This is a genomic window from Malikia sp., assembly GCF_028687635.1.
Lineage (GTDB): Bacteria > Pseudomonadota > Gammaproteobacteria > Burkholderiales > Burkholderiaceae_C > Malikia.
In genome coordinates this window covers 1-44,406 of record NZ_JAQTZS010000026.1, presented here as the reverse complement: position 1 = coordinate 44,406, position 44,406 = coordinate 1, and the positions used below count along the sequence as shown (strand labels likewise).

Below are 44,406 nucleotides of genomic sequence, written 5' to 3'. Positions count from 1 at the left end.
TGCCGATGGCCCAGCCGAAGAAGGGCACGCGCAGCAGCTCCTTCTTGAACACATAGGCCAGCGGGTGCGGCATGATGGCCGGCATCGCGAAGGTCTCCCAGGTCGACTGGTGCTTGACCAGCAGCACGGCCGGGTCCGAACTGCCCTGGGGCAGGTGCTCGCGGCCCAAGACCTGGTAGCGGATGCCGATGATCCAGCGCGCGCTGTCGACCGACAGCTTGAGCCAGCGCTGGCACATCCAGTAGATGCTGGTCTTGCTGGCGAAGGGACGGGCCAGCACCACCGCCAGGCTCCACGGGATCACCGTGACGGCCATGAACAGCAGGTGCAGCAAGGAACGGAGAGCAGAAATCATCATCAGGTCTGTGGTTCGTGCGCCAGCGCCCAGTCGGCGAAAGCCTGCAGGTCGCGGTGCACGCGGGTGCCGGGCGGCAGGCCTTCGGGCAGGCCCCCCTCGCGGTAGGCCGCCGACTGGCCGCTCAGGATCAGATGCGGCTGGCAACCGGCGGCGTCGGCGGCCAACGCGTCGCGCACCGAATCGCCCGCGGCCAGTACCTGCCCCAGCGGCACGCCAAAGCGCTGGCCGATCTCGATGAAGAGGCCGGGCGCGGGCTTGCGGCAGCCGCATTCGTCCTCGGGCGCATGGGGGCAGAAGAAGATCGCGTCGACGCGCGCGCCGACCTCGGCCAGCGACTTGAGCATGCGCGCGTTGAAGGCGTTGAAGCTCGCGACATCGAACAGGCCGCGCCCGATGCCGACCTGGTTGGTCGCGATCACGACCCGCCAACCGGCCTGGTTCAGCCGCGCCACCGCCTCCAGCGCGCCCGGAATCGGCTGCCAGTCCTCGGAGCCACGGACATAGGCTTCCGGGTCCTGGCTCAGGATGCCATCGCGGTCGATCACGACCAGCTTGGTCACGGCTGGCATGCGCATCAGGCCGCCAGGCGCGACAGGTCGGCCACCCGGTTCATCGCCTGGTGCAGCTGGGCCAGCAGGCCCAGGCGGTTGGCCTTGAGCGCCGGATCGTCGGCATTGACCATGACCTGGTCGAAGAAGGTATCGACCGGGGCCTTGAGCGCGGCGAGCGCCTGCAGGCTGGCGGTGTAGTCGCCCTGCTCGAAGGCTTTTTCTGCAGCCGGTGCCACCTCGGCCAGCGCGGCGGCCAGCGCGGATTCGGCCGCCTCCCGCAGCAGCTCAGGCTTGACCTCGGCCTTGACCTCGCCCTCGGCCTTCTTGAGGATGTTGCCGACCCGCTTGTTGGCGGCAGCCAGCGCCGGCGCCTCGGCCAGCGCGGCGAAGGCGCGCACGGCGGCCAGGCGACGGGCGATCTCGCCCAGGCGGGCCGGCTTGAGCGCCAGCACCGCATCGACTTCCTGCGCGCTGTAGCCCTGCTCGCGCAGGTTCACGGCCAGGCGGTCCAGCATGAAGTCGAGCAGCGCCGCGCTCGGGTCGGTGATCAGTTCGCCAAACGGCTGGGCCGCGGCCTTCAGCAGCTCGGGCAGGTCGAGCGGCAGCTGCTTCTCGGCCAGGATGCGAATCACGCCCAGCGCATGGCGGCGCAGCGCGAACGGGTCCTTGTCGCCAGTCGGCAGCTGGCCGATGCCGAACAGGCCGATCAGCGTCTCCAGCTTGTCGGCCAGCGCCAGCACCAGGCCGGTGTGGTTGCGCGGCAGCGCGTCGCCCGCGAAGCGCGGCTTGTAATGGTCCTCGATCGCGATCGCGACGCCGTCGCGCAGGCCTTCGTGGCGCGCGTAGTAGCCGCCCATGATGCCCTGCAGCTCGGGGAACTCGCCGACCATGTCGGTCAGCAGGTCGGTCTTGGCCAGGCGCGCGGCCTGCTGCGCCTTGAGGTCGAGCAGGTCGAAATGGTCCTTGTCATCGACCGTGAACGGCAGCGTGGCCATCCGCAGCTGGTTGACGATGGCATGAGCGATGGCCCGCACCCGCTCGCTGCGCTCGCCCTGGGTGCCGAGCTTGTTGTGATAAACCACCTTGGCCAGGCCCTCGACGCGCGACTCCAGCGTCTTCTTGCGGTCCTGGTCGAAGAAGAACTTGGCGTCGGCCAGGCGCGGGCGCACCACCCGCTCGTTGCCCTGAATCACGGCGCTGGCGTCGGTCGGGCTGATGTTGCTCACCACCAGGAACTGGTTGGTCAGCTTGCCATGGGTATCGACCAGCGGGAAATACTTCTGGTTGGCCTTCATGGTCAGGATCAGGCATTCCTGCGGCACCTCAAGGAATTCGGCCTCGAAGCTGCAGGTCAGCACGTTCGGGCGCTCTACCAGGCCGGTGACCTCGTCGAGCAGCGCCTCGTCCATCAGCACCTCGTAGCCGGGGCCGAGCTTCTCGGCCGCCTGCGCCAGCTGCTGCACGATGGCGAAGCGGCGGTCGCCAAAGCTGGCGAACACCGAACCGTCGCGCAGCAGGGTCTCGGCGTAGCCGTCGGCCTCGGCGATCAGCACCGGCGAGACCGCCGCCTCGAAGCGGTGACCCTGGGTCTGGTTGCCCGCCGTCAGGCCGAGCGCCTTGACCGGCACCACGGTGGAGCCATGCAGCGCGACCAGGCCGTGCGCCGGGCGCACGAAGTTGACGCTGCTCCAGCCCGGCAGCTCGCAGTCGGTTTCGAGCTGGTAGCTCATCACCTTGGGGATCGGCAGCTTGGCAATCGCCTCGTCGAGCGCCTTCTGCAGGCCGATGTCGAGCGTCACGCCGCTCACCAGGCTGTCGTAATAAAGCGCCTCGGCCTTGCCTTCGCCCTGGCGCTTGAGCTGGGCCACGGCGACGGCCGGGTCCGACAGATCGGCGCCCAGTGCGGCCAGCTTCTTCAGCAGCGCGGGCGTGGCCTGGCCGTCGGCCGTCAGGCCGACCGAGGCCGGCATCAGCTTGAGCTGCACCGCCTTGTCCTCGGCTTTCAGCCAGACATGGCTGACATGGGCCGCCAGGCGGCGCGGCGAGGCAAAAGGCGTCACGGCGGAGTCGGCGCCAGCCAGGCCCTGGGCCTTGAGCTGCTCGAACAGGACACCGGCGAAGGCATCGCCCAGTTTCTTCAGCGCTTTGGGCGGCAGTTCCTCGACGAAGAGCTCCACCAGCAGGTTTTTGGTAGTCATATGCTTGTGCTGTAGGTATTCAGATGGGATTTTCGCGGATGCGGGGCCGGCTGGCTCAAGTCTCCGCCGCTTGCAGGAGTGTCAGGTATTCGGGCCGCTTGCTGGCCATGCCCTTGAAGCTGCCCAGCAGGCGCTGGAATTCGGCGTCACTCACGCCATAGCGTCGCGCGACGCGCCGGTCGGTGTCGGCGCGCAGCTTGTCCCGCGCCTTGGGCGTGGCGGGGATGTCCTGGCGCGTCACGCCCAGCGCGGCCAGCTGCGGCGCCAGATCGGCGGCGAAGTCGTCCCAGCCCGCCGCCAGCGTCAGCCGCAGCGCGTTGCGCGCCAGCGCGCGGTAGTCGGGGTCTTGCAGGATCGTCTCGTCGTCGGGCTGCGGCAGCGGCAGGCGATACAGGTAGGTCTGGTTGACCGTGATCTGGATCATGAAACGCGCCATCCAGTCCACCGTCAGGCTGTTGAACCAGGCCAGCGCGAACAGCAGGCGCAGCGGCGAGACGGCTTGCGCCCACACCTGGCCGTCGTCGGCGTACTGGTAGCGCTTGGGGACGTTGACCGGCACCTTGTTGCCGGCGCCGACATGCCTGGGCAGCAACGCGAAGATCAGGGTGCGCTCATCGGTGTCGCGCGCGATCTCGCGGAACCCCAGTCGCACATAGTCGCGGTCGTAGCGGATCGCCTCGGAATGCGCGTAGGCCAGGGCCTTGGGCAGGCCGAGATCCTGCGCCATGCGGTGCAGTTCCTTGCTCTGCAGGCGTTTGTCGAAGGCGGCCGGATCAAGCCAGTATTCAGGATCGGCGTAGCGGTGGCTGTATTGCCAGATCATCCGGCCCTGATACAACGGCAGACAGCCGGGACGCGCGCTCTCAAGGAACAGGTCCTTGTCGCTGGTCATGTGCAGTTCGCTGCGGAAGTCGAGCCAGTCGGCCGACAGGGGCGGGAAGGCCGCGTAGCACTTGGCCAGCAGCGGCAGGTCGGCCGCGTCGCGCAGCTCCATCAGCGCCCATTGCCGGGGCGACAGGGTCTTGAGCACGGCCAGCGGATACGGCACATGGCGCGCCGGATCGTCGAGCTCGGCGGCGTCGAGCAGATAGAAGGCAGTGTCGATCACCGCGTCCGCGACCGGCGGCGCGTTGACCACCTGCATCAGCGCGAACTTGTAGCTGCGATGCACCTCGGGAAAGATGCCCCGATTGTTCTCGAAGCCGTGGAAGAACGGCATCCGGCAATGCGTCAGCAGATGCTGGCGCAGCGCCTGCGAGCCCTCCTCGAACATCAGCGCGCTCGGCAACACATAGTTCAGGCTGCCACCCGGCGCCAGCAGGCCCAGGTTGCGCTCGACGAAGAAGCGGAACAGGTTGCCGTCGCCCGAGCCCCGGTTCAGCGGCAAGGAAGCCTTGTAGCAGGCGTTGAGCGCTTCCATCTCGCGCTGCGCCCGTTCTTGGGCGGCGGCGACATGCGGGCTTTCCAGCAGCCGGCGCTGCACCGCCGCCTTCTCGCTGTTCTTCAGGCCGCGGTAGTTGCTGTGGTACTGCGGGAAGAAATCGGTGTCGCTGAACTTGGTCTTGTCCCAGGGCGGATTGCCGACGATCACGTCGAAGCCCGGGCGCTCGCTGGCGAAGGCCTCGGGAAACGCCACTTCGTAATGGAAGAAATGGTAGCGATCGGCACAGTCCTGGATCTGTTGCGACACCTTGGACCCGCGCCGCCGGTCCTCGTCGAACAGCTGATCGAGCAGGTTCGGCGTCTTGTCGAGCGCCCGCACCGCCGCCGCATCCCCCTCGGCCAGCAGCACGCGCCGGGTCGAGATGAAACCCAGGGCGCGGCCCAGCAACCGCAGCCGGGGCTCGATGCTCTTCCAGAGCCGCTTGCTCTGCGCCACCTCGGCCGGGGTGGTGTCGCGCATCGCGTCGAGCTCCTGCATCACGCCGCGCAGTTCGTCGAAGCGCCCGCGCAGGTCATCGACGAACAGATCGTTCTGCCGCGACTCGCTCGCGTTGTAGTCGATGAAGTCCTGCACCGTCGCGCCGATCAGCGCGTTGCCATGCTGGACATGGTGCTCGATGAACGACAGTGGCGTGCCGAAGATGAAGCTGTCCATCCACAGGCTCAGCCGCGCGAGCTCGACCGCGAACGGGTTCAGATCGACGCCATAGATGCAGCGCTTGAGCAGCACCCGCTTGAGGATCTGCGCGTCGTCGGGCTCGTAAGGCAGGTTCAGCGCGGCGAGCTGGGCGGCGATCTTGCCGCGCTCGTCCCGCACCAGCCGCGCCAGCTCGGCGTCGGCCTCCAGGCTGCGCAGCGCCAGGTCGGTCAGGTAGTCGAGCGCCTGCACCAGGAAATGCCCACTGCCGCAGGCGTTGTCCAGGATCCTGAGCTCGGCCAGCGCGCGACCACTGGCCAGCGCCTGGTCGATGCCGGCCTTGACCAGGCGCTCGGACAGCGACGCGGGCGTGTAGTAGCTCGCGCTGGTCTTGCGCGAGTTGTTGGCGCTCTTGAGGTAGACATCGCCCTGCTTGACGCTGAACTCGCGCAACGCCTTGAAACCCTTTTGCTGGCGCACGCCAGCGGCGTCATAGGCGTCGAAATAGGCCTCGACGCTCTTGCCGCGCGTCGCGTGGCTTTCGTATTCGAGGTAGGTCGCGGTTTCGAGCGCGCGCTCGAAGCGGAATTCCAGCAGGCCTTCATAGATGCGACCCAGATGGGTCACGCTCATGTTCTTGAAATCGCGCCGGGTATCGAACAGGGTGTTGCCGCGATGCGTCCTGAACAGGAGCTTTTCCAGTATCGCCAGCAGGGTGGCGTTGTCGAAGATCTTGGGCGTCAGCAGCAGCGGCGCGCGCGCCGGGTCGAACAGGCCGCCATTGAACAGCGGAATATCGATGTCCTCGGCGCCACGGTCGAGCATCTCGAACAGCTGCTTGAGGGCAAACACGCCGTCGTGCAGCTGGCCGCGCTCGGGGCCGGCCTGACGCAGCCGCAGGTAAAGCGACTGCAGGCTGTATCGCGGATAGAACGGGTGCCTGGCCAGCAACTCGCGGTTCTTGTCCTCGAAATAGACCACGAACAGCAGGCGAAACAGCAGGATCACGCTGTTCTCGTAGACCGCGCCCAGCTCCACCTTGTGGCGGGCGTTGGCGCGGTGGATCGCCTGCCCCATGATCTCGAACAGCGACTCCTCGCCGCTGTAGCCGTAGATCACCGCCTTGAGGTTGTCCTCCACCGCCAGCGCGAACTCGCCCGATTCGGCCAGGGTGCGCTCGATCGCGCTGGACTGTCCGGCCTCGGCCGGCGGCAGATAAGTCTCGCGGCTCAGGAAAAAAACGAACAGCGCCAGCGCCTGCCGCCTCTGGCCCGGGTCCGTCAGCGCCAGCAGGCGTTCGAGGTCAAACTCGATGAACGATTTCCTGGCGCTGATCTGGTCGGTGTCGTAGACCCGCCAACGCCGGCCATTGGTCAGGAAACCGAACCGCACGCGCAAGGTGCTGAGGTAATCCTGCAACTGGTGATGCGGATTGTCCTTGTTGGCCTTGCCGGTATCGAGCGGCTTGCCCCAGGCCTTGGCTTCGCAGATGGCTGCTATCAGGCGATGGCCGGCACTGGCCTGCTCGATCAGCGCCTGGGTCTGCTCGGGCTGCAGCAGCAGGCACCAGTCGGGCTTGGCCTGCTTGCCCTGCACGGTGAAGACCTGCTGCGGCACGCTGAACCAGCCCAGCTGCTGGAGCAAGGGGGCGATGAAGCTCGTTTCAAGCTGGGACTCGTTGCCGGCGGCGAGCCGGGCCGGCTGAAAGTGACCCTCCAGCCATTCGACCAGGCCCTCGGGCAGCGGCTGATCGGCCAGCTCGCGCTGTTTCTGGCGCAGAAAACCATGATCCAGCAGGCTGTTGTCCAGCCAGGGAGAATCAAACAGCTCCTGGATCGTGGCGTTGACCATCGGAGCTCAGACTGCCTTGCGATCCATCTGCGCCACCCACTCGCGCGGCGCCATCGGGAAGCCCAGCCGCTCGCGGCTCTCGTAGTAGCTCTGGGCCACGGCGCGCGCCAGGTTGCGGATGCGGCCGATGTAGGCGGCGCGCTCGGTCACGCTGATCGCGCCACGCGCGTCGAGCAGGTTGAAGCTGTGCGCCGCTTTCAGCACCTGCTCGTAGGCCGGCAGCGCAAGCTGCTGCTCCATCAGGTACTTGGCCTGTTTCTCGTGCGCGTTGAAGGCGGTGAACAGGAAATCGGCATCTGAATGCTCGAAGTTGTAGGTCGACTGCTCGACCTCGTTCTGGTGGTAGACATCGCCGTATTTCAGCGTATCGGTCCACTGCAGGTTGTAGACGTTGTCGACGCCCTGCAGGTACATGGCCAGCCGCTCCAGGCCATAGGTGATCTCGCCGGTGGCGGGCTTGCAGTCGATGCCGCCGACCTGCTGGAAATAGGTGAACTGCGTCACCTCCATGCCGTTGAGCCAGACCTCCCAGCCCAGGCCCCAGGCGCCCAGGGTCGGGTTCTCCCAGTCGTCCTCGACGAAGCGGATGTCGTTCTTCTTCAGGTCGAAACCCAGCGCCTCCAGGCTGCCGAGGTACAGCTCCAGGATGTTGGCCGGTGCCGGCTTCAGCACCACCTGGTACTGGTAGTAATGCTGCAGGCGGTTCGGGTTCTCGCCATAGCGACCGTCCTTGGGCCGGCGGCTGGGCTGGACATAGGCCGCTTTCCAGGGCTCGGGGCCGATCGCGCGCAGGAAGGTCGCGGTGTGGCTGGTGCCGGCGCCGACTTCCATGTCGTAGGGTTGCAGCAGCGCGCAGCCCTGGGCGTCCCAGTAGGCCTGCAGTTTCAGGATGATTTGTTGAAAGGTCAGCATGTCGTTGCCTAGGGGGGCGGTCATCCGCCGGGAATTCGGGCCAGATCCCGCTTCGAGATCTGACGAATCGTTCATTTTACGGGCGTGACAGGTCGCCGCGGCGCCAGGCCACGAGCAAGGCGAAGACACACAGCAGCGCCAGCGGCCAGAGGCCGAAGCGGCCGGCCCAGCGCGCGTAAGGGGTCAGGCCCGCGCGACCCTCGACTTCGGCCATCAGCACGCCGCGCGTCAGCCGCGGCAGCTCGTGCGTGACGCGCCCCAGGTGATCGATCGCCACCGTGGCGCCAGTGTTGGTGGCACGCAGCATCGGGCGCTGCAGCTCGAGCGCGCGCAGGCGCGAGATCTGGCGGTGCTGGGCTATCGCCACCGTGTCGCCGAACCAGGCGATGTTGCTGAGGTTGAGCAGCACGGTCGGCGCCCGCGCCGGATCGACGAAACCGCGCGCGAGCTCCTCGCCAAACAGGTCCTCGTAGCAGATATTGGGCGCGATGCGCTGCCCGGCCCAGTCCAGCGTCGGCTGCACCGGCGCGCCCCGGTTGAAGTCGCCCAGCGGGATGTGCATCAGCTCGGTGAACCAGCGGAATCCGGTCGGGATGAACTCGCCAAACGGCACCAGATGCTGCTTGTCGTAGCGCAGCGGCGCGCGCGCCTCCGGCGTCCACGACAGCGCCGAATTGGTGTACCCCTGCTTGACGCTGCCCAGCGGCAGCCCCAGCGTCAGCGCCGCGCCGCCCCGTGCCACGGCCTGCAGCAGCGGCTGCCACCAATCGGGTCCCAGCTGCTGGGGCAACAAGGGAATGGCCGTCTCGGGCGCCACGACCAACCGGGCGTCACCGCGCGCCAGCGCCGCCCGCGCCTGCTGTCCGTACCAGGACAGCGCCAGCGGCACCCCGCTGCCGGGCTGGAATTTCTCATCCTGCGGGATATTGCCTTGCAGCAGCGCGACCGACATCACGCCGGTCGAGCGGGTCCAGATCGGCACCCAGCCAGCCCAGTGTTGCGCGACGCCGGGCCACGCCAGCAGCACGAGTCCAATCGCACCGGCCAAGCCGCCGGCCAGCGGCACGGTACCGACCGATGCCCCGCGCCGCCGCGCGCCGGCTGACCCAAAGCGGCCAGCCAGCGCCTGCCAGGCCTCGGCCGCCAGCAGCGCGAGCGCGGCCGAAACCGCGCCCATGCCATGGACGCCAACCCAGGGCGCCAGCGGGGCCAGCGCGTCGACCTGCGCATAGCCGCCCGCCCCCCAGGGAAAGCCGGTGAAGACCGTGCCGCGCGCGAGCTCGGCCAGCGTCCAAAGCGCCACGAAGACCGGCAGCCGCCAGCGCAACCCGGCCGCGCGCCAGCGCCAGTACAACCCGGCGGCCGGCGCGTAGCACAGCGCGAGTGCCGCCGCCAGCGCCAGCACGGCGAGCGCGGCCAGCGGCGCCGGCAGGCCGCCATAGGTGTGCATCGAGACGAACAGCCACCAGAAGGTCCCGGCCAGCCAGGCGGTCGAAAAAATCCAGCCACGGAAAAAGGCGGCGCGTGCCGTTGCAGCCCGATGCAACAGCGGGACCAGCAGCGCCAGCGACAGGATCTGCAGTCCGGCGACCGGCTCGCCCTGCGGCCAAAGCAGAGCGAAGGGCCAGGCCAGCGACCAGGCCTGCAGCAGGCCCGCCAGCAGCAGGCCGGTGCCAGCCGGCGCGGCGCGCCAGGCGAGGGATGGGTTCAGGCGCACGCCTTGATCAAGGCTGGTGCGGCAGGCGCGAGACCTTGAACCATTTGACCGCCCCGCCCTTGCTGTGCTGCACCATGAAGTCCAGCCCCTGCAACTCATGGCGCTCGCCACGGCGCGGTACCCGGCCCAGCGCGTGCGAAACCAGGCCGCCAATGGTGTCGAAGTCCTCGTCGTCCAGCTCAAGGCCGAAGGATTCGGCGATGCGCTCGACCGGCGTGTCGCCGCTGACGCGCCAGGTGCCATCGGCCAGCGCGAAGATGTCGCCCTCGTCTTCCTCGACGTCGAACTCGTCCTCGATCTCGCCGACGATCTGCTCCAGCACATCCTCGATCGTGATCAGCCCGGCGACGCGGCCGAACTCGTCGATCACGATCGCCAGGTGGTTGCGGTTGGCGCGGAATTCGCGCAGCAGGTCGTTGAGGCCCTTGCTCTCGGGCACGAAGGTGGCCGGGCGCAGCAGCGAGCGCAGACTCAGCCCGGGTGCGCGCTGCAGCTTGAGCAGATCCTTGGCCAGCAGGATGCCGATGATGTTCTCGCGCTCGCCCTCGTAGACCGGAAAGCGCGAATGCGCGGTCTCGATCACCTGGTGCAGCAGCTCCTCGTAGGGGGCCTGGATATCGAGCCCGTCCATGCGCGGCGCGGCCACCATCACGTCGCCGGCGCTCATGTCGGCGATCCGGATCACCCCCTCCAGCATCACGCGCGACTCGGCATTGATGATGTCGTTGTCCTCGGCCTCGGCCAGGGTCTCGATCAGCTCGTCCTTCGAGTCGGGTCCGGGATGGATGAACTCGGCCAGCTTTTGCAGGAAGCCGCGCTTGTCTTCATGCCGCACGCCTCGGTGCGGCGCCGGACTGGGATGGGGTTCAGCCACTGTAGCTCAGGGTAGTTGCGAAGCAGCAAGGATACCCCAAGCGTTTGACGCCAGCGCGACAGCGCTGCTCAGGGCCTGGTCTGGTCGCGCGCGTCGCGCACGCCTTCGCGGATCTCGTGCACCAGATCGATCACGCCGCGCACCTGCTTGACGCCGGCCTTGAGGTGGTAGTCGGTGCGCGCCAGCCCCTCGGCCAGCAGCTCGCCGACCTGGGAGCCAAAGTCGGCCGGCGGCAGCTCCAGGCAGGCCTCGCTCTCGGAGCCGTCGCGCACGACCGTGGCGCCGGCCTTGCGCGCGATCCTGAGCATGGCGGCGTTCTCGCTCAGCGCATGGATGATCAGGCGCGAGACCCCGTGGTTGCGCGCATGCACCACCGCGCGCTCGAACAGCTGCTGGCCGTAGCCGCGCCCGCGCAGGCCGGGACCGACGCTGACACCGAACTCGGCCAGATGCTGCTGGCCCGCCTGGTCCAGGTAGGCCAGGTGCGCGACCGCGACCAGCCGCAGATCGGCATCGAAGATGCCGAACATCTCGTCGCGCGCGAAATCCAGCTTGGCGACGTAGCGGCCGATCTGCTCGTCGATGGCCGGATAGCCGAAGCGCAGGTAGCGGTCGCGATCGGGCAGCGCCAGCAGATGCTGCTCGATCAGCGGGACATGGCCGGCATCCAGGGTGCGGATCAGGGCGCGCGCAGGCGTGGAAGAAGGTGCGGCATCAGTCATCGGCCTAATTTAAGGGTTTTCCCTTACCGCATACTTAAACTTGGTCAAACCCCTCGGTCAGGCGGGACATGGCCCGCCCGGCGCTTCAGAGTCCCAGCATCAGCTGCAGGTTCTGCACCGCCGCGCCGCTGGCGCCCTTGCCCAGGTTGTCCAGCCGCGCGACCAGCACGGCATGGCGGTGCGCGTCGCTGCCGAACACGCGCAGCTCCAGGTGATTGGTGCCCGCCAGCGCGACCGCGTCGAGCTTGCCATCCTCGGTCGCCGGCGGCACGTTGACCCAGTGGCTGCCCTCGTAGTGCCGCTCCAGCGCGGCCTGCAGGTCGGCGAGCTTGGGGCTGCCCGGCAGCAGGTCCAGGTGCAGCGGCAGCTGGACCAGCATGCCCTGGGCGAAGTTGGCCACCGCCGGCACGAAGATCGGGCGCCGGGTCAGGCCGGTGCAGGCCATGATCTCGGGAACATGCTTGTGGCCCAGGCCCAGCGCGTAGAGCTCGAACGGCGCCGCCGTGCCGGCCTCGTAGGCCTCGATCATGGGGCGGCCACCGCCGGTGTAGCCGCTCACGCTCGGCAGGCAGACCGGGTGCTCGGGCGACAGCAGGCCGGCATCGATCAGCGGGCGCAGCAGCGCGATCGCGCCGGTCGCGTAGCAGCCCGGGTTGGCGACGCGCTCGGCGCCGCGCACCGCCTCGGCCTGGCCGGCGCAGAGCTCGGGGAAACCGTAGACCCAGTCGGGTGCCACGCGGTGCGCGGTCGAGGCGTCGATGATGCGCGGCGCCTTGCCACCCTCGGCCTTGATCGAGTCGACCATCGCGACCGACTCGCGCGCGGCGTCGTCATGCAGGCACAGGATCACCAGATCGGCCCGCGCCATCAGTTCGCGCTTGGCGGCCGGGTCCTTGCGGCGCTCGGGGGCAATGCTGAGCAAGGCGATCTGCGGCATCTGGGCCAGCCGTTCGCGGATCTGCAAGCCCGTGGTGCCGGCTTCGCCGTCGATGAAAACCTGATGCATCTGTATTCTCCTGGTGGCAGTTACGATTGGATGGGCGGGCGCGGCAAGCGCCGAAACGTCCGCCTCCAGTCCGCTTTCTATCATTGCAGCATGATACATTTATGTTTTCTTGCGTCCTCGACCGCAGGCATTGAGTCGCCGGTGTTGGACTGGCGTAAGGCAAGGTGCCCACACTCCGGACGTTTTGTTGACTGACTCCACTGAGAGCAATTCATGAAGATTCACGAGTACCAAGGCAAGGAAATCCTGCGCCAGTTCGGCGTGCCGGTCCCGCGCGGCATCCCGGCATTCAACGTCCAGGAAGCCGTTGAAGCGGCACAGAAGCTGGGCGGTCCGGTCTGGGTCGTCAAGGCACAGATCCACGCCGGTGGCCGTGGCAAGGGCGGCGGCGTCAAGGTCGCCAAGTCGATCGAGGACGTGCAGCGTCTGGCCGGCGAAATCCTGGGCATGCAGCTCAAGACCCACCAGACCGGTCCCGAAGGCCAGAAGGTGCGTCGCCTCTACATCGAGGACGGCGCCGACATCAACAAGGAATATTACGTCTCGGTCGTGACCGACCGTGCGACCCAGAAGGTGGCCTTCATCGCTTCGAGCGAAGGCGGCATGGACATCGAGGAAGTGGCCCACTCCACCCCCGAGAAGATCATCACCGAGTTCATCGATCCGCTGACCGGTCTGGGCGACGAGCAAGCCAAGAAGATCGCCGACGCCATCGGCATGCCGGCTGATTCCACCGCCCAGGCCGTGGACATCTTCAAGAAGCTGTACCAGTGCTACATGGACACCGACGCTTCGCTGGTGGAAATCAACCCGCTGAACCGTGACAGCAAGGGCAACGTGATGGCGCTGGACGCGAAGTTCAACTTCGACGCCAACGCGCTGTTCCGCCACCCCGAGATCGTCGCCTACCGCGACCTGGACGAGGAAGATCCGGCCGAGGTCGAGGCTTCCAAGTTCGACCTGGCCTACATCAGCCTGGACGGCAACATCGGCTGCCTGGTCAACGGCGCCGGCCTGGCCATGGCCACCATGGACACCATCAAGCTGTTCGGCGGCGAGCCGGCCAACTTCCTGGACGTCGGCGGCGGCGCGACCCCCGAGAAGGTCACCGAAGCCTTCAAGATCATGCTCAAGAACCCCAAGGTCGAGGGCATCCTGGTCAACATCTTCGGCGGCATCATGAAGTGCGACACCATCGCCACCGGCGTCATCACCGCCTGCAAGGCCGTGAACCTGAACGTGCCGCTGGTCGTGCGCATGAAGGGCACCAACGAAGAGCTGGGCAAGAAGATGCTGGCCGAGTCGGGTCTGCCGATCATCGCTGCCGACACCATGGCCGAAGCCGCGACCAAGATCGTCGCTGCTGTATCCAAGTAATTTTGCGGGACAGACCGCAGCCCGCAAAGCGGGCAAGCTCTGTCCCCAACTGATTAGGAACTCGCATGTCGATTTACATCAATAAAGATACCCGCGTCATCACCCAGGGCATCACCGGCAAGACCGGTCAGTTCCACACCGAGAAGTGCATCGAGTACGCGAACGGCAAGAACTGCTTCGTCGCCGGCGTGAACCCGAAGAAGGCCGGCGAGAAGATCCTCGACGTGCCGATCTACGGCACCGTCAAGGAAGCCGCCGCCGACACCGGCGCGACCGTCTCCGTGATCTACGTGCCGCCGGCAGGCGCCGCCGCCGCGATCTGGGAAGCCGTCGAGGCCGACCTGGACCTGGCGATCTGCATCACCGAAGGCATCCCGGTCAAGGACATGCTCGAAGTGCGCAACCGCATGAAGGCCAAGGAAGCCGCCGGTGGCAAGCGCACCCTGCTGCTGGGCCCCAACTGCCCCGGCCTGATCACCCCCGACGAGATCAAGATCGGCATCATGCCCGGTCACATCCACCGCAAGGGACGCATCGGCGTCGTCTCGCGCTCCGGCACCCTGACCTATGAAGCCGTTGCCATGCTGACCGAAGTCGGCCTGGGCCAGTCTTCGGCCGTCGGCATCGGTGGCGACCCGATCAACGGTCTCAAGCACATCGACGTGATGCGCGCCTTCAATGACGATCCGGATACCGATGCCGTCATCATGATCGGCGAGATCGGTGGCCCGGACGAAGCCGAAGCCGCGATGTGGTGCAAGGCCAACATGAAGAAGCCGATCGTCGGCTTCATCGCTGGCGTGACCGCGCCTCCCGGCAAGCGCATGGGCCACGCCGGCGCGCTGATCTCGGGTGGCGCCGACACCGCTGACGCCAAGCTCGCCATCATGGAAGAGTGCGGCTTCACCGTGACGCGCAACCCGTCCGAGCTGGGCCACCTGCTCAAGAGCCTGCTGAAGTAAATCCCGGCCCCCTACCCCGCCCGCCGGGGCAGCAAAAAACCGCAGCCTCGCGAGAGATCTGCGGTTTTTTTCATTCCGCCAGCGAGCCAGGCTGCTGCCGTCTTCCAATCGCAAGCACATTGACAGATAATTCACCGTACGTTCACCAACAAAGCCCCCATCGCATGCACCCCGCTCTCAACGCCACCACGCTCGCCTTGGGCCTGACCTGCATCGGTCTGCTGCAGCCAGCGGCTGCGCTGGCGCAGCCTCCGGTCGAGTTGCCGGCCAAGGCCTTCGGCCAGTCGCGCCCGATTGTTGGTCGCTACATCGTGGTATTCCGGCAGACGGTCGCCGATGCGCCGGCGGAGGCCCTGGCGCTGGCCAAGCAGCACGGCGGCCAGGTCCAGCATGTCTACACCCACGCCATCAAGGGCTTTTCCGCCTCGCTGCCCGACGCGGCCGTGCAGGCGCTGAAGCAGAATCCCAAGGTGGATTACATCGAGCAGGATCGCACGGTCGCGCTGCGCGAAGCGGTCTTGCCCCAGGCCGAGAATCAGGCGACCTGGGGGCTGGACCGCATCGATCAAGTCACCCGGCCGCTGGAAGGCATCTACCACTACAACTACCGGGGGGCGGGGGTCAACGCCTTCATCATCGACACCGGCCTGCGGTCCGACCATGTAGAGTTCACGGGACGGGTCCGGCCGGGCTATAACGTCGCGCCCGACGGCACCGGTGCGATCAACGCCAGCAACACCAGCGATTGCAACGGCCACGGCACCCATGTCGCGGGCACCGTTGGCGGCACCGTCTACGGCGTGGCCAAGGGCGTGGCACTGATTCCGGTCCGGGTCCTCGATTGCGCCGGATCCGGCACCACCAGCGGCGTCATCGCCGGCATCAACTGGGTCGCGGCCAGTCCCCTGCGTCCTGCCGTGGCCAACCTGTCGCTGGGCATGAGCGCCATTTCGACCGCGGTCAATTCAGCCGTGGCGGGCGCGGTGGGCAAGGGCGTGACCATGGTCGTCGCGGCCGGCAACAGCAACGTCGATGCCTGCACCACCTCACCTGCCAGCGAACCGACCGCGCTCACCGTGGGCGCCACCGACAGCAATGACCAACGGGCGTCCTACTCGAACTGGGGCTCTTGCCTGGACCTGTTCGCCCCCGGCAGCAGCATCAGCTCCGCCTGGTACACCGCCTCGAATGCGGCCGCGATCCTGAGCGGAACCTCGATGGCGGCGCCTCATGTCACCGGCGTCGCGGCGCTGGCGCTCGCGGCCAATCCGAATGCCCGCCCGACGGACGTGTCGGCCTTCCTGCTCGCGAATGCATCGGCCAACCAGCTCGGCGCCATCGGGGCAGGCTCGCCGAACCGGCTGCTCTATTCCCTGGCGACGGGCGCGCCGACCAGCGTGGCCAAGCAGGTGGTGGCGGTCAAGTCGATCACCGCGTCGTCGAGCAAGAGCAAGACCAGCTGGACGGCAGGCGCCATCGTGGCAGTTCGCGATGTGGCCACGGGCGCGGCCGTCGCCAACGTCACGGTCAACGGCAGCTTCAACCCCGGCGGCGCCAAGAGCTGCGTGACGGCCAGCACGGGCAGCTGCAAGCTGACCAGCGGCAGCCTGAATTCGACGGTGACGACATCGACCTTCGGCGTGACGAACCTGTCGGGCAGCAACCTGAGCTACGACGGCACGCAGAACTCGGCCACGCAGATCGTGCTCGGCAGGCCTTGACCGACTGAGCGAGCGAGCGGGCAGAAAACGCCAAGGCCGGAGCCTCGCGAGAGGTTTCCGGCCTTCTTCTTTTCCGAGCGGAAGATCAGCTCAGCTTGCCATGGCAGTGCTTGTAGCGCTGTCCGCTGCCGCACGGGCAGGGATCGTTGCGACCCACGCGCGGCAGCGGCTGGTCCGGCTGGCTCAGCAGGCCGGTATCGGGCCTGGTCTCGGCCTCGCCGCTCTCGTTGGGCGCGCTGTAGGTGACATGGCTCAGATGCTCGGCCTGGGTTTCGAGCTGCTCGGCCGCCTGGCTGACCTGCTCGGGCGACTGGATCTTGACATTCATCAGCAGGCGCGTGACCTCGTTGCGCACGCTGTCGAGCAGCAGGCCGAACAGCAGGAAGGCCTCGCGCTTGTACTCCTGCTTGGGCTGCTTCTGCGCATAACCGCGCAGGTGGATGCCCTGGCGCAGGTAGTCGAGCGCGCTCAGGTGATCGCGCCAGTTCGAGTCGATATGCTGCAGCAGCACGACGCGCTCGAAGTTGCCCATCTGCTCGCGGCCGACCAGCGCCACCTTGGCCTCGTAGGATGCGTTCGCGGCGGCCAGCACATGCTGCAGGATGTCGTCGTCGCTCAGGGTCTCGGCGCCCGCCGCCAGCGCGGCCAGGTCGAGCAGCAGGCCCCAGTCCTCGGCCAGCACCTGCTGCAGGCCGGCCAGGTCCCATTGCTCCTCGACGCTCTCGGCCGGCACGAAGGCGCGCACCACCTCGGTCATGCAGCCCTCGCGCAGCGACGCGATCTGCGCGCTCAGGTCCAGCGCGTCGATGATGTCGTTGCGCTGCTGGTAGATCACCTTGCGCTGGTCGTTGGACACATCGTCGTACTCCAGCAGCTGCTTGCGGACGTCGAAGTTGCGGCCCTCGACCTTGCGCTGCGCGCTTTCGATGCTGCGCGTCACGATGCCGGCCTCGATCGCCTCGCCTTCGGGCATCTTGAGCTTGTCCATGATCGCGCGCACGCGGTCACCCGCGAAGATGCGCATCAGCGAGTCATCCAGGCTCAGGTAGAAGCGGCTCGATCCCGGGTCACCCTGGCGGCCAGCGCGACCACGCAGCTGGTTGTCGATGCGACGGCTCTCGTGGCGCTCGGTCGCGATGATGCGCAGGCCGCCGAGCTGCTTGACCTGCTCATGGTCGGCCTTCCACTGCGCGCGCGCCGCCTCGGTCGCCCGGGCACGAGCGGCCTCGTCCAGGCTGGCATCGGCCTCGATCGCGGCCAGCTGCCGCTCCAGGTTGCCGCCCAGCACGATGTCGGTGCCACGGCCCGCCATGTTGGTCGCGATCGTGATCGCGCCGGGACGGCCCGCCTGCAGGATGATGTCGGCCTCGCGCGCATGCTGCTTGGCGTTGAGCACCTCGTGCGGCAGGCCTTCCTGCTGCAGCAGGGCCGCGATGATCTCGGAGTTCTCGATCGACGAGGTGCCGACCAGCACCGGCTGGCCGCGCTCGTGGCATTCGCGGATATCGACGATCGCGGCGCGGTACTTCTCGGGCGTGGTCTTGTAGACGCGGTCGAGCTGATCCTTGCGCTGGCTCGGGCGGTTCGGCGGGATCACCACGGTCTCAAGGCCGTAGATATCCTGGAACTCGTAGGCCTCGGTGTCGGCGGTGCCGGTCATGCCCGACAGCTTGCCGTAGAGGCGGAAATAGTTCTGGAAGGTGATCGATGCCAGCGTCTGGTTCTCGGGCTGGATCGGCACCCCCTCCTTGGCCTCGACCGCCTGGTGCAGACCATCGCTCCAGCGCCGACCCGACATCAGGCGGCCGGTGAACTCGTCGACGATCACGATCTCGCCATCCTGCACCACGTAATGCTGGTCGCGGTGATACAGATGCTGCGCCTTCAGCGCCGTCACCAGGTTGTGCATCAGCACGATGTTGGACGGGTCGTACAGCGAGGCGCCCTCGGCCAGCAGGCCAGCCTGCGCCAGGATGCGTTCGGCGTTCTCATGGCCCTGCTCGGTCAGGTGGATCTGGTGCGATTTCTCGTCCACCGTGAAGTCGCCCGGCTGGATCACGCCCTCGCCGGTGCGCGGGTCTTCCTCGCCTTCCTGGCGCACCAGTTGCGGCACCAGCTGGTGGATGGACAGATAGATCGCGGTGTGGTCCTCGGCCTGGCCGCTGATGATCAGCGGGGTGCGCGCCTCGTCGATCAGGATCGAATCCACCTCGTCGACGATGGCGTAGTTCAGCCGACGCTGGACCCGGTCGGCCGCCTCGTAGACCATGTTGTCGCGCAGGTAGTCGAAACCGTACTCGTTGTTGGTGCCGTAGGTGATGTCGGCCAGATAGGCGAGCTGCTTGTCCTCGCGCGGCATCTGCGGCAGGTTGACACCAACCGACAGGCCCAGCCAGTTATAGAGCTTGCCCATGGTCTGCGCATCGCGCCCGGCCAGGTAGTCATTGACCGTCACCACATGCACGCCCTGGCCGGACAGGGCGTTGAGGTAGACCGCCAGCGTCGCGGTCAGCGTCTTGCCCTCGCCTGTGCGCATCTCGGCCACCTTGCCGTGGTGCAGCGCGAGGCCGCCGACCAGCTGGACGTCGAAATGGCGCATCTTCATGACACGCTTGCTGGCCTCGCGCACGGTGGCAAAGGCCTCGGGCAGCAGCGCGTCGAGCTCCTCGCCCTGCGCCAGGCGCTGGCGGAACTCGCCCGTCTTGCCCTGCAGCTCGGCGTCGGTCAGCTTCTCGAACTGCGCCTCCAGGCCATTGATGCGCGCCACCGTCTTGCGGTAGGTTTTGAGCAGGCGGTCATTGCGGCTGCCGAAGATTTTGGTCAGGAACTGGATGGGCATACGAACATCGCTCCTCGCCCGTCAGGAGACTGCCGGCGAGGGCTGGTTGTGAATTCGGGTCCGCCTGGAAACGCACCAGGCTGCGGTCGGATTTATACCGTGTTGGTGTCATTTTAGCGGCCTGGCTTGTCTCGGTACGCGCCGCCGCCCAGGCTGTCGGATAATGGACGCACATGGTCACCCCTCCCCGTCTTTTCAGTCTGCAGCAGGCCTTTCGGGCCCACCCGGAACTGGCCAGGGTCGTCGATCGCATCCGCCAGTCCGAACAGATGCTGGCCTTGATCAGCCCGCTGCTGCAGCCCGGGCTGCGCGCCCAGATCCAGGCCGGCCCGGTCGACGAGGAGTCCTGGTGTCTGCTGGTCGGCAACCCGGCCGTGGGCACCAAGCTCAGGCAACTCACACCCGCCTTGCTGGCGGCACTGCGCAACGGCGGCTTTGCCGTGCCGCGGCTGCGCATCAAGATACGGGTGCGCTGAAGCCCTGCCCCGGTTCGCTCGGCCGGGACGACTCCGGAACCCGGTGCCGTCGCTGAATGATGCGCGTCGGCATGACGGCCAGCCGGTCCAGCAGCCGGATCCTGGCCGCCACCGGCCACCAGTCGTACAGGAAGATCTCCATCGGCCGCCACATCGCGACCCAGCCGCCGATCAGCAGGCTCTCGCGCACGATATTGCCCGGACTGCCCCGCGGCAACCAGTTCTGGCTGAGCTCGCCGAGCGCGATCGACACCGACAGGAAAGCCATCCCGATCAGCAGGCTGATGCGGCCACGGTGAAACAGATCACGCAACTGGGTCAGCGTCACCCGTGCGCTGGCCGCAAAATGGCTGCGGATCGCGCCCTCGACCTGCGCGAGCCGGATCTCCTGCTCCGGCGGGCAATCGAGATGAACGACCAGCGCCAGTGGCAGCTCGTGCGGCAGCTCGCGGGCGCAGGCGACGATGTATTCATCGGCCTGGGGATCGAGGTCGCGCGCGTGGAAGGGCGAGGGGTCGATCGAGTAGAACAGCTGCTCGATCTGCTCGACATGCACCTCGATCAAGGCTGGCGGCGTGACGGAACGGGCTCGATGCTGGACCATAGCGATAGCATAAATCGCCCATCACGCTGGATCGCTTTTTCTTTGCTCTTCAGTTTTTGTACTATCCGTGCATTCTCATGCGACCATGAAAAAGCCCGTCAGGTGGATCACCTGGACGGGCTTTCTGTATGGTGCCGGTTGTCGGACTCGAACTGACGACCTACCGCTTACAAGGCGGGTGCTCTACCAACTGAGCTAAACCGGCTACGGCGTTATTCTACTTCACCCGCTTGAGTGCCGGCCGACCGCTGCCCGGTGGTGGCGGCTCGTCCGGAGGCTGCTGCTCGGACTGGGCCTGCGCCGACTCGCGCTCGGGCGGCGGGAAGGCCATGCCCTGCCCGTTCTCTCGCGCATAGATCGCCAGCACATGGTCGACCGGAACACGGATCTCGCGCGCGACGCCGCCGAAGCGGGCCTTGAACTCGATGTAGTCGTTGCCCAGATGCAGATTGCCGGTCGCGTCGTAGCTGGTGTTGAGCACGATCTCGCCGTCCTTGACAAACTCGCGCGGCACCTGCACCGAGGCGTCGACCGCCACGGCGAGATAGGGCGTGAAACCGTTGTCGCAGCACCACTCGTGCAGGGCGCGGATCAGGTAAGGCCGGGTGGAAGGCAGGTCGTCGTGGTTCATGGCGTACAGGCAGAAATCAAGCGCTTACTTGCGCATCACCTTCTCGGACGGGGTCAGCGCCTCGATGAAGGCCGGGCGCGAGAAGATGCGCTCGGCGTATTTCAGCAGCGGCGCGGCGTTCTTGCTGAGCTCGATGCCGTAGTGGTCCAGACGCCACAGCAGCGGCGCGATCGCGACGTCGAGCATCGAGAAGTTGTCACCCAGCATGTACTTGTTCTTCAGGAACACCGGGGCGAGCTGGGTCAGGCGGTCGCGGATATGCGCCTTGGACTTCTCGACCGCCTTCTCGTTGCCCTTGACGCCACGCTGCTCCAGCACCGACACATGAGCGAACAGCTCCTTCTCGAAGTTGAGCAGGAACAGGCGCACGCGCGCGCGGTCGACCGGGTCGCCGGGCATCAGCTGCGGGTGCGGGAAACGCTCGTCGATGTACTCGTTGATGATGTTCGACTCGTACAGGATCAGGTCGCGCTCGACCAGGATGGGCACCTGACCGTAGGGGTTCATGACCGCGATGTCTTCGGGCTTGTTGTAGAGGTCGACGTCGCGGATCTCGAAGTCCATGCCTTTCTCGAACAGCACGAAACGGCAGCGATGCGAGTAAGGGCAGGTGGTGCCCGAGTACAAAACCATCATGGCGAAAACTCCTCAATCAGAAAGCAAAAAACAGTGGCGGGCCTGAAGCGGCCAGCCACTGCGGTCTATCCGGCCCAATCCATGGGCCAGATGGTGGTTACTTGACGTCTTTCCAGAACGCTTTGTTCAGGCGCCATGCCACGAAAGTGAAGAAACCCAGGAACAACAGGACCCAGACGCCGAGCTGGGTGCGCTTGTGCTGCACCGGCTCCGCCATCCACTGCAGGTAAGCCACCAGATCACCGATGGCCTTGTCGTATTCCTCGTTGCTCAGCTTGCCGGGCTTGACCTGCTCCCAGCCCGTGAGCTTGTGGTGCTCGTCGAGGACCGGCTTGCGCTCGCCCTGCAAATCGTACAGCGCATGCGGCATGCCCACGTTCGGGAAGACCATGTTGTTCCAGCCGGTCGGACGGGTGTCGTCGCGGTAGAAGGTGCGCATGTAGGTGTAGAGGTAGTCAGGACCCGTTCCGGCAGCGCTGGCGCGCGAGCGCGCGATCAAGGTCAGGTCGGGCGGGTTGGCGCCGAACCATTCCTTGGCCTGGCGCGGGTTGATCGTCGACTTCATGACCTCGCCGACCTTGTCGGTCGTGAACAGCAGGTTGTCCTTGATCTGCTGCTCGCTCAGGCCGATGTCCTTGAGGCGGTTGAAGCGCATGAAGGCTGCCGAGTGGCAGTTCAGGCAGTAGTTGACGAAGAGCTTGGCACCATTCTGCAGCGCAGCCTGGTATTCCTTCTCGCTCTTCTTGCTCAGGTCGGGCGCCTTGTCCAGCGGGAAGCCGGCGCCAGCGGCCAGCGCACCACCGGCCAGACCCAGGGCCATCACGCAGCCCACAATCCACTTTTTCATCTTGTAACTCCTGTAGGCGGTTGGGCTCAGTGCGGCTTGAAGGTCACGCGGCTCGGGACCGGCTTGGGCGTACCCAGGCGGCTCCACCACGGCATCAGCAGGAAGAAGCCGAAGTACAGCAGGGTGCCGACCTGCGAGACGCGCTCGCCGACCGGGGACGGCGGCTGCACGCCCAGATAGCCCAGGATCAGGAAGTTGATCACGAACACGGCGTAGACCAGCTTGTGCCAGCTCGGACGATAGCGGATCGAGTTGACCGGGCTGTAATCCAGCCAGGGCAGGAAGAACATGATCACGACCGCACCACCCATGGCCACGACGCCCCAGAACTTGGCATCGATCGACAGCAGCAGGGCGATCACGACGGCGGTGGCAGCCAGGATGGCCACCTTGCCGGCGCCACCGACCTTGGCCTTGGCCAGGCCCAGCAGGGCACCGATGACGGCCACGGCGATCAGCACGTAGATCATCTGACTGGTGATGGCACGCAGCATCGAGTAGAACGGCGTGAAGTACCAGACCGGCGCGATGTGCAGCGGGGTCGTGAACGGGTCGGCCGGGATGAAGTTGTTGTACTCGAGGAAGTAGCCACCGAACTCGGGCGCGAAGAAGATGATCGCCGAGAAGGCCATCAGGAACACGCCGACGCCCAGCAGGTCATGGACCGAGTAGTAGGGGTGGAAGGGAATGCCGTCGAGCGGATGGCCCTGGGCGTCCTTGGGCGCTTTCGGACCCTTGATCTCGATGCCGTCGGGGTTGTTCGAGCCGACATCGTGCAGCGCCAGGATATGCGCGACCACCAGACCCAGCAGGATCAGCGGCACTGCGATCACGTGGAAGCTGAAGAAGCGGTTCAGCGTCGCATCACCGACCACGAAGTCGCCGCGGATCAGCAGCGCCAGGTCCGGACCGATGAAGGGCACGGCGGCGAACAGGTTCACGATCACCTGGGCACCCCAGAACGACATCTGGCCCCAGGGCAGCAGGTAGCCCATGAAGGCTTCCGCCATCAGCGCCAGGAAGATGGCGCAGCCGAAGACCCAGACCAGTTCGCGCGGCTTGCGGTAGGAGCCGTAGATCAGGCCGCGGTACATGTGCAGATACACCACCACGAAGAAGGCGGAAGCGCCGGTCGAGTGCATGTAGCGGATCAGCCAGCCCCAGGGCACATCGCGCATGATGTACTCGACGGAGGCGAAGGCCAGGTTGGCGTCCGGCTTGTAGTTCATGACCAGGAAGATGCCGGTCACGATCTGGATCACCAGCACCAGCAGTGCCAGCGAGCCGAAGAAATACCAGAAATTGAAGTTCTTGGGCGCGTAGTACTCGGACAGATGCTGCTTGTAGCCAGCAAATGCCGAGGGAAAGCGGTTCTCGAACCAGTTGACGACCTTCTCGCCCGTGGGGGCGTTGGCCGGAAGTTCCTTGAATTCAGCTGCCATGATGTTCCTCTGTTTGATTCGACTCAGGCCTTCTTGTCTTCACCGATCAGGAGCACGGTGTCGGACAGGTACATGTGCGGCGGCACTTCGAGGTTGTCCGGAGCCGGCTTGTTCTTGAAGACGCGGCCGGCCAGGTCGAAGGTCGAACCGTGGCAGGGGCACAGGTAGCCGCCCTGCCAGTTGTCGGGCAGCGAGGGCTGGGCGCCGGTCTGGAACTTGTCCGACGGCGAGCAACCCAGGTGGGTGCAGATGCCGATGCCGACGAAGACCTCGGGCTTGATCGAGCGGTGACGGTTCCTGGCGTACTCGGGCGTCGGGTAAGCGGTGCGCTTGGACTCGGGGTCAACCACCTCGCTATCGAGTTTTTCCAGCGAGGCAAGCTGCTCGGGCGTGCGCTTCATGATCCACACGGGCTTGCCGCGCCATTCGACCATGAGCTTCTGCCCCGGCTGAATCGCCGAGATGTCGACCTGGACGGCTGCACCGGCGGCCTTGGCGCGTTCGGAGGGCTGAAAACTGCTCACAAAGGGGACGGCGACGGCTGCGGCTCCCACTGCGCCCACGGCGCCCGAGGTAATGAGCCAGGTGCGGCGGCCGTTGTCGACGGATGCTTCGCTCATGGGGATCTTTCAATGACGGGGAAGGACAAGGGAGATGGCCGGAACGCCAGCTCTGGTCAACATGGCATTGTACCGGAGCGCACTCCCCGGTCGACGCAAAACCTTATACCATGGGCCTGTGCACCCTCAATTGACAGAAAAGGAGGCCAATCATGGGCATGATGAAGGAATTCCGCGAGTTCGCCGTCAAGGGCAATGTGATCGACCTGGCGGTCGGCGTGATCATCGGCGGCGCCTTCGGCAAGATCGTCGGCTCGGTGGTCGAGGACCTGATCATGCCGCTGGTCGGCCGGCTGGTCGGCAAACTGGACTTCTCCAACCTGTTCATCGTGCTCGGGGACCCGCCACCCGGGACTTTGCTGACCTTGGCCGAGCTCAAGAAGGCTGGCGTGCCGGTGTTCGCCTACGGCAACTTCCTCACGGTGGCGCTCAACTTCGTGATCCTGGCCTTCGCCATCTTCCTGATGATCAAGCAGATCAACCGCCTCAAGCGTGCCGAGCCGGCACCGGCGCCCGCCGCGCCGCCCACGCCGGAGGACGTGCTGCTGCTGCGCGAGATCCGCGACAGCCTCAAGCAGAAGGGCTGAGACCCATCGCGGCCCGTACCGCGGCGATCAGGCTGGACGGGTCGGCCCGGCCGCTGCCGGCCAGATCGAAGGCGGTGCCGTGGTCGGGGCTGGTGCGCACGAAAGGCAGGCCCAGCGTGCTGTTGACGCCATGCTCCAGGCCCAGGTACTTGACCGGGATCAAACCCTGATCGTGGTACATCGCGATCACGACATCGAAATCGCCGCGCCGCGCGCGCATGAAGACGGTGTCGGGCGCATGCGGGCCGCTGACATCCAGTCCTTCGGCCCGGGCTTGCTCAACGGCGGGGGCGATCTGCTCGATCTCCTCGCGCCCGAACAGCCCGCCCTCGCCCGCGTGCGGATTCAGGCCCGCGACCGCGATGCGCGGCGCGCGCCCGAGCTGGCGCTTCAGATGGGTGGCCGTGATGCGCAGCGTCCGCAGCACATTGGCCGTCGTGACGGCATCGAGCGCGTCGCGCAACGAGACATGGATGCTGACCAGCACGGTGCGCAACTCATCGTTCGACAGCATCATGCGCACCGGCAGCTGGGCGATGCCGCAGCCGAGATGCGCTGCCGCGAGTGCCTGCAGGAATTCGGTGTGACCGGGATGATCCACGCCGGCCGCCGCCAGCGCTTCCTTGTGGATCGGCGCGGTGACGACGGCAGCCAGCTCGCCGCGCAGCGCGGCGCGCGCGGCCCAGGCAATGCTGTCGGCGGCGGCGCGACCGGCCCGGGCATCCACCCGGCCCCATTCGGCCAGCGACTCCAGCCGGACCGCGGGCAGCACCGGCAGGCAGCGTGGCGGCAGGCCGTGCACGTCGGTCGGCGACTCGATCACCGCGACCGGCAGCAACCCGCCGGTGACTTCGGCCGCGCGGCGCAAGGTGGCGAGGTCGCCGACCACGAAGCAGCGCCGCGACCAGTCGGGCCGCAGGCGAAAGGCCTGCGCGACGATTTCGGGGCCGATGCCGGCCGGGTCGCCCATGGTGATGGCGATCGGTGCGGTGAGGGTGTTGGCGGTCTGCTGCGTCATGCGGGGTTGTCGATCTCGATGAATTCGTGCTGCAGCCCGAGCTGCAGGGCCAGCCGCGCGCCCAGCGCGGGCGCGCCGTAGCGCTCGGTGGCATGGTGGCCGCAAGCCAGGAAGGCGACGCCGCATTCGCGCGCCAGATGCGCCTGCGGCTCCGAGATCTCGCCGGTCAGGAAGGCGTCGGCGCCGGCGGCGATCGCGGCCTCGAAATAGCCCTGCGCGCCGCCACTGCACCAGGCCACGCGCCGGATGATCCGGGTGCCAGGGTCGACCAGGGTCGGCGGGCGCCCCAGCACAAGCTCGACGCGGGCGGCGAGCTCGGACCCGCCGCAGGGGGCGACCTCACCCAGGAAGCCCAGCTGCTGCTCGCCGAAACGCCCCCAGCCAGCGTCGGCCAGCGGCGCGAACCCGAGCTGGAGCCCGAGCTGCGCGTTGTTGCCGAGTTCGGGATGCGCGTCCAGCGGCAGGTGGTAGGCGATCAGGCTGATGTCGTGGCGCAGCAGCAGCGCGAGGCGCTGCTTCATCCAGCCAGTCACCCGGCCATCCTGGCCGCGCCAGAACAGGCCGTGATGCACCAGGATGGCATCGGCTTCGGCGGCGATCGCCGCCTCGATCAACGCGCGGCTGGCGGTCACGCCGCTGACGAGCTTGCGCACGTGGGCGCGGCCCTCGACCTGCAGGCCGTTGGGGCCGTAGTCCTTGAACAGGGCCGGCTGCAACAGGCGGTCGCAGGTGGCGACCAGCTCGGTCAGGCGGCAGCCGCCGACGGATGCCGACGGGGCGGCAGGCTCAAGGGGTGAGGGAACGACGGGCTCGGAGGATGCGGTCATTTTCAGGCTGTGGCTGGACTCGAACCCCATTGTGACAGCCTGGCGGGCGGCGCGCCCTCAAGGGGCGCGGGCGCTCAGCGGTTGGCGCGCTGACCCACCTGCAGCCGCTGTTGCTCCTGCAACGACTCGTTCATCTTGCGCTTGAAAAAACGTGAAAACCAGACCGACATGAAGATCACGAACAGGATCACTCCTATGCTCATCAGACCATAGTCGGTCGAAAAAAGGTCCACAATTGCTTTCATGTTGGCTCCGTCAATAACCTTGGATTCAAAGGGTCATTTCAGCCCAAGCCGGGTTGATCCTCGTTGATCCATATCAAAACAATCTTGATTTGACATGAAACGCTACTGGCTGCTCTTCTCGCAATCGGTCACGCTGCTGCTGGCCGCCTGGTTCGTGGTCGGCACGCTCAGGCCGCAGTGGCTGGAGCGCAGCGCCAGCCCCGCCGTGGTCCCGGTGCTGCAATCCGCCGCGCCCGCGACAACGACCGCCGCCAGCAGCTACCGCAGCGCGGCGCAGGCGGCCACGCCGGCCGTGGTCAGCATCAGCACCAGCAAGGCGCCGGCGCGCAACCCTTATGCGAACGACCCCTGGTTCCGCTTCTTCTACGGCGAGCAGGCCGAGTCGCAACCGCAGACGGGCCTGGGCTCGGGCGTGATCGTGAGCCCGAGCGGCTATCTGCTGACCAACCACCATGTGATCGAGGACGCCGACGAGATCGAGGTCCAGCTCAGCGACGGGCGCAAGGCGGCCGCGCGCGTGATCGGCACCGACCCCGAGACCGATCTGGCGGTGCTCAAGATCGACCTGGACCAGCTGCCGGTCATCACGCTGGGCGACTCGGGCCAGCTCGCGGTCGGCGACGTGGTGCTCGCGATCGGCAACCCCTTCGGCGTCGGCCAGACCGTGACCAGCGGCATCGTCAGCGCGCTCGGGCGCAACCAGCTCGGCATCAACACCTTCGAGAACTTCATCCAGACCGATGCGGCGATCAACCCGGGCAACTCGGGCGGCGCGCTGGTCGATGCGCAGGGCCGGCTGATGGGCATCAACACCGCGATCTATTCGCGCTCGGGCGGGTCGATGGGGATCGGCTTCGCGATCCCGACCTCGATTGCGCGCAGCGTGATGGAGGCCATCCTGCGCGACGGCAAGGTCACGCGCGGCTGGATCGGCGTCGAACCGCAAGAGCTCACCCCCGAGCTGGCGGCCTACTTCGACACCGAACTGCGCGAGGGCGTGATGATCACCGGCGTGCTGCAGAACGGCCCGGCGGCGCAAGCCGGACTGCGCCCGGGCGACGTGATCGTTGACATCGCGGGCCAGCCGGTCAGGAACGTGGCCGGACTGCTGGCCGCGGTGGCGGCCTTGCCGCCAGGCCAGCCGGCCCGGCTGGAAGTGGTGCGGCGCAACGCGCGCCAGCAGCTGCAGGTGGTGCCGGCACAGCGCAGGGCCGCCGTGCCCGCGCAGCGCTGACCTCAGTCGGCCTTGGTCTGCTCGGACTCGGAATCGGGCGCGCGGCTGATGCGCGAGAACCAGCGCGAGCCCAGGATGCCGATCTCGTACAGCAGGCACATCGGCACCGCGAGCGCGAGCTGCGAGATCACGTCGGGCGGCGTCAGGATGGCCGCGACGACGAAGGCGCCGACGACGAAATAGCCACGGTAGGCCTTGAGCTGGTCCACCGTGACGAGCTCGAAGCGCACCAGCAGCATCACGACGATGGGCACCTGGAACGCCAGGCCGAAGGCCAGGTAGAGCGACAGGATGGACTCGACATAGGAGGCGATGTCGGGCGTCGCGTTGACGCTCTCGGGCGTGAAGCCCTGGATGAAGCCGAACATCTTGTCGAGCACGAACAACTGCACGAAGGCGATGCCAACATAGGCCAGCAGACTGCCGAAGATGATCAGCGGCAGCGCGAACTTCTTTTCATGGCTGTAGAGGCCGGGGGCGATGAAGGCCCAGATCTGATAGAGGACCCAGGGCAGTGCCAGCAGCAGGCCGGCCATCATCAGCACCTTGAGCGGAATGAAGAAGGGCGTGAAGACGCCGACCGCGATCAGCTTGACATCGGGCGGCATATGGGCCCGGATCGGCACCGCGATCAGGTCGATCAGCCCCGAGGGACCGGGCCAGAGCGCGAGCAGCGCCATCGCGGCCGCTATGCCGTAGACGCAATAGAGCAGCCGGTCGCGCAGCTCCATCAGGTGCTGGACAAAGGGCTGTTCGCTGCCGGCGAGTTCGTCGGCCTGTTCTTGCTTGTCTGACATGGCTCAGGGGGTCACTGGAAGCGGGACTTGGGGCGAAAGCGCGCCACCCGCGCCGCGCCGGACTGCGCCTTGCTGCGCACGCCCTGGCGGGCCTTGTACCACTGCGGCACGGCCTTCTGCTTGAGCCTGAAGTTCTTCTTCGGGTGACGATAGGCCGGGTAGACGGGGTCGAAGGACGGGAGATCGTCCGGCGCGGGGGCCGCGCCGCTCAGGTTGCGCTCGAACTCGCTGCCGACATCGCGCAGCGAGGACTCGACCTCGTGCGCGGCGCTGGTGACGCTGTCCTTCATCTTCTTGAGCTCGTCGAGCTCCATCGAGCGGTTGACCTCGGCCTTGACGTCGGCGACATAGCGCTGCGCCTTGCCGAGCAAGGTGCCGACCATGCGCGCGACGCGCGGCAGCTTCTCGGGGCCGATGACGATCAACGCCACCGCGCCGATCAGCGCGAGTTTGGATATGCCGAGATCGATCATGTGGGCTTCAGCGACTCAGGCTCAACCCTTGGTCTTGGCCTCGACGTCGATGGTGGTCTTTTCGGTGGCAGGCTGGCTCTGCGTGACCTGGGAAGCCGGCTTGTCGTCAGCGGTGGCGCCGCCGTCCTTCATGCCGTCCTTGAAGCCCTTGACCGCGCCGCCGAGGTCGGAACCGATGTTCTTGAGCTTCTTGGTGCCGAAGACCATGACGACGATCAGCAGCACGATCAGCCAGTGCCAGATGGAAAAACTACCCATGGTGTGAACTCCAGAGCGGGGACAGCGTCCCCATCAATCGGTTTGGATTACGCCGCGCGCGATAGGTTCACACACGGCAATTCTTCATTATCCCCATATGGGGTGACCTTCCACTGAAATCAAGTCAGCCGCGCGCCCAGGGACGCGGGCCGCCGATCACGTGCAGGTGCAGGTGATGCACCTCCTGGCCGCCCTCGTCGCCGGTGTTGGCGATGATGCGGAAGCCGCCGGCCGGGTAAGGGTTGCAGCCCTGCTCCAGCGCGAGCTGGGGCGCCAGCGTCATCATGCGGCCCAGCAGGCGCTCGTGTTCGGCCGCGACCTGCGCCATCGAGGGGATGTGCAGCTTGGGGATCACGAGGAAATGCACCGGTGCCCAGGGACTGATGTCGTGGAAGGCGTAGATATCATCGTCCTCGTAGACCTTGCGGCTCGGGATCTGGCCGGCAACGATCTTGCAGAAGATGCAGTCGGGGGAAGCGTTCATTCAGGAAACTCCATGGGTTGACCCGCGTTCAGGCGGAACATGCCCTTGATGATGCGATACAGGAACCAGGCCGAGATGGCGGTCCAGGCCAGCCAGCCGGGGAAGATGAAGATGAACCAGAGCGGCAATGTCAGCAGATAGGCCAGCATGGCCCAGAGCACGGTTTGGATGCGCCAACGGAAATGGCTTTCGTGCCAGGTGCCGCGCGCGTCGTCGCGCTTGACGAAGTCGAGCACCAGCGCGACGAACAGCAGCGTCGGTCCCCACTGGCCGCCCGGTATCAGGGCGCCGACGGCGACGATCAGGTGCAGCAGGTAGCTGATCAGCCCCACGTTGCCGAGGCTGCGCAGGCGTTCGTTGCGGTCGTTGCGGTCGTCGTCGGTCATGCGATGCTCCCTGGGCTGGGCTTGGCTTACTCGCCCTGCTCGCGTGCCTTGGCCTTGCGCAGCGCTTTCTCTTCCAGGCCGCCGAGGCCCTCGCGGCGTGCCAGTTCGGCCACCACGTCGGCCGGGTTCAGGCCGAAATGCGCCAGCGCGATCATGCTGTGGAACCAGAGGTCGGCCACCTCGCCGACCAGGGCCTTGGCCTCGCCGGCACCATATTGCAGGTCCTTGGCGGCCATGACGGCCTCGCCGGCTTCCTCGGCCACCTTCTTGAGGAAGGCGTCGGGGCCCTTGTGCAGCAGGCGCGCGACATAGCTTTTCTCGGGGTCGCCGCCGTTGGCGGGCTTGCGCGATTCGATCACCGCCGCGAGGCGGTCCAGGATGTCGGTGGAGTTCGTCATTGGTAGATGCTTTCGGGGTCTTTGAGCACCGGGTCGACGCAATGCCATTCGCCGCTGCCTTCCTGGCCGGGCTGGTAGCGCTGGTAGAAGCAGCTGTGGCGGCCGGTGTGGCAGGCGATGCCGGGCTCATGGCCTTGCTGCGTGACCTTCAGCAGCACCACGTCGTTGTCGCAGTCGAGCCGGATGTCGTGCACGGTCTGCACATGGCCGGATTCCTCGCCCTTGAACCAGAGCTTGTTGCGCGAGCGGCTGAAGTAGACCGCGCGGCCCAGCTCGGCGGTCTTTTGCAGCGCCTCGCGGTTCATCCAGGCGAACATCAGCACGTCGCCGCTGGCGTGTTCCTGCGCGATCACGGGCACCAGGCCCTTGTCGTCCCACTTGATCTGGTCGAGCCAATTCATGCTGCCGTTCCTCACAGGCGCACCGGAATGCCGCGCGCGGCCATGCGCTGCTTGGCCTCGGCGATGGTGTATTCACCGTAATGGAAGATGCTGGCGGCCAGCACCGCGTCGGCGCCGCCCTGCTGCACGCCGTCGGCCAGATGGTCGAGGTTGCCGACGCCGCCGGAGGCGATCACCGGCACCGGGATCGCGTCGCTGACCGCGCGCGTGAGCTGCAGGTCGAAGCCGGACTTGGTGCCGTCGCGGTCCATGCTGGTCAGCAGGATCTCGCCGGCGCCATGGTCGGCCATCTGGGTCGCCCAGGCGACGGCGTCGAGGCCGACGTTCTTGCGCCCGCCGTGGCTGTAGACGTCCCAGCCCGGGCCGACCGGCCGGCCATCAAGGGCCAGGCGCAGTTCATCCTCCGGCCGGCGGCGCTTGGCGTCGATCGCGACCACGATGCACTGCGAGCCGTACTTGGCCGAGGCGTCGCGGATCACCTGCGGGTTGGCCAGCGCGGCCGAGTTGAAGCTGACCTTGTCGGCGCCGGCGTTGAGCAGTCGCCGCACGTCCTCGACGACGCGCACGCCGCCGCCCACGGTCAGGGGGATGAAGACCTGGGAGGCGACGGCCTCGATGATGTGCAGGATCAGGTCGCGGCCGTCGCTGGTGGCGGTGATGTCGAGGAAGGTCAGTTCGTCGGCGCCCTGCTCGTTGTAGCGGGCCGCGATCTCGACCGGATCGCCGGCATCGCGCAGTTCGAGGAAATTGACGCCCTTGACCACGCGGCCGCCGGTCACGTCCAGGCAGGGGATGATTCGTTTCGCAAGCATGGCGCTATTGTCGCAGCACCGCGCCACGGCCGCCGGCGCGCTCAGGCGAGTTCGAGCTGCTGCCAGCCCAGCCACTGCTGGCCGGGCGCCAGCGCCACGGGCTCGAACACCCGGGCCGCCTCGACGCAAAGCATGCGGCGCCAGCCATCGGCCTCCATGTCGGCCAGCGCGGCGCATTTGGCGACATGCGGGTTCCAGACCACGGTGTCGGACCAGGACGGGCTCTGGCTGATGCGCAAGCCCTGCGCGCCTTCCCGCAGCAGCATGGGAGCAGCCGTGCCGGAATAGACGCGGTCGAACTCGGAGTCGAAGCGCAGCGTCTCGCCACCCTGGGCATGGCCATCGGTCAGCGCGTCCCATTCCGGTCGGCCCTGCAGACCGGACAACAAGACCTGGGCGACGTCGTCGCAGGCGAAGTAGCTGTGCAGCGCGCCGGTGAAGGCCAGCGGCTGGGCGCCGGTGTTGCGCGCGCCCAGCGTCAGGCGCAGCCGGCCAGGCTGGAGCTGCAGGGTCAGCGTGAGCTCGAACTCATGCGGCCAGAGCGAGCGCGTGCGCTCGCTGCTGCACAGCGTGAGCTCCAGGCTGGCCGCATCAGAGCCGAGGTCATAGGCGGTGGTCAGCCAGGGCAGCTGGCGCGCGAAGCCATGCTTGGGCAAATCGCCGCGCTGGTTGAACTGGGGCCAGCAGACCGGCACGCCGCCACGGATCGGCGCGCTGCCGTCGAGCGCGCTGCGCGGGCTCAGGAACAACCGCTCGCGCCCGCCCGCCACCCAGGACAGCAGATGGCCACCCTGCTCGGCCACCCGCAGGTTGTCGCCACCCGGCAAGGCCAGTCGCCAGCAGTTCAGGCCGGCATGGGTTTCGGGGACCAGGGTGGCGCGCGCGCTCATGGCGTCAGCCGCGCAGTTCGTCGGCCAGCTGCTGGCCGGCCGCGAAATCGAGGTCGCCGCTGTAGATCGAGCGGCCGCAGATCACGCCCTGCACGCCCTCGTCCTCGACCGCGCACAGATTGCGGATGTCGTCGAGGTTGGACAGGCCGCCGGATGCGATCACGGGAATGGTCAGCGCCTGCGCCAGCTTGACGGTGGCTTCGATGTTGATGCCCGACAGCATGCCGTCGCGGCCGATGTCGGTGTAGATGATGGATTCGACGCCGTAGTCCTCGAACTTCTTGCCGAGGTCGGCGACTTCGTGGCCGGTCAGCTTGGACCAGCCGTCGGTCGCGACCTTGCCATCCTTGGCATCGAGGCCGACGATGATGTGGCCGGGGAAGGCGGTGCAGGCGTCCTGCAGGAAGCCCGGGTTCTTGACCGCGGCGGTGCCGATGATGACGTAGCGCAGGCCGGCGTCGAGGTAGCGCTCGATGGTGTCGAGGTCACGGATGCCGCCGCCGAGCTGGACGTCGATCTCGTTGCCGACTTCCTTCAGGATGGAGCGGATCGCGTTGCCGTTGCGCGGCTGGCCGGCGAAGGCGCCGTTGAGGTCGACCAGGTGCAGGCGGCGCGCGCCCTTGGCTACCCAGTTGCGAGCCATGGCCGCGGGGTCTTCGCCGAACACGGTGGATTGGTCCATGTCGCCTTGTTTGAGGCGCACGCATTGGCCGTCTTTCAGGTCGATGGCAGGGATCAGTAGCATGGCGGTATCGAGTTCAGAAGGGACGAAAAAAATCAGGGATTCCAGTGCAGGAAGTTGCGATAGAGCGCGAGGCCCTGGTCAGCACTCTTCTCCGGGTGGAACTGGGTCGCGAAGATATTGTCGCGCGCCACCGCCGAGCTGAAGCGGCTGCCGTAGTCGGTTTCGCCGACGCTGTGCGCCAGCTGCTGCGGATGGGCGTGGAAGCTGTGCACGAAATAGAAGTAGGCGCCGTCGGGGATGCCGGCCCAGACCGGGTGCGAGTCGCCGCGTCCGAGCTGGTGGAAAACGCGGTTCCAGCCCATCTGCGGCACCTTGAAGCGGCTGCCGTCGGGCTGGTACTGGCCGTCGAGCTGGAAGCGGATCACGCGGCCCGGGATCAGGCCCAGGCCGTCGGTCGGGCCTTCCTCGCTGTGGTCGAGCAGCATCTGCATGCCGACGCAGACGCCGAACAGCGGCTTGGCGGCGGCGGCTTCAAGCACGGCGTCGCGCAGGCCGGAGCGTTCGAGCTCCATCATGCAGTCGGGCATGGCGCCCTGGCCGGGCAGCACGACGCGGTGCGCGTCACGCACCGCCTGCGGGTCGGAGGTCACGACCACGTCCACATGGTCGACCGCGGTCGCGGCGTGAATGACGGCCTGTGCGACGGAGCGCAGATTGCCCATGCCGTAGTCGACCACGGCCACTGTCTGTCGGTTCATCAGATTGCGCGGGAAACCTCGGCCTTCAGGCCGGGGAGGCAGAGCGCGTCGTGCGCTTGGCACGACCCTCTCCCGCATCCTTTCTTGTCAAGTTCTGTTGATGAAAGTAGCCGTAGCCATCGGCGCGTTGCAGCACCTGGCAGTGGCGGTGCGAAATACCTTGCACCACCTCGGTGCCGGTCTGGATGTTAAAGCTTCCGCTAGCGCGGACCGCCACACGGCCTATGTGCGTGCCCACCTTCTTGCCCTTAGGCATCTCGGCACGCACCAAGTCACCCGTGGCAAAGCCCTTGACGCGCTTGGTGCGCATCAAGTAGCCACGCGGAAAGCCGTACTGGTTCAGGCGCGTGCGCTGGTAGCTGCCGCGCCCGGTGCATTTGAGGGCCAGCGTCGGCTTGTCCCAGTCCGTGACGATATCCACGTCACCCACGCACACGGCATCGAGCGCATGCGTTTTTTCGATTTTGAACCGGATGCGGTTGTATTTCGTGCGCCCACCTGACACGGTTTCGACTGGCAAGCCCGTCGCTTGCAGCGCCCCCACCAAGACTTTTCGGGTGCTGTTGACCGCGGCAGCATCCTTGAGCGGACGCTTGCGCTGAGCCTGAATGCGCGCCAGCCGGGCCTTGTCGGTCACGAAGACTTCGAGCGGCAGGGCACCCTTGCGCGCGTTGCAAGCCTGGCACGCCAGCGTCAGGTTGCTCACGCGGTTTGTGCCGCCACGCGCCTTGGGGTGGATGTGCTCGACCTGCAGCGGCACGCCGGTGGCGTCGCAGTAGGCACACTGCCGGCCCCATTTCTCCAGCAGGTACTCGCGCACCTCGTAGCCCGCGAGCGTGCCTTGTTGGTATTGCGCGCCTTCGATGTCCGGGTTGTCCAGCGCCTGCGTGTCAAAGCGCACCAGCTCCGAGCTCAAGGCCGCCACGGGTGCCCAGCGCTGTATCCGTGTCACCCAAGCCCTTGTCGTATCGACCCGGTGTTGCAGCGAAGGCGCGAGCCAACCCGCATGGCGTCTACGGTTGAGGAAGCCCGGCGCGCGGTAGCGGAGATTGGCGCCGCGACGTCGGCGACGCATCTGCCGGCGCGCAGTCAGTGCTTCGGAGATTTCCCGGCCCCGATGCACCAGCTCCATCAGGTTCAGCACCGACGCGCCACGCTGAATCTCGCCCGTGTTGGCATCGACCTGCTCGGTGTCGCGCACCAGCGCCAGCCCTGTGCCTTTGCTTCCTGGGTCGAGCTTGACGCGCAGCGGCTGCAAGGCGCAGTCAGTCACTTGCCGGTCCACGAGCCGGATAACGAAGGGCACCAGCCGATGCACCCGCGCCCGACCGCGCTCGAGCAGCAAGCGGGCTCGCTTCTCGGTACACGGCATCAGCGGCTTGCCGCTTCGGTCCAACACATACACTGACAAGTCAGCTCCTATAAAACAATGCCGTCTTTCCGGCTGTCAGCCCTTACGGGCCTGGTGACGCGGGTCTTTCGACCCGGCTCCCCTCGACCAGGTTGTGCAGCAGGTGGCGCTTACGCGCCGGTCGCCGCCCGTTTCGTGCTTACCCGAAGCGTGTCTGCAGCGGCTACTTCCAGAGCCCGGCGCTGAGGAAGCACGCCAGGGTGGGTCTTACTGTCTTCTGCACAACGCAAGCACCTTGCGGTGCTCGGTCTGGTCAATCTCAGGCTGACGAGGCGTTAACCTTGCAAGCCTCGGCCTTTAGGCCGGGGTGGTTGACCTTGTCGGTTCCGGAGCGCTGGCGAAGGAAATCAGAGCGAGCCCTTGGTCGAGGGAATCACGCCGGCCGAGCGCGGGTCGAGTTCGAGCGCGGCACGCAGGGTGCGGCCGAAGGCCTTGAAGATCGTCTCGCACTGGTGGTGTGCGTTGTGACCCTTGAGGTTGTCGACATGCAGCGACACCAGGGCATGGTTGACGAAGCCCTGGAAGAACTCGAACACCAGCTGGGTGTCGAGCTGACCGATCGAGCCGGCGCTGAACTTGCAATCCATGTGCAGGCCCGGACGACCCGAGAAATCGACCACCACGCGGCTGAGCGCCTCGTCGAGCGGCACATAGGCATGACCGTAGCGCCGGATGCCCTTCTTGTCGCCGACCGCCTGGGCGAAGGCCTGGCCCAGCGCGATGCCGACATCCTCGACCGTGTGGTGGCCGTCGATGTGCAGGTCGCCCTGGCACTGGATATCGAGATCGATCAGGCCGTGGCGCGCGATCTGGTCCAGCATGTGGTCGAAGAAACCGATGCCGGTGTTCAGCTTGGCTTGACCGGTGCCGTCCAGATTGATGCGGACGCTGATCCGGGTTTCGAGGGTGTTGCGGGTGACTTCGGCTTGCCGCATGGGGCTGGGAGGGCGTGACGCCCAGTAGGGAAAATGGGACCCATGATACCATCGTCAGCCCGTTTTGCCCCTGCCGGCAACCGTCCTGGCCGGTCCATTCCCCACCGCAGAATCACCGCATGAGCCGCTACTGGAGCGCCGTCGTACACGGCCTGACCCCCTACGTGCCGGGCGAACAGCCCAAGATCGACAACCTGGTCAAGCTCAACACCAACGAGCATCCCTACGGCCCGTCGCCGAAGGCGCTGGCGGCGATCCGCGCGGCGACCGGCGACAGCCTGCGCCTGTATCCGGACCCGAACGCCGACGCGCTGAAAACCGCGCTGGCCCACCGCCATGGCGTGCAGCCGAACCAGGTCTTCGTCGGCAACGGTTCGGACGAGGTGCTGGCGCATGCCTTCCAGGCGCTGCTCAAGCAGGAGCGCGAGCTCTGGTTCCCCGACATCAGCTACAGCTTCTACCCGGTCTATTGCGGCCTCTACGGCGTCGCGCAGCGGCAGATCCCGCTGGCGGATGACTTCACGATCCGGGTCGAGGACTACCTGCCGCAGGGCGACGGACCGGGCCAGAAAGCCGGCGCGATCATCTTCCCGAACCCGAACGCGCCGACCGGGCGCCTGCTGGCGCTGGACGCGGTCGAGCGCATCGTCGCCGCCAACCCCGACGCGGTGGTGCTGGTCGACGAGGCCTATGTCGACTTCGGCGGCGAGAGCGCGATCGCGCTGGTAGACGAGTATCCCAACCTGCTGGTGGTGCACACCTTCTCCAAGAGCCGCTCGCTGGCGGGCCTGCGCGTGGGTTATGCGATCGGCCACCCGGAGCTGATCGAAGGCCTGGAACGGGTCAAGAACAGCTTCAACTCGTACCCGCTGGACCGCCTCGCGCTGGCTGGCGCGGTGGCCTCGGTCGAGGACGAGGGATTTTTCCAGCACAGCTGCCAGCAGGTGATCGCGACCCGCGAGACCCTGGTCGCCCAGCTGCGGCAGCTCGGCTTCGAGGTGCTGCCTTCGGGCGCCAACTTCGTCTTCGCGCGTCACCCGAACCGCGACGGCGCCGAACTGGCCGCCGCGCTGCGCGCACGCGCCATCCTGGTGCGCCACTTCAAGCAGGCGCGCATCGACCAGTTCCTGCGCATCACGATCGGCACCGACGAACAGTGCGCGCAGCTGGTCAAGGCGCTGTGCGAGATGCTGGCCGACTGAGCGCGGGAAGAGCGGGGCCGCACCGCGAGGCGGCCCGCCGCGTCAGAAGGTTTCCCAATCGGCCTCGGCAGCCACCGGCTCCCTGACCGGCGTCCCCGACGGGCGCGCTGCCCGCAGCGGGGCAACAGAGGCAACAGACCGCGCACCGCCCTGGACGGCTTGGCGCAAGGCCACGATGTCGGCGACGACCTGCAGGCCCGCCTTGTTGAAAGGTTGGCCGGGGCCGACCAACCTCTCGGCTTCGCGCAGCTGGCTCTGGTTGATCAGGTCGCCGATCCTGCCCGCCTCCTGATGGAAGTCGCGGTGATGTTGCAGCAGCCGAGTGAAGGCGGGGTTCGAGCCCCAGCCCTGGCCGGCCGAGCCGTGCAGCCATCGCCCCAGCTCGCAACAATCGTCGCGACGCAACCTGTCGACATCCACCTTGAGCTTGCGCGCGATCGAATTGCGCAGGGTGACCCGCCACTGGTGATGGGACTCGATGGCCCGGTCGAAATCGAGCTGAGCAACGACGCCATCGGCGCCTGGCTGGCATTGCTGCTGGCGCAACTCGACCGCATCCACTTCGGCCAGCGTGGTGTCGCTTGCCACCAGCTTGAACACGCGGATGGTGCGGTGGACATTCTCGACCTGGTGCTGGAGCGAGGCGGAACCGGCCGCGAACTGCTCCGCCATCGCGGCATTCTGCTGGGTGATCGAATCGAGCTGGATCACGGCCGTGCTGATCTGCGACACGCCATTCGATTGCTCCTGGGTGGCGTGGTGGATTTCATCGAGCACCGTGGTCACCTTCTGGACCGAGGCCATGGCTTCATCCATCCGGCCGCGCGCCTCGGCGGCGCGCAGATTGCCGGCATCGATGCGGACGCGGGAGTCCTCGATCAACTGCCGGATGGCCTTGGCCTCGTTCGAGGCGCGTTGCGCGAGCACGCGCACCTCGCGCGCCACCACGGCAAAGCCGCGGCCCTCCTCGCCGGCTCGCGCGGCTTCGACGGCCGCGTTGAGCGCCAGGATATTGGTCTGGAAGGCCACCCCCTCGATCACATGCACGATTTCACCCATGGAGCGGGAAGACTCGGCGATCTCCTTCATGGTGTCGGCCACGTTGAGCACGGCCTGCTGGCTGTGCCGGGCCACGGTGCTGGTCTCGCGCGCCACCGCAGCGCCCTCGGAAGTCAGATGGGTGGTATGCCTGATGGCCCCGTTGATCTCCTCCATCGAGGCCGCGGTCTGCTCCAGGTTGCTGGCTTGCGACTCGGTGCGCGAGGACATGTCCTGGCCGCCAGCCGCGATTTCCTGGGCCCCCCCTCGCAGGTTGGCCACCTCGTGGCGGACATCGCGCACGACGGTGCGCACCGAGACGGTCAGCTGGGCCAAGGCCAGTTGCAACTGCCCGATTTCGCCCTTGCCGTTGACCTTGACGGGGTGGGTCAGATCGCCGGCGGCCATCATGTTGGCGGTGGCGATCACGGCCTTGAGCGGCGCGATCGCCAGGCGCAGCGTGCCATAGGCGGCGGTCGAGAGCGAAACCAGTCCGGCCAGGACAACGACCCACCAGGAAGCGCCGAGCAGGTCGGCTGCGACCGGCACCCCACTCGACCACAGGGACAAACCGATCAACTGGCCCTTGAGCGTGGGGTGCAACAGGCGAGAGATGGCACCGGCCCAGTCCTTGCGCAGCACCTCGCCATGGCGCAGCACGTGAACCAACCTGCCGGCTTCGGCCTCCGCGCGCATGGTGGCGTACAGGCGCTCGAAGATCTGGATCTCTTGCGACGTGGGCTTGGTGCGCACCGACAGGAAGCCGACGATGCGATCGCCGTCGCGCACCGGGGTGGCATTGGCACGCACCCAGTAATGGTCGCCATTCTTGCGGCGGTTCTTGACCAGCGCGCTCCAGGGCAGACCATCGCCCTGAATCGTCTGCCACATGTCGCGAAAGGCTTCCTCGGGCATGTCGGGATGGCGCACGATGTTGTGCGGCTGGCCCAGCAACTCCTCGCTCGGGAAACCGCTGACGGCCACGAAATTGCTGTTGCAATAGGTGATGCGACCCTTGAGATCGGTCACTGAGATCAGCGTCAAATCGGCTGGAAAATCGTAGGAATTCAGAGTGACGGGCCGATTGATGTGCATGGGTCAAGCGTTATATATCAGATGAAATTGTTTCCAGGAAATCGCTGGCGGCTTGCTCTGCGGCATCCGGGTCGAATTGCTCGATCGCCCGTCGCAATGGTTCCCAGGTCGCTGCCGGGACATGGCCATGGCGCCTGGACAGGGCTTCGAACCGTTCGAAAACCTCCATCTCGCCATCGCGCAGCGCCGCGAGCAAGGCCGCGAGATCGGACTGGAGGGTCGCCAGCGCATCCCCTGGCGACTCGGCAGCGAGCGGCATGGCGCTGGCGGGCGGCTGCCACTGGGCTTGCACGGCAAGCACCTGCTCCAGCGCTTCGTCGATCGCGTGCAGCAGCAAGGCCTTCGTGACCCCGCAGGGCGTGGCCTCGGTCGGCTGGGCCATGCCCGACCAGGCCCTGGCCTGCTGTTCGAACTGGCCACAGGCCGCGGCGAGGCGCTCGGCGCCGACAGCGGCCGCTGCCCCCTTGAGCTGGTGGGCCAAGGCGGCGGCGGCGCGGGTTTCGCCTTGGGCCACATGCAGCCGCAGTCGCTTGGCCAGTTCCCGCGCCGAACGCGGAAAGCTCTCGAGCAGGCGAGCATAGAAAACCGGGTCATGACCCAGCCGCCGGATGGCCTGCGCGGCGCCGAGCACCTGCGCCGGCGGTTCGGGCTGGGTGGATGGGGCAGCGGCCCCGGCGGCGGTGGAGTCAGCCGATGCCAGCCGTCCCGTGTGCTCCAGGATGGTGCGCACGAGATGGTTGATGTCCAAGGGCTTGCTGACATGGCCGTTCATGCCCGCGACCAGACAGGCATCGCGGTCCTCCTGCATGGCATAGGCCGTCATGGCCAGGATGGGCAAGGCCTGGTGGCGCGGATTGCGGCGTATGACCTGGGTCGCCAGCAGGCCATCCATCTTGGGCATCTGCATGTCCATCAGCACGAGATCGTAGGCCGTCTCGGCCTGGTTGACCGCGGCGACGCCTTCCTGTCCATTCTCGGCCAGATCGACCTGCGCCCCTTCGCGCCGCAGCACCTCCAGTCCGATCTCCTGGTTGATCAGGTTGTCCTCGACCAGCAGCAGCCTCAGACCGGCCAGACGCCGCAAGGAGGGGGCCGACACGGCCGGCAGGCCACGGGTCGGGCCGCCGAGGCGCAGGCTCGCGACAGCATCGAACACCATGCCCGCCGTGAGGGGTTTGACCAAGGTCACGCACCAAATGTCATCGCAATCGCGCAACAGGTCCACCGGCGCCGAGGTGATGTTGACCCGGATCGGCGGCAGCAGCTGCGAAGTTTTCCGGCTCTGCCAGTCGTTGCAGTGCTGGCGCAACGGGCTGCCGCTCGGCAGGCCGGCATTCATCAGGACGACATCGGGCGCGCTGCCATCGGCGAAGCTCGCCTCCAGCCAGGCCAGGGCGGCCGCCTCGCTCGACAGCGCCTGGACCGACCAGCCCAGGCCGCCCAGCATGCGCGCCACGGCCGCGCGCGTCAGCGCCTTGTCCTCGACCAGCAACACGCTCAATCCGCTCATGCGCACATCGGTGCGCTGCGGCAGATGGGCCGGCCATTTTCTGGCGATCGGCAGCTCGATCTCGAAGGAGAAGGTGCTGCCCTGGCCCACGACGCTGTCCACGGTGAGCTGCCCGCCCATCAAGCCGACCAGTCGCTGGCTGATCGACAGGCCCAGTCCGGTGCCGCCGTACAGGCGCGCCGTGGCCGCATCGGCCTGCGAGAAGCCACTGAAGATACGCTGCTGCTGCTCGCGGGTGATGCCGATGCCGGTGTCACGGACCGAAAAGGCCACGCGCGCCGTGGCGCGGTCAAGGCGCTGCAGCTTCAGGCCCAGCACCACCTCGCCCTCGGAGGTGAACTTGATCGCGTTGCCGCAGAGGTTGATCAGGGCCTGCTTGAGGCGCAGGGCATCGCCGATCAGCATGGCGGGGATCTCGGGATCGATGTCGAACACCAGTTCCACCGGCTTGCTGCCGATGGTGCCCGACAGGATGGTCGAGAGGGCGCACAGCAGGTGGTCGAGCACGAAGGGCTCCAGGTCGAGCTGCATCTTGCCCACCTCGACCTTGGAATAGTCCAGGATGTCGTTCAGGATGCCGAGCAGCGAGCCAGCGGCATTGCTGGCCTTCTGCACCAGGTCGCCCTGCCTGGCGCTCAGGCCGGTGTGCGACAACAGCTCCAGCATGCCGAGGACGGCATTCATGGGCGTGCGGATTTCGTGGCTCATGTTGGCCAGGAACTGGCTCTTGCTGCGCGAGGCGGCATCGGTGGCTTCCAGCGCGCGCTGCATGTCGGTGATGTCGATGCGAAAGCCCACATGGAACTGGTCGGGCGTGGTGCGATCGATCGACTTGAGCCAGCGACCGTCGGCCAACTGTTTCTTGTGCTCGAACCTGGGGCGGCGAAACGCTTCCAGGCGTTTGACCGCCCAACTGCGGTCGTGGCGATCGACGCCGGGGAAGGCCCCCCGCTCGATGGCGATCTGGAGAATGTCCTCGAAACGCATGCCGACCATGGCCTCGTCGTCGCGGATGCGGTAGATGCCGCGATAGAGATCGTTGCAGAACACCAGCCTTTCCTGGGGATCGAACAGCGCGAAGGCCTCGCCGAACTCGTCGATGGCCGAGCGCAGGATGCGCTGGCTTTCCTCGATGCCGCGCTGGGCAGTGACCTGCTCGGTGATATCCTGCGCGGCGCCGATGACGCGGCTGGGCTGGCCATCATGCAGGTCGAGTTCACCCAGCAGCCGGATGAAGCGCTTGGCTCCCGACGGCAGGCGGAACTCCTCGACCCGTTCGGTCGATCCGGCGACGCTCACGGTCGTTGCCAGCGCGACCAGGGCCGCGGGCAGCGAGCGCGGCTCGAAATACACCTGGTTGACGCAGGCATCGTTGCAACTGCTGGGCTCCAGACCAAAAATGCCCAGGCATGCATCCGTCATGAACAGGCGCTGGGTCCGCAGATCGAGGTACCAGCCGCCCACGCCGGCAATGCTGGTGGTACGGATCAACATGTTCTGGTTGGAAACCATCGAGGCCACATCCAGCCTCGAATTGGCGATATGGTGGCCGACGCAGAGGTATTTCTCCACCCGCTTGTCCGCCGTGGCGATGGGCAGCACCATGACCTCGATCCAGTAGAAGCGTCCGTCCCGCGCGCGGTTGCAGATCTGGCCCTGCCAGGTCCGCCCCTGGCCGAGGGTGCGCCAGAGCTGCTTCCAGAACAGGGGGGGATGGATGCCCGAGCGCAGACTGCGCGGGGTCCGACCGCGCAGCTTGGCCTCGTGAAAGCCACTGAGCTGTTCAAAACGCTCATTGGTGCGCAGGATGCGGCCGCGATGGTCGGTTTCAAGCACCAGAGCCAGCCGGCTCATGGCGTGCAGCAGCAGCTCCATGTCGCGCGCTGGGTTCTTGGACAGCAGCATGGCGCTAGCCCCTCGTCACCCGGCGGATCTCCGCGCGCAGGCTGTCGGCCGCCAGCGGCTTGACCAGGAAACCGTCGGCACCCGCAGCCAGGAAGCGTTCGACCGTGGCCCGGTCCTCGAAACCCGACACCATGACGACTGGCAGGTGGCGCCCGTCTTGGCGCTCTCGCTCGCGCAAGGCCCGCAGGGTCTGTGCGCCATCCATCTGCGGCATGCTGATGTCAAGCAGCATGAGATCGAATTCCCGCTGGGCGATCAGCTGCAGGGCCTTGTCGCCACTGGTGACCAGCGCCCCGCTGCAGCCTTGTTCTCTCAACAGGCGCGCGGCCACCCTCAGATTGAGGGCATCGTCATCGGCCACCAGGATCTGGAGTGGGCGGGCCAATGCAGTCTTCGAATTTATCGCCGGACTGGCCTTGATCTCACCCATTTTCGCCTCTGACTTGAAATTGTTTTCAATAATTTATCATATGTTTACCTTTTAAAATAGATTTATCGCTCATATTCCAGGGCGATCGCGCTATGTTGAGTCTGGCGAGATTTGACCGAACAGGATCTGCTGGCGGTAGTCGAGGCTGGTGCCGGCGCGCATCTTGCGCCGGCGTATGCTCACGTTGCTGCTGTCGTTGTCGC

General features: G+C 66.6%; 42 protein-coding genes and 1 tRNA gene. 7 read left to right on the top strand and 36 right to left on the bottom strand.

From position 1 onward, the window contains the following. The 9 genes from PHR85_RS12855 to argC form a co-directional block, all read right to left on the bottom strand. A partial coding sequence (locus PHR85_RS12855; protein WP_367278753.1) for a lysophospholipid acyltransferase family protein occupies positions 1–352 on the bottom strand: 352 nt, incomplete at its 3' end. Positions 353–357: 5 nt separating this feature from the next. Further along, the gene (gmhB, locus tag PHR85_RS12850) at positions 358–927 is read right to left on the bottom strand and encodes a D-glycero-beta-D-manno-heptose 1,7-bisphosphate 7-phosphatase (protein WP_300054847.1); all 570 of its coding nucleotides are present in this window, start codon (positions 925–927) and stop codon (positions 358–360) included. A 5-nt stretch (positions 928–932) separates the two neighbouring features. Then, positions 933–3,107, bottom strand: coding sequence for a glycine--tRNA ligase subunit beta (glyS, locus tag PHR85_RS12845; RefSeq protein ID WP_300054844.1), 2,175 nt, complete (start codon positions 3,105–3,107; stop codon positions 933–935). 55 nt (positions 3,108–3,162) lie between these two features. Then, complete coding sequence (locus tag PHR85_RS12840; RefSeq protein ID WP_300054843.1) at positions 3,163–7,038, bottom strand: DNA methyltransferase; 3,876 nt, start codon at positions 7,036–7,038, stop codon at positions 3,163–3,165. A 6-nt stretch (positions 7,039–7,044) separates the two neighbouring features. After that, the gene (gene glyQ, locus PHR85_RS12835) at positions 7,045–7,950 is read right to left on the bottom strand and encodes a glycine--tRNA ligase subunit alpha (RefSeq protein WP_300054851.1); all 906 of its coding nucleotides are present in this window, start codon (positions 7,948–7,950) and stop codon (positions 7,045–7,047) included. 76 nt (positions 7,951–8,026) lie between these two features. Continuing rightward, positions 8,027–9,667 carry an apolipoprotein N-acyltransferase gene (gene lnt, locus PHR85_RS12830; RefSeq protein ID WP_300054841.1) on the bottom strand — a complete coding sequence of 547 codons (1,641 nt, stop codon included), beginning with the start codon at positions 9,665–9,667 and terminating at the stop codon, positions 8,027–8,029. Positions 9,668–9,674: 7 nt separating this feature from the next. Continuing rightward, entirely contained in the window at positions 9,675–10,541 is an 867-nt protein-coding gene (locus PHR85_RS12825) for an HlyC/CorC family transporter (RefSeq protein ID WP_300054839.1), read from the bottom strand. A gap of 68 nt (positions 10,542–10,609) precedes the next feature. After that, positions 10,610–11,263, bottom strand: coding sequence for a GNAT family N-acetyltransferase (locus tag PHR85_RS12820; protein ID WP_300054837.1), 654 nt, complete (start codon positions 11,261–11,263; stop codon positions 10,610–10,612). A gap of 85 nt (positions 11,264–11,348) precedes the next feature. Beyond that, entirely contained in the window at positions 11,349–12,269 is a 921-nt protein-coding gene (gene argC, locus PHR85_RS12815; protein WP_300054835.1) for an N-acetyl-gamma-glutamyl-phosphate reductase, read from the bottom strand. 213 nt (positions 12,270–12,482) lie between these two features. Between argC and sucC the strand changes: the two genes are divergently transcribed. From sucC to PHR85_RS12800, 3 genes are all read left to right on the top strand, one after another. Beyond that, the gene (gene sucC / locus PHR85_RS12810; protein ID WP_300054833.1) at positions 12,483–13,646 is read left to right on the top strand and encodes an ADP-forming succinate--CoA ligase subunit beta; all 1,164 of its coding nucleotides are present in this window, start codon (positions 12,483–12,485) and stop codon (positions 13,644–13,646) included. A gap of 65 nt (positions 13,647–13,711) precedes the next feature. Beyond that, on the top strand, positions 13,712–14,608 hold the full coding sequence (gene sucD, locus PHR85_RS12805) for a succinate--CoA ligase subunit alpha (RefSeq protein WP_300054831.1): 897 nt from the start codon (positions 13,712–13,714) through the stop codon (positions 14,606–14,608). Positions 14,609–14,772: 164 nt separating this feature from the next. Then, the gene (locus tag PHR85_RS12800; RefSeq protein WP_300054830.1) at positions 14,773–16,329 is read left to right on the top strand and encodes a S8 family peptidase; all 1,557 of its coding nucleotides are present in this window, start codon (positions 14,773–14,775) and stop codon (positions 16,327–16,329) included. A gap of 85 nt (positions 16,330–16,414) precedes the next feature. Here PHR85_RS12800 and secA read toward each other — a convergent pair whose 3' ends face one another. Then, positions 16,415–19,168, bottom strand: a complete 2,754-nt coding sequence (secA, locus tag PHR85_RS12795; RefSeq protein WP_300054829.1) for a preprotein translocase subunit SecA — start codon at positions 19,166–19,168, stop codon at positions 16,415–16,417. Between the two features lie 173 nt (positions 19,169–19,341). Here secA and PHR85_RS12790 point away from each other — a divergent pair, with 173 nt between their 5' ends. Continuing rightward, on the top strand, positions 19,342–19,644 hold the full coding sequence (locus tag PHR85_RS12790) for a hypothetical protein (protein ID WP_300054827.1): 303 nt from the start codon (positions 19,342–19,344) through the stop codon (positions 19,642–19,644). On the opposite strand, the gene PHR85_RS12785 is transcribed toward PHR85_RS12790, so the two are convergent. The 7 genes from PHR85_RS12785 to petA form a co-directional block, all read right to left on the bottom strand. Beyond that, the gene (locus PHR85_RS12785) at positions 19,625–20,248 is read right to left on the bottom strand and encodes a hypothetical protein (protein WP_300054825.1); all 624 of its coding nucleotides are present in this window, start codon (positions 20,246–20,248) and stop codon (positions 19,625–19,627) included. The two genes, PHR85_RS12790 and PHR85_RS12785, sit on opposite strands and share 20 nt — an antisense overlap. 129 nt (positions 20,249–20,377) lie before the next feature. After that, positions 20,378–20,453 (bottom strand) — tRNA-Thr (locus PHR85_RS12780). 12 nt (positions 20,454–20,465) lie between these two features. Further along, positions 20,466–20,879: a ClpXP protease specificity-enhancing factor gene (locus PHR85_RS12775; protein WP_300054823.1), complete on the bottom strand. Its 414-nt coding sequence runs from the start codon at positions 20,877–20,879 to the stop codon at positions 20,466–20,468. 24 nt (positions 20,880–20,903) lie between these two features. Continuing rightward, complete coding sequence (locus tag PHR85_RS12770; protein ID WP_300054822.1) at positions 20,904–21,515, bottom strand: glutathione S-transferase N-terminal domain-containing protein; 612 nt, start codon at positions 21,513–21,515, stop codon at positions 20,904–20,906. 97 nt (positions 21,516–21,612) lie between these two features. Further along, the gene (locus PHR85_RS12765) at positions 21,613–22,362 is read right to left on the bottom strand and encodes a cytochrome c1 (protein WP_300054821.1); all 750 of its coding nucleotides are present in this window, start codon (positions 22,360–22,362) and stop codon (positions 21,613–21,615) included. Between the two features lie 26 nt (positions 22,363–22,388). Further along, positions 22,389–23,804 (bottom strand): cytochrome bc complex cytochrome b subunit, encoded by a 1,416-nt coding sequence (locus PHR85_RS12760; protein ID WP_300054819.1) that lies wholly within the window; start codon positions 23,802–23,804, stop codon positions 22,389–22,391. Positions 23,805–23,827: 23 nt separating this feature from the next. Continuing rightward, on the bottom strand, positions 23,828–24,424 hold the full coding sequence (gene petA, locus PHR85_RS12755; RefSeq protein ID WP_300054817.1) for a ubiquinol-cytochrome c reductase iron-sulfur subunit: 597 nt from the start codon (positions 24,422–24,424) through the stop codon (positions 23,828–23,830). 152 nt (positions 24,425–24,576) lie between these two features. Here petA and mscL point away from each other — a divergent pair, with 152 nt between their 5' ends. Further along, positions 24,577–25,011 carry a large conductance mechanosensitive channel protein MscL gene (mscL, locus tag PHR85_RS12750; RefSeq protein WP_300054815.1) on the top strand — a complete coding sequence of 145 codons (435 nt, stop codon included), beginning with the start codon at positions 24,577–24,579 and terminating at the stop codon, positions 25,009–25,011. On the opposite strand, the gene pdxA is transcribed toward mscL, so the two are convergent. The 3 genes from pdxA to PHR85_RS12735 form a co-directional block, all read right to left on the bottom strand. Beyond that, positions 24,995–26,029 carry a 4-hydroxythreonine-4-phosphate dehydrogenase PdxA gene (gene pdxA / locus PHR85_RS12745; RefSeq protein WP_300054814.1) on the bottom strand — a complete coding sequence of 345 codons (1,035 nt, stop codon included), beginning with the start codon at positions 26,027–26,029 and terminating at the stop codon, positions 24,995–24,997. The genes mscL and pdxA overlap by 17 nt on opposite strands. Next, on the bottom strand, positions 26,026–26,856 hold the full coding sequence (locus PHR85_RS12740; RefSeq protein WP_300054813.1) for a Nif3-like dinuclear metal center hexameric protein: 831 nt from the start codon (positions 26,854–26,856) through the stop codon (positions 26,026–26,028). The genes pdxA and PHR85_RS12740 overlap by 4 nt, the downstream gene beginning before the upstream one ends. A 74-nt stretch (positions 26,857–26,930) precedes the next feature. Next, the gene (locus PHR85_RS12735; protein ID WP_300054811.1) at positions 26,931–27,101 is read right to left on the bottom strand and encodes a DUF3149 domain-containing protein; all 171 of its coding nucleotides are present in this window, start codon (positions 27,099–27,101) and stop codon (positions 26,931–26,933) included. 94 nt (positions 27,102–27,195) lie between these two features. Here PHR85_RS12735 and PHR85_RS12730 point away from each other — a divergent pair, with 94 nt between their 5' ends. Next, positions 27,196–28,335 carry a trypsin-like peptidase domain-containing protein gene (locus PHR85_RS12730; RefSeq protein WP_300054809.1) on the top strand — a complete coding sequence of 380 codons (1,140 nt, stop codon included), beginning with the start codon at positions 27,196–27,198 and terminating at the stop codon, positions 28,333–28,335. A gap of 2 nt (positions 28,336–28,337) precedes the next feature. On the opposite strand, the gene tatC is transcribed toward PHR85_RS12730, so the two are convergent. From tatC to hisB, 13 genes are all read right to left on the bottom strand, one after another. Continuing rightward, positions 28,338–29,132, bottom strand: a complete 795-nt coding sequence (gene tatC, locus PHR85_RS12725) for a twin-arginine translocase subunit TatC (protein WP_300054807.1) — start codon at positions 29,130–29,132, stop codon at positions 28,338–28,340. 11 nt (positions 29,133–29,143) lie between these two features. Further along, positions 29,144–29,605 carry a Sec-independent protein translocase protein TatB gene (tatB, locus tag PHR85_RS12720; RefSeq protein WP_300054805.1) on the bottom strand — a complete coding sequence of 154 codons (462 nt, stop codon included), beginning with the start codon at positions 29,603–29,605 and terminating at the stop codon, positions 29,144–29,146. Positions 29,606–29,626: 21 nt separating this feature from the next. Beyond that, positions 29,627–29,863, bottom strand: coding sequence for a Sec-independent protein translocase subunit TatA (gene tatA, locus PHR85_RS12715; RefSeq protein ID WP_300054803.1), 237 nt, complete (start codon positions 29,861–29,863; stop codon positions 29,627–29,629). A 124-nt stretch (positions 29,864–29,987) separates the two neighbouring features. Continuing rightward, positions 29,988–30,347, bottom strand: coding sequence for a histidine triad nucleotide-binding protein (locus PHR85_RS12710; RefSeq protein ID WP_300054801.1), 360 nt, complete (start codon positions 30,345–30,347; stop codon positions 29,988–29,990). Beyond that, a complete protein-coding gene (locus tag PHR85_RS12705) occupies positions 30,344–30,733 on the bottom strand; it encodes a hypothetical protein (RefSeq protein WP_300054800.1) in 390 nt (129 codons plus the stop codon). The genes PHR85_RS12710 and PHR85_RS12705 overlap by 4 nt, the downstream gene beginning before the upstream one ends. Before the next feature lie 26 nt (positions 30,734–30,759). Next, a complete protein-coding gene (locus PHR85_RS12700; protein ID WP_300054798.1) occupies positions 30,760–31,179 on the bottom strand; it encodes a phosphoribosyl-ATP diphosphatase in 420 nt (139 codons plus the stop codon). Then, the gene (gene hisI, locus PHR85_RS12695; RefSeq protein ID WP_300054796.1) at positions 31,128–31,532 is read right to left on the bottom strand and encodes a phosphoribosyl-AMP cyclohydrolase; all 405 of its coding nucleotides are present in this window, start codon (positions 31,530–31,532) and stop codon (positions 31,128–31,130) included. The genes PHR85_RS12700 and hisI overlap by 52 nt, the downstream gene beginning before the upstream one ends. A gap of 11 nt (positions 31,533–31,543) precedes the next feature. Then, entirely contained in the window at positions 31,544–32,344 is an 801-nt protein-coding gene (hisF, locus tag PHR85_RS12690) for an imidazole glycerol phosphate synthase subunit HisF (protein WP_300054794.1), read from the bottom strand. Positions 32,345–32,385: 41 nt separating this feature from the next. Beyond that, entirely contained in the window at positions 32,386–33,234 is an 849-nt protein-coding gene (locus tag PHR85_RS12685) for a D-hexose-6-phosphate mutarotase (protein ID WP_300054793.1), read from the bottom strand. A 4-nt stretch (positions 33,235–33,238) separates the two neighbouring features. Next, on the bottom strand, positions 33,239–33,979 hold the full coding sequence (hisA, locus tag PHR85_RS12680; protein WP_300054791.1) for a 1-(5-phosphoribosyl)-5-[(5-phosphoribosylamino)methylideneamino]imidazole-4-carboxamide isomerase: 741 nt from the start codon (positions 33,977–33,979) through the stop codon (positions 33,239–33,241). A gap of 32 nt (positions 33,980–34,011) precedes the next feature. Continuing rightward, positions 34,012–34,677: an imidazole glycerol phosphate synthase subunit HisH gene (gene hisH / locus PHR85_RS12675; RefSeq protein ID WP_300054790.1), complete on the bottom strand. Its 666-nt coding sequence runs from the start codon at positions 34,675–34,677 to the stop codon at positions 34,012–34,014. Positions 34,678–34,702: 25 nt separating this feature from the next. Then, the gene (gene iscB, locus PHR85_RS12670; RefSeq protein ID WP_300054788.1) at positions 34,703–36,049 is read right to left on the bottom strand and encodes an RNA-guided endonuclease IscB; all 1,347 of its coding nucleotides are present in this window, start codon (positions 36,047–36,049) and stop codon (positions 34,703–34,705) included. Between the two features lie 386 nt (positions 36,050–36,435). Next, positions 36,436–37,023, bottom strand: a complete 588-nt coding sequence (hisB, locus tag PHR85_RS12665; RefSeq protein WP_300054786.1) for an imidazoleglycerol-phosphate dehydratase HisB — start codon at positions 37,021–37,023, stop codon at positions 36,436–36,438. A 119-nt stretch (positions 37,024–37,142) separates the two neighbouring features. On the opposite strand from hisB, the gene hisC reads away from it, so the two are divergent. Then, entirely contained in the window at positions 37,143–38,225 is a 1,083-nt protein-coding gene (hisC, locus tag PHR85_RS12660; RefSeq protein ID WP_300054785.1) for a histidinol-phosphate transaminase, read from the top strand. Positions 38,226–38,267: 42 nt separating this feature from the next. Here the strand turns inward: hisC and PHR85_RS12650 are convergent, their stop codons facing one another. The 3 genes from PHR85_RS12650 to PHR85_RS12640 form a co-directional block, all read right to left on the bottom strand. Continuing rightward, positions 38,268–40,307 carry a methyl-accepting chemotaxis protein gene (locus tag PHR85_RS12650; RefSeq protein WP_367278749.1) on the bottom strand — a complete coding sequence of 680 codons (2,040 nt, stop codon included), beginning with the start codon at positions 40,305–40,307 and terminating at the stop codon, positions 38,268–38,270. 61 nt (positions 40,308–40,368) lie between these two features. After that, complete coding sequence (locus PHR85_RS12645) at positions 40,369–43,773, bottom strand: response regulator (RefSeq protein WP_300054783.1); 3,405 nt, start codon at positions 43,771–43,773, stop codon at positions 40,369–40,371. Between the two features lie 4 nt (positions 43,774–43,777). Then, positions 43,778–44,158 (bottom strand): response regulator, encoded by a 381-nt coding sequence (locus PHR85_RS12640; RefSeq protein ID WP_300054781.1) that lies wholly within the window; start codon positions 44,156–44,158, stop codon positions 43,778–43,780. Positions 44,159–44,406 lie beyond the last annotated feature (248 nt).

Coding starts and splice junctions, on each gene's coding strand:
- hisC (WP_300054785.1), top strand. CDS start 37,143: ATGAGCCGCTACTGGAGCGCCGTCGTACACGGCCTGACCCCCTACGTG.
- gmhB (WP_300054847.1), bottom strand. CDS start 927: ATGCCAGCCGTGACCAAGCTGGTCGTGATCGACCGCGATGGCATCCTG.
- tatA (WP_300054803.1), bottom strand. CDS start 29,863: ATGGGTAGTTTTTCCATCTGGCACTGGCTGATCGTGCTGCTGATCGTC.
- hisI (WP_300054796.1), bottom strand. CDS start 31,532: ATGAATTGGCTCGACCAGATCAAGTGGGACGACAAGGGCCTGGTGCCC.
- sucD (WP_300054831.1), top strand. CDS start 13,712: ATGTCGATTTACATCAATAAAGATACCCGCGTCATCACCCAGGGCATC.
- PHR85_RS12770 (WP_300054822.1), bottom strand. CDS start 21,515: ATGATGGTTTTGTACTCGGGCACCACCTGCCCTTACTCGCATCGCTGC.
- PHR85_RS12735 (WP_300054811.1), bottom strand. CDS start 27,101: ATGAAAGCAATTGTGGACCTTTTTTCGACCGACTATGGTCTGATGAGC.
- petA (WP_300054817.1), bottom strand. CDS start 24,424: ATGAGCGAAGCATCCGTCGACAACGGCCGCCGCACCTGGCTCATTACC.
- tatC (WP_300054807.1), bottom strand. CDS start 29,132: ATGTCAGACAAGCAAGAACAGGCCGACGAACTCGCCGGCAGCGAACAG.
- PHR85_RS12765 (WP_300054821.1), bottom strand. CDS start 22,362: ATGAAAAAGTGGATTGTGGGCTGCGTGATGGCCCTGGGTCTGGCCGGT.
- iscB (WP_300054788.1), bottom strand. CDS start 36,049: ATGCCGTGTACCGAGAAGCGAGCCCGCTTGCTGCTCGAGCGCGGTCGG.
- secA (WP_300054829.1), bottom strand. CDS start 19,168: ATGCCCATCCAGTTCCTGACCAAAATCTTCGGCAGCCGCAATGACCGC.
- glyS (WP_300054844.1), bottom strand. CDS start 3,107: ATGACTACCAAAAACCTGCTGGTGGAGCTCTTCGTCGAGGAACTGCCG.
- PHR85_RS12710 (WP_300054801.1), bottom strand. CDS start 30,347: ATGAACGCTTCCCCCGACTGCATCTTCTGCAAGATCGTTGCCGGCCAG.
- PHR85_RS12800 (WP_300054830.1), top strand. CDS start 14,773: ATGCACCCCGCTCTCAACGCCACCACGCTCGCCTTGGGCCTGACCTGC.
- tatB (WP_300054805.1), bottom strand. CDS start 29,605: ATGATCGATCTCGGCATATCCAAACTCGCGCTGATCGGCGCGGTGGCG.
- PHR85_RS12705 (WP_300054800.1), bottom strand. CDS start 30,733: ATGACCGACGACGACCGCAACGACCGCAACGAACGCCTGCGCAGCCTC.
- argC (WP_300054835.1), bottom strand. CDS start 12,269: ATGCATCAGGTTTTCATCGACGGCGAAGCCGGCACCACGGGCTTGCAG.
- PHR85_RS12645 (WP_300054783.1), bottom strand. CDS start 43,773: ATGCTGCTGTCCAAGAACCCAGCGCGCGACATGGAGCTGCTGCTGCAC.
- PHR85_RS12790 (WP_300054827.1), top strand. CDS start 19,342: ATGGTCACCCCTCCCCGTCTTTTCAGTCTGCAGCAGGCCTTTCGGGCC.
- PHR85_RS12760 (WP_300054819.1), bottom strand. CDS start 23,804: ATGGCAGCTGAATTCAAGGAACTTCCGGCCAACGCCCCCACGGGCGAG.
- hisB (WP_300054786.1), bottom strand. CDS start 37,023: ATGCGGCAAGCCGAAGTCACCCGCAACACCCTCGAAACCCGGATCAGC.
- PHR85_RS12730 (WP_300054809.1), top strand. CDS start 27,196: ATGAAACGCTACTGGCTGCTCTTCTCGCAATCGGTCACGCTGCTGCTG.
- pdxA (WP_300054814.1), bottom strand. CDS start 26,029: ATGACGCAGCAGACCGCCAACACCCTCACCGCACCGATCGCCATCACC.
- hisF (WP_300054794.1), bottom strand. CDS start 32,344: ATGCTTGCGAAACGAATCATCCCCTGCCTGGACGTGACCGGCGGCCGC.
- hisH (WP_300054790.1), bottom strand. CDS start 34,677: ATGAACCGACAGACAGTGGCCGTGGTCGACTACGGCATGGGCAATCTG.
- PHR85_RS12820 (WP_300054837.1), bottom strand. CDS start 11,263: ATGACTGATGCCGCACCTTCTTCCACGCCTGCGCGCGCCCTGATCCGC.
- PHR85_RS12700 (WP_300054798.1), bottom strand. CDS start 31,179: ATGGCATTGCGTCGACCCGGTGCTCAAAGACCCCGAAAGCATCTACCA.
- PHR85_RS12685 (WP_300054793.1), bottom strand. CDS start 33,234: ATGAGCGCGCGCGCCACCCTGGTCCCCGAAACCCATGCCGGCCTGAAC.
- sucC (WP_300054833.1), top strand. CDS start 12,483: ATGAAGATTCACGAGTACCAAGGCAAGGAAATCCTGCGCCAGTTCGGC.
- glyQ (WP_300054851.1), bottom strand. CDS start 7,950: ATGCTGACCTTTCAACAAATCATCCTGAAACTGCAGGCCTACTGGGAC.
- PHR85_RS12775 (WP_300054823.1), bottom strand. CDS start 20,879: ATGAACCACGACGACCTGCCTTCCACCCGGCCTTACCTGATCCGCGCC.
- mscL (WP_300054815.1), top strand. CDS start 24,577: ATGGGCATGATGAAGGAATTCCGCGAGTTCGCCGTCAAGGGCAATGTG.
- hisA (WP_300054791.1), bottom strand. CDS start 33,979: ATGCTACTGATCCCTGCCATCGACCTGAAAGACGGCCAATGCGTGCGC.
- PHR85_RS12840 (WP_300054843.1), bottom strand. CDS start 7,038: ATGGTCAACGCCACGATCCAGGAGCTGTTTGATTCTCCCTGGCTGGAC.
- PHR85_RS12740 (WP_300054813.1), bottom strand. CDS start 26,856: ATGACCGCATCCTCCGAGCCCGTCGTTCCCTCACCCCTTGAGCCTGCC.
- PHR85_RS12785 (WP_300054825.1), bottom strand. CDS start 20,248: ATGGTCCAGCATCGAGCCCGTTCCGTCACGCCGCCAGCCTTGATCGAG.